Origin of the sequence: Comamonas sp. Z1 (genome assembly GCF_008121555.1) — a bacterium.
Classification (GTDB): Bacteria; Pseudomonadota; Gammaproteobacteria; order Burkholderiales; family Burkholderiaceae_C; genus Comamonas; species Comamonas thiooxydans.
This window is the reverse complement of the sequence record NZ_VOQT01000021.1, coordinates 1-56342: the sequence shown is the minus strand read 5'-3', so window position 1 is coordinate 56342 and position 56342 is coordinate 1. Positions and strand designations below refer to the sequence as shown.

58 protein-coding genes (1 of these 58 running past the window's edge) are annotated in these 56342 nt (G+C 60.8%); 43 read left to right on the top strand and 15 right to left on the bottom strand.

The features are described from left to right. The 3 genes from FSY45_RS23975 to FSY45_RS23970 form a co-directional block, all read right to left on the bottom strand. Positions 1–363: the 5' portion of a DNA-binding transcriptional regulator gene (locus FSY45_RS23975; protein ID WP_034379988.1), read on the bottom strand. 126 nt of this gene lie to the left of the window's left edge; the window shows 363 of its 489 coding nt (coding positions 1–363); the start codon lies at positions 361–363; its stop codon lies off the left edge, out of view. A 2-nt stretch (positions 364–365) separates the two neighbouring features. Beyond that, the gene (locus tag FSY45_RS28535) at positions 366–602 is read right to left on the bottom strand and encodes a DUF4258 domain-containing protein (protein ID WP_172415432.1); all 237 of its coding nucleotides are present in this window, start codon (positions 600–602) and stop codon (positions 366–368) included. A gap of 687 nt (positions 603–1289) precedes the next feature. Continuing rightward, positions 1290–1958: a LexA family transcriptional regulator gene (locus tag FSY45_RS23970; protein WP_046462742.1), complete on the bottom strand. Its 669-nt coding sequence runs from the start codon at positions 1956–1958 to the stop codon at positions 1290–1292. Between the two features lie 69 nt (positions 1959–2027). On the opposite strand from FSY45_RS23970, the gene FSY45_RS23965 reads away from it, so the two are divergent. The 35 genes from FSY45_RS23965 (at position 2028) to FSY45_RS23785 (ending at position 43379) form a co-directional block, all read left to right on the top strand. Continuing rightward, entirely contained in the window at positions 2028–2249 is a 222-nt protein-coding gene (locus tag FSY45_RS23965) for a Cro/CI family transcriptional regulator (RefSeq protein WP_046462741.1), read from the top strand. Beyond that, positions 2242–2682 carry a hypothetical protein gene (locus FSY45_RS28390; protein ID WP_046462740.1) on the top strand — a complete coding sequence of 147 codons (441 nt, stop codon included), beginning with the start codon at positions 2242–2244 and terminating at the stop codon, positions 2680–2682. The genes FSY45_RS23965 and FSY45_RS28390 overlap by 8 nt, the downstream gene beginning before the upstream one ends. Further along, a complete protein-coding gene (locus tag FSY45_RS28085) occupies positions 2683–3462 on the top strand; it encodes a phage antirepressor KilAC domain-containing protein (protein ID WP_046462739.1) in 780 nt (259 codons plus the stop codon). Continuing rightward, entirely contained in the window at positions 3459–4388 is a 930-nt protein-coding gene (locus FSY45_RS23945) for a helix-turn-helix domain-containing protein (RefSeq protein ID WP_046462738.1), read from the top strand. Before FSY45_RS28085 ends, FSY45_RS23945 begins: the two co-directional genes overlap by 4 nt. Further along, positions 4381–5160, top strand: coding sequence for a hypothetical protein (locus FSY45_RS23940; RefSeq protein WP_046462737.1), 780 nt, complete (start codon positions 4381–4383; stop codon positions 5158–5160). Before FSY45_RS23945 ends, FSY45_RS23940 begins: the two co-directional genes overlap by 8 nt. Further along, complete coding sequence (locus FSY45_RS23935; protein WP_223305780.1) at positions 5160–5720, top strand: DUF1064 domain-containing protein; 561 nt, start codon at positions 5160–5162, stop codon at positions 5718–5720. Before FSY45_RS23940 ends, FSY45_RS23935 begins: the two co-directional genes overlap by 1 nt. Next, entirely contained in the window at positions 5717–5974 is a 258-nt protein-coding gene (locus FSY45_RS23930; RefSeq protein WP_046462736.1) for a hypothetical protein, read from the top strand. Before FSY45_RS23935 ends, FSY45_RS23930 begins: the two co-directional genes overlap by 4 nt. Next, the gene (locus tag FSY45_RS23925) at positions 5965–6564 is read left to right on the top strand and encodes a hypothetical protein (protein WP_046462735.1); all 600 of its coding nucleotides are present in this window, start codon (positions 5965–5967) and stop codon (positions 6562–6564) included. The genes FSY45_RS23930 and FSY45_RS23925 overlap by 10 nt, the downstream gene beginning before the upstream one ends. Next, positions 6564–6755, top strand: coding sequence for a hypothetical protein (locus tag FSY45_RS23920; protein ID WP_034397360.1), 192 nt, complete (start codon positions 6564–6566; stop codon positions 6753–6755). Before FSY45_RS23925 ends, FSY45_RS23920 begins: the two co-directional genes overlap by 1 nt. Continuing rightward, positions 6755–6946 carry a hypothetical protein gene (locus tag FSY45_RS23915; RefSeq protein ID WP_046462734.1) on the top strand — a complete coding sequence of 64 codons (192 nt, stop codon included), beginning with the start codon at positions 6755–6757 and terminating at the stop codon, positions 6944–6946. Before FSY45_RS23920 ends, FSY45_RS23915 begins: the two co-directional genes overlap by 1 nt. Before the next feature lie 14 nt (positions 6947–6960). Beyond that, complete coding sequence (locus FSY45_RS23910) at positions 6961–7284, top strand: hypothetical protein (RefSeq protein ID WP_057092014.1); 324 nt, start codon at positions 6961–6963, stop codon at positions 7282–7284. A 319-nt stretch (positions 7285–7603) separates the two neighbouring features. Beyond that, a complete protein-coding gene (locus tag FSY45_RS23905) occupies positions 7604–9154 on the top strand; it encodes a hypothetical protein (RefSeq protein WP_046461300.1) in 1551 nt (516 codons plus the stop codon). 11 nt (positions 9155–9165) lie between these two features. Beyond that, complete coding sequence (locus tag FSY45_RS23900; protein ID WP_052951073.1) at positions 9166–19350, top strand: PLxRFG domain-containing protein; 10185 nt, start codon at positions 9166–9168, stop codon at positions 19348–19350. Positions 19351–19500: 150 nt separating this feature from the next. Further along, positions 19501–19803 carry a hypothetical protein gene (locus tag FSY45_RS23895; protein WP_043009141.1) on the top strand — a complete coding sequence of 101 codons (303 nt, stop codon included), beginning with the start codon at positions 19501–19503 and terminating at the stop codon, positions 19801–19803. Continuing rightward, positions 19800–20411: a lysozyme gene (locus FSY45_RS23890; protein WP_317628159.1), complete on the top strand. Its 612-nt coding sequence runs from the start codon at positions 19800–19802 to the stop codon at positions 20409–20411. The genes FSY45_RS23895 and FSY45_RS23890 overlap by 4 nt, the downstream gene beginning before the upstream one ends. Continuing rightward, positions 20408–20902 carry a hypothetical protein gene (locus FSY45_RS23885; protein WP_046461302.1) on the top strand — a complete coding sequence of 165 codons (495 nt, stop codon included), beginning with the start codon at positions 20408–20410 and terminating at the stop codon, positions 20900–20902. Before FSY45_RS23890 ends, FSY45_RS23885 begins: the two co-directional genes overlap by 4 nt. Then, positions 20899–21360 (top strand): DUF2829 domain-containing protein, encoded by a 462-nt coding sequence (locus FSY45_RS28080; RefSeq protein ID WP_012838660.1) that lies wholly within the window; start codon positions 20899–20901, stop codon positions 21358–21360. Before FSY45_RS23885 ends, FSY45_RS28080 begins: the two co-directional genes overlap by 4 nt. A 130-nt stretch (positions 21361–21490) precedes the next feature. Continuing rightward, positions 21491–22153: a hypothetical protein gene (locus tag FSY45_RS23870; protein WP_052951074.1), complete on the top strand. Its 663-nt coding sequence runs from the start codon at positions 21491–21493 to the stop codon at positions 22151–22153. Continuing rightward, positions 22143–23591, top strand: a complete 1449-nt coding sequence (locus FSY45_RS23865; RefSeq protein WP_046461303.1) for a terminase large subunit domain-containing protein — start codon at positions 22143–22145, stop codon at positions 23589–23591. Before FSY45_RS23870 ends, FSY45_RS23865 begins: the two co-directional genes overlap by 11 nt. Further along, complete coding sequence (locus tag FSY45_RS23860) at positions 23588–24070, top strand: hypothetical protein (RefSeq protein ID WP_046461304.1); 483 nt, start codon at positions 23588–23590, stop codon at positions 24068–24070. Before FSY45_RS23865 ends, FSY45_RS23860 begins: the two co-directional genes overlap by 4 nt. Beyond that, on the top strand, positions 24070–26259 hold the full coding sequence (locus FSY45_RS23855) for a portal protein (RefSeq protein WP_052951075.1): 2190 nt from the start codon (positions 24070–24072) through the stop codon (positions 26257–26259). The genes FSY45_RS23860 and FSY45_RS23855 overlap by 1 nt, the downstream gene beginning before the upstream one ends. 71 nt (positions 26260–26330) lie before the next feature. Continuing rightward, complete coding sequence (locus tag FSY45_RS23850) at positions 26331–27323, top strand: hypothetical protein (protein WP_046461305.1); 993 nt, start codon at positions 26331–26333, stop codon at positions 27321–27323. Continuing rightward, on the top strand, positions 27323–27547 hold the full coding sequence (locus FSY45_RS23845; protein WP_046461306.1) for a hypothetical protein: 225 nt from the start codon (positions 27323–27325) through the stop codon (positions 27545–27547). The genes FSY45_RS23850 and FSY45_RS23845 overlap by 1 nt, the downstream gene beginning before the upstream one ends. Positions 27548–27690: 143 nt before the next feature. Next, positions 27691–28815, top strand: a complete 1125-nt coding sequence (locus FSY45_RS23840) for a N4-gp56 family major capsid protein (RefSeq protein WP_046461307.1) — start codon at positions 27691–27693, stop codon at positions 28813–28815. A 70-nt stretch (positions 28816–28885) separates the two neighbouring features. Beyond that, positions 28886–29335: a hypothetical protein gene (locus tag FSY45_RS23835; protein ID WP_046461308.1), complete on the top strand. Its 450-nt coding sequence runs from the start codon at positions 28886–28888 to the stop codon at positions 29333–29335. Between the two features lie 85 nt (positions 29336–29420). Next, entirely contained in the window at positions 29421–30056 is a 636-nt protein-coding gene (locus tag FSY45_RS23830; RefSeq protein ID WP_046461309.1) for a hypothetical protein, read from the top strand. Between the two features lie 3 nt (positions 30057–30059). Further along, a complete protein-coding gene (locus FSY45_RS23825) occupies positions 30060–30776 on the top strand; it encodes a DUF6682 family protein (RefSeq protein ID WP_012838651.1) in 717 nt (238 codons plus the stop codon). Further along, on the top strand, positions 30773–31336 hold the full coding sequence (locus FSY45_RS23820; RefSeq protein WP_046461310.1) for a hypothetical protein: 564 nt from the start codon (positions 30773–30775) through the stop codon (positions 31334–31336). Before FSY45_RS23825 ends, FSY45_RS23820 begins: the two co-directional genes overlap by 4 nt. Positions 31337–31345: 9 nt before the next feature. Continuing rightward, entirely contained in the window at positions 31346–33025 is a 1680-nt protein-coding gene (locus FSY45_RS23815; protein WP_148748448.1) for a hypothetical protein, read from the top strand. Further along, the gene (locus FSY45_RS23810) at positions 33025–39654 is read left to right on the top strand and encodes a hypothetical protein (RefSeq protein WP_148748447.1); all 6630 of its coding nucleotides are present in this window, start codon (positions 33025–33027) and stop codon (positions 39652–39654) included. The genes FSY45_RS23815 and FSY45_RS23810 overlap by 1 nt, the downstream gene beginning before the upstream one ends. Before the next feature lie 223 nt (positions 39655–39877). Next, positions 39878–40753 carry a hypothetical protein gene (locus FSY45_RS23805; RefSeq protein ID WP_148748446.1) on the top strand — a complete coding sequence of 292 codons (876 nt, stop codon included), beginning with the start codon at positions 39878–39880 and terminating at the stop codon, positions 40751–40753. 151 nt (positions 40754–40904) lie between these two features. Next, a complete protein-coding gene (locus FSY45_RS23800; protein ID WP_046462872.1) occupies positions 40905–41594 on the top strand; it encodes a DUF4376 domain-containing protein in 690 nt (229 codons plus the stop codon). Between the two features lie 29 nt (positions 41595–41623). Further along, positions 41624–41875: a hypothetical protein gene (locus FSY45_RS23795; RefSeq protein WP_046462871.1), complete on the top strand. Its 252-nt coding sequence runs from the start codon at positions 41624–41626 to the stop codon at positions 41873–41875. A gap of 70 nt (positions 41876–41945) precedes the next feature. Further along, entirely contained in the window at positions 41946–42563 is a 618-nt protein-coding gene (locus tag FSY45_RS23790; protein ID WP_046462870.1) for a hypothetical protein, read from the top strand. A 3-nt stretch (positions 42564–42566) separates the two neighbouring features. Further along, positions 42567–43379 carry a hypothetical protein gene (locus tag FSY45_RS23785; protein ID WP_046462869.1) on the top strand — a complete coding sequence of 271 codons (813 nt, stop codon included), beginning with the start codon at positions 42567–42569 and terminating at the stop codon, positions 43377–43379. A gap of 287 nt (positions 43380–43666) precedes the next feature. Here FSY45_RS23785 and FSY45_RS23780 read toward each other — a convergent pair whose 3' ends face one another. Together FSY45_RS23780 and FSY45_RS27930 are read right to left on the bottom strand one after the other, a co-directional pair. Continuing rightward, on the bottom strand, positions 43667–43936 hold the full coding sequence (locus FSY45_RS23780; protein ID WP_223305792.1) for a Rap1a/Tai family immunity protein: 270 nt from the start codon (positions 43934–43936) through the stop codon (positions 43667–43669). 133 nt (positions 43937–44069) lie between these two features. Then, on the bottom strand, positions 44070–44222 hold the full coding sequence (locus FSY45_RS27930) for a hypothetical protein (protein ID WP_370512850.1): 153 nt from the start codon (positions 44220–44222) through the stop codon (positions 44070–44072). A 144-nt stretch (positions 44223–44366) separates the two neighbouring features. On the opposite strand from FSY45_RS27930, the gene FSY45_RS23775 reads away from it, so the two are divergent. Then, positions 44367–45206 carry an AlpA family phage regulatory protein gene (locus FSY45_RS23775; protein WP_046462868.1) on the top strand — a complete coding sequence of 280 codons (840 nt, stop codon included), beginning with the start codon at positions 44367–44369 and terminating at the stop codon, positions 45204–45206. Positions 45207–45396: 190 nt separating this feature from the next. On the opposite strand, the gene FSY45_RS23770 is transcribed toward FSY45_RS23775, so the two are convergent. Next, entirely contained in the window at positions 45397–46083 is a 687-nt protein-coding gene (locus tag FSY45_RS23770) for a response regulator transcription factor (protein WP_052951170.1), read from the bottom strand. Between the two features lie 668 nt (positions 46084–46751). Between FSY45_RS23770 and FSY45_RS27925 the strand changes: the two genes are divergently transcribed. The 3 genes from FSY45_RS27925 (at position 46752) to FSY45_RS23745 (ending at position 48555) form a co-directional block, all read left to right on the top strand. Beyond that, positions 46752–47375: a hypothetical protein gene (locus FSY45_RS27925; protein WP_223305791.1), complete on the top strand. Its 624-nt coding sequence runs from the start codon at positions 46752–46754 to the stop codon at positions 47373–47375. Positions 47376–47625: 250 nt separating this feature from the next. Continuing rightward, positions 47626–48192, top strand: a complete 567-nt coding sequence (locus FSY45_RS27920) for a GcrA family cell cycle regulator (protein WP_238707540.1) — start codon at positions 47626–47628, stop codon at positions 48190–48192. A 30-nt stretch (positions 48193–48222) separates the two neighbouring features. Further along, a complete protein-coding gene (locus FSY45_RS23745) occupies positions 48223–48555 on the top strand; it encodes a hypothetical protein (RefSeq protein WP_046462785.1) in 333 nt (110 codons plus the stop codon). Positions 48556–48821: 266 nt separating this feature from the next. Here the strand turns inward: FSY45_RS23745 and FSY45_RS23735 are convergent, their stop codons facing one another. From FSY45_RS23735 to FSY45_RS23700, 8 genes are all read right to left on the bottom strand, one after another. Continuing rightward, positions 48822–49106 carry a hypothetical protein gene (locus FSY45_RS23735; RefSeq protein ID WP_131667215.1) on the bottom strand — a complete coding sequence of 95 codons (285 nt, stop codon included), beginning with the start codon at positions 49104–49106 and terminating at the stop codon, positions 48822–48824. A gap of 167 nt (positions 49107–49273) precedes the next feature. Next, positions 49274–50308, bottom strand: a complete 1035-nt coding sequence (locus tag FSY45_RS23730; protein ID WP_255443422.1) for a tyrosine-type recombinase/integrase — start codon at positions 50306–50308, stop codon at positions 49274–49276. Further along, positions 50301–50528: a DUF4224 domain-containing protein gene (locus FSY45_RS23725; protein ID WP_100086377.1), complete on the bottom strand. Its 228-nt coding sequence runs from the start codon at positions 50526–50528 to the stop codon at positions 50301–50303. The genes FSY45_RS23730 and FSY45_RS23725 overlap by 8 nt, the downstream gene beginning before the upstream one ends. Before the next feature lie 103 nt (positions 50529–50631). Beyond that, on the bottom strand, positions 50632–50844 hold the full coding sequence (locus tag FSY45_RS23720; RefSeq protein ID WP_046462787.1) for a hypothetical protein: 213 nt from the start codon (positions 50842–50844) through the stop codon (positions 50632–50634). Continuing rightward, the gene (locus tag FSY45_RS23715) at positions 50841–51404 is read right to left on the bottom strand and encodes a hypothetical protein (protein WP_046462788.1); all 564 of its coding nucleotides are present in this window, start codon (positions 51402–51404) and stop codon (positions 50841–50843) included. The genes FSY45_RS23720 and FSY45_RS23715 overlap by 4 nt, the downstream gene beginning before the upstream one ends. Positions 51405–51444: 40 nt before the next feature. Next, complete coding sequence (locus FSY45_RS23710) at positions 51445–52257, bottom strand: hypothetical protein (RefSeq protein WP_046462789.1); 813 nt, start codon at positions 52255–52257, stop codon at positions 51445–51447. Beyond that, a complete protein-coding gene (locus FSY45_RS23705) occupies positions 52257–52685 on the bottom strand; it encodes a hypothetical protein (RefSeq protein ID WP_131667217.1) in 429 nt (142 codons plus the stop codon). The genes FSY45_RS23710 and FSY45_RS23705 overlap by 1 nt, the downstream gene beginning before the upstream one ends. A gap of 178 nt (positions 52686–52863) precedes the next feature. Next, positions 52864–53742 carry a DNA cytosine methyltransferase gene (locus FSY45_RS23700; RefSeq protein ID WP_223305785.1) on the bottom strand — a complete coding sequence of 293 codons (879 nt, stop codon included), beginning with the start codon at positions 53740–53742 and terminating at the stop codon, positions 52864–52866. Here FSY45_RS23700 and FSY45_RS28385 point away from each other — a divergent pair. Both FSY45_RS28385 and FSY45_RS23695 read left to right on the top strand, forming a co-directional pair. Continuing rightward, on the top strand, positions 53668–53847 hold the full coding sequence (locus FSY45_RS28385) for a hypothetical protein (protein WP_255443423.1): 180 nt from the start codon (positions 53668–53670) through the stop codon (positions 53845–53847). The two genes, FSY45_RS23700 and FSY45_RS28385, sit on opposite strands and share 75 nt — an antisense overlap. Before the next feature lie 24 nt (positions 53848–53871). Next, positions 53872–54417, top strand: coding sequence for a lipocalin family protein (locus tag FSY45_RS23695; protein ID WP_222864882.1), 546 nt, complete (start codon positions 53872–53874; stop codon positions 54415–54417). A gap of 238 nt (positions 54418–54655) precedes the next feature. Here the strand turns inward: FSY45_RS23695 and FSY45_RS23690 are convergent, their stop codons facing one another. Further along, positions 54656–54838 (bottom strand): hypothetical protein, encoded by a 183-nt coding sequence (locus FSY45_RS23690; RefSeq protein ID WP_046462792.1) that lies wholly within the window; start codon positions 54836–54838, stop codon positions 54656–54658. A 651-nt stretch (positions 54839–55489) separates the two neighbouring features. On the opposite strand from FSY45_RS23690, the gene infA reads away from it, so the two are divergent. Together infA and FSY45_RS23675 are read left to right on the top strand one after the other, a co-directional pair. Further along, positions 55490–55762, top strand: a complete 273-nt coding sequence (infA, locus tag FSY45_RS23680) for a translation initiation factor IF-1 (RefSeq protein ID WP_034383896.1) — start codon at positions 55490–55492, stop codon at positions 55760–55762. Between the two features lie 61 nt (positions 55763–55823). Continuing rightward, a complete protein-coding gene (locus FSY45_RS23675) occupies positions 55824–56075 on the top strand; it encodes an RNA-binding protein (protein ID WP_034383899.1) in 252 nt (83 codons plus the stop codon). Positions 56076–56342 lie beyond the last annotated feature (267 nt).

Sequence of the window (56342 nt, the reverse complement as noted above, 5' to 3'; positions counted from 1 at the left end):
CAAAGTCTCAAATGCACTCTTGAGGCGCACATTGCCGTTGGCATGCTCCAAGTAGATCAGACGGATCATCTTGTCAGCCATCTTGGGGATGTGTTTGTCTTTCTCCCATCGAGCTACAGTTTGTGCGTCAACACCAAGCGCAGAGCCCAGGGCTGCTTGGGACAGAAGTAGGCCTGACGTGCGAATGTAGCGAAACTCTGTGCGAGACAGTGCGCGAGGCTTTTGGACAAATGTCTTGCAGAGCGTTTCCGTCAGTCCTTCAATGTCGTGGATCGCGACAGCGTCTCCATGGGGTGTTTTGCGAACCTTGTAACCATTGGCCAACCACACGTTGCGGAGGCCCCCGTCCGTATAGTGGTACATGACTACTCTCCTAAATTAATTACCGTTACTACCGTCAAATCTGGGGCAGGATGATCTATGTAGACCTCAACCCCAACCAAAACTCCAGAAACCAGCCTTTCCATTCGGCACTTTAGGCCTGTGAATTTGATGTCGGGCTCAGGCTTGCGACGCATACAACCCAGCCGCAAAGCCTCGAGGACCATCATTTGTGTCACACCTCTTTGCCTCATTCGCTGCTGAGCATGCTTGGTGAACATGACGTTAAAGCTCTCTTGCGCACACTCTTGAATGAAGCGTTCCAGCTGGTGATTTGACAGGCTTGTCAAAAGATGGTTCCTATCATTTTGATAGGTTGATGGTAACTCAACCTTGATCAAATTTGAGGAAATTATTAGTTTCGCTATTGTTTGTGTGGTCAAACCGCAGCCCTGCAAGCAAGGCTTTGGTTTGAACCCCGGATGCGCTCCGGGTGGCGGCGCTAGCGCGCTGGGCGTTTTTGCTCTCGGCCTCCCTGTATGCCTCACCGCCGTATGGAACCCAGCGGATGGATTTCGCGTGGCCTTTCGATGTTCCTGTTGCCGATCCCATCCGGGGGCAGAGCAGTACTGACTAGAGCGACCGACGACCTTTTGTATCCCGCTGCCGCCCGCGGTGCCTTGTGTTTACCCAGCCGTGCGGCTGCATGAGCTTCGGTGCTGGCTCGATCACTTGGCACCCATCGCTTCGGTTTTCTGCTGCGATGAGTAATTGAATCATGATTCAGTCGCTTGTGTCAATCTTGATTCAATTTAATGTGAATACAGATTCAATCTGAACGATGAGAGAGGCCATAGCTATGCACCCAGCAGACGAAAAAAGCCCGCTTATGCGGGCGAGATGTAGGCTTCGCTTCAAGAGCGTAGGGATTCGCTGGAGCGGTATCTAGTGAGGGTGGCCGAAGCGCATCATGACCGTCTGCGGAATTTGCGCCGATGTTCCAGCATGGTCCCGATGACAACAAGATGGTGCTCATCGCTTCGCATCACGGGGTAGTCGTCATTCAGAGGCACCAGCTCAAAAATCTCTTGACCAGCCTCATCGATGCCACGCACTCGGTACTTTTTGAAGGTTGCCTCTTGTCTCGTATTACGTGCGGCAACAAAGTCGCCGGGACGAGGGGACACTTCGGGATCGATCAAAACCCTGTCACCTGGGCGGAACTCAGGGAGCATTGAGTCGCCTTCGATCTCAAAAAAGAAGGCCCAGTCAGAGGCATCGTCTTCGCCGAACTCAACGGCAAAGCCGTCGCCAGGCTCATATGGGCACACGATCTCTTTCACTAGCCCTGCTTGTATCTTTGAGATGACAGGGTAGGCGCGCATGCCTGGTGGCGTTGGTTTGACGTTTTCATCGAAGTTTGCGGCCATAGAGCCAGATCCGGTTGCAAGCCAGTCTGGGCTCACGCGCAGAAATGCTGCGGCCTTGGTGTTGTTTGCGGCGGAAAAGGCTTTTGACAGGCCGTCAAGGGCTCTTTTCACTGCTTGATAGCTGACCCCCATGCCGGCGGCAAGCTGTGACACCGACACCGACCTTTCATCCATGGCGGCCTTTAGTCGCTCGCTGTATTCAATCATGGTTGAAATATGCTTGAGCGGAAGTGAATTGTGATTGCGTATTGTGGTGAATCATGATTCAATCCAAGGATGAATAAAGCTGAAGCAATTCAACAACTGGGCGGCTCTATTCCAGCTGCCGCTAAAGCAATTGGCGTGAGCTACCAAGCTGTCAATCAGTGGCCTGATGTGCTTCCGGCACGCATCGTTGACCGCGTTCAGGCCGCCTTGTGGCGCATGCAGAAAGAAAAGTGTTCCAGCCACGAGCTGGCGCAGCCATCCACTTCGACCAAGGAGGTGGGCAATGACTGACACCACCAAACGCATTACGCAACTCCCGCACCTGTCCAAGGCTCAGAACACTGCGCTTGCTGCTGTAGTAGATGCGCTCAAGGGTCTGCAGCCCGAAGACGCTCAGGAGGTCTTGGATCACGCCATTGCCCATCTGGCTGGTGACGAGCCTGCCCCCATGTTTGCGCGCGGCATCGCTGGCCCTCTGGGCAAGCTGACCTGTGACGCCAAGACCAAGATAGACGAGCTCACCCATGATCTGTGGTTGCAGCACTGCTCCCAGCGCGGCCAGGACACGGCAGGGGTGCTGCGCGACTGCATCTACGTCCTGGTGCACGGCAAGAGCTACAGGCAAATGGTGGTGGAAAAGATCAACCATGACGACAAGCGTATCGACGCGCTTGCCAAGCTCATAGGTCCGTTTAGGGCCCCCGAATCCATGGGGGGCGTCTAAATGTCCAGCATCGTCATCAACAACACCTCCTTGCAGGTGATCGAATACATGGGCAAGCGTGTTGTCACGCTGGCACAAGTCGATTCTGTCCACGGTCGTCCCGAAGGAACTGCAGGTCGAAACTTTCGCGAGCACAAGCACCGCCTCATTGAGGGCGAGGACTACTTCAAAGTAGGCGCCGACGAATTTCGTCGTCACCTCGATCCAAACCACTCTAAGTTTGCGAGCGAGGATGTGATCCTGCTGGCCGAGCCTGGCTACCTGATGTTGGTGAAGTCTTTCACTGATGACTTGGCCTGGAGCGTGCAGCGCCAGCTGACCAACATCTACTTCCGCACCAGGTCCCAAGCCCGAGAGCTCAGCAAACTTGAGGTGCTGCAACAGGCCCTTGAGTCCGAGCAAGCACGCATCAAGGCCGAAGAAGCGCTGGCGCTGGCCGCACCAAAGGCGGAGTTTGTGGACCGTTACGTGCAGCCAGGCACTGGCAGCATGGGTGTGCGTGAGGTATGCAAAGTCCTTGGCGCCAAGCTGAACGAGTTCACCGATTTCCTGCTGAAGCGCGGCCTGATGTATCGCACCACTCCAAAGAGCCCGCTCACGCCGCGTGCAGAGCACATGCATAACGGCCGCTTTGAGGCTAAGACAGGCACAGCAGAGCACGGCGAAACTTCACACGCCTTCGTTCACTACAAGTTCACCCCCAAGGGGGTGGAGTGGATCGCGGGCCTGTGGGGTCAGCACCAGGTGCGCCTGAAGCAGAGCGGCGGGGTGACAGCATGAGCACGATCATCATGGCGGCCTGCTGGCCCCTGCAGGGCATGAGCCCGAGCCAGAAGGCTGTTCTTATTTCTCTGGCTGATCAAGCGAACGACGATGGCGTGTGCTGGCCTGCGGTCGGGACAATCGCCGCACGTACCTGCCTGTCCGAGCGCGCTGTGCGCGATGCCTTGGCCTGGCTGCAAGCGGCTGGCGCTGTGTTCCGCGAGTACCGCCACAACACAAGCACCAGCTACACCGTCTGCCCCAAGCGCTTTGACCCTGCCAAGGCTCCGGCAGAGAGCAAGCGCACCACCAAGCGCAAAACCGATGTGGCGGCAAATGCCGCCCCCCCTGCGGCTGCCGCCCCGGGTGCAGATGCCGCCCCACCGGCAAATGCCGCAGTACCCCCGGCAAATGCCGCCCCAGCCCCGGCAGATGCCGCAGGTCTGGAGGGGCAAATGCCGCCCCCAAATCATCAGTTGAACCGTCACTTAACCGCCAATGAACCATCCCCGCCTGCTTTGCAGTCGGGTCGTGGTGGTGCAGGGCAACCTGAGAACACCGAGGAAACCGCACTGCAGACTGCTTGCCGGGAGACTTGGGCGGCCTACAGCTTCGCGTTTGAGCAGCGATACGGGGTTAAGCCCGTTCGCAACGCCCCGGTGAATGCCAACGTCAAAGCGCTGGTCAAGCGCTTGGGCCACGAGGAGGCGCCGCTGGTGGCCGCGTGGTACGTGTCGAACGTCAATGAGGCCTTTGTTGTGAAGAACTCCCACGGCATGGGCGTGCTGGTCAACCAGGCCGAGGGCTATCGCACCCAGTGGGCGCGCGGCCTGGCCGTGACGGCGACGGCTGCGCAGGCAGCCGACAAGAGCAGCGCGAACTTCGATGCCATCGAGGAAGCCAAGCGCTTGATGCGACGGAGCAAGGAGGGTGGCAATGCTTAACGAGAACGACACCGATTGGCTGATCGAAGAACTGGGCGCGACCATGGAGCTTTCCGGGCAGCAGATTCGCCCCGCATCGCTGAAGTTGCTGGCTGCTGACCTGGAGCACATCGACAAGTCGCTGCTGCGCATGGCACTCGCCCGTATCCGTGCCGAGCACAAAGGCCAGATCCTCACCGGCACCGTGCTGCAGTACGTGGACCATGCCATGGGCCGGCTGCTGCCGGCGGAAGCCTATGCGCTGGCGCTGTCCAGCTCGGACGACCGCGCCACCATCGTGTGGACGAACGAGATTGCCGATGCCTGGGCCGTGGCTGCGCCGCTGCTGCGTGCTGGCGACAAGTTCGGTGCCCGACAGGCTTTCGTTGAGGCATACGGCCGCATTACTGGCGAAGCCCGCGCGCTGCGCCAGCATCCTGTGGTGCAAGTGAGCCTTGGTCATGACCCCGAGGGGCGCACCCGCGCCTTGCAGGAGGCCATGACTGCAGGGCGCCTGCCGGGCGGTCTGGAAGCCTTGACCGAGGATGTTCGCCACCAACTGCAGCTACCTGCACCACGCGCTGCGCTGGCGCTGCCTGCGCCGGAGATTGCTCCATCAGGAGCAGAACGCACCGCGCTGCAGCAGTTGGCCAAGCTGCGCGACCACTTCGCCCGCAAGGCTGGGCGCTTAACCCATGCCCAGGTTCTGGCCCGGGCAGACCGCATGCGCCTGAACCAAGACAAGCGCAAGACCGCCGCCGCTGTGCTGGCCTACCAGCAGGAGGGCAGGTGATGAATGCCAAACGATTTACCACCGCACTACCTAGCCGCCAGAGACCATCTGGTGCGGCTGGCAATGACGCCGGGGTGGTGGCACTACTCAAGGCACAGGGCTACGGAGTTGGAAGAGGAATCCGTGACACATGGGCACGGCCTGTGGCCGGGAATGCGGGAGGCGGTGCGAGCCGAGCTCAAGCGCCTGGGGTTCAAGCCACGGCCAAGCGATCTGGAGCCGGTGGAGCCAAGTACGGCAACAAGAAGACCGTCACCCCCGATGGGGTGAAGTTCGATAGCCGCGCCGAGGCCCGCCGCTGGGGACATCTGTGCATGCAGTTGCGCGCAGGGGAAATCACCGAGCTGCGCCGCCAGGTGGCCTATGAGCTGGTGCCCGCCGTGAAGTTTGCCGATGCGAGCCGCGTCAAGAAGGCCATTTGCTACGTGGCCGATTTTGTCTATGTGGAAAAGGGCGTGGAGGTGATTGAAGACGTGAAGGGCGTGCTGACCCCCGAATTCAAGCTCAAGCGCCACCTGATGAAGGCTTTGCTGGGCCTGGAAGTGAGGTTGGTCAAATGATCCAGCCTTTGAACCCAGCCTTCTTTGGGAAGGTCGTGCCGGGGGGCGGCGAACGCAAGCCCCCCAGCGCATCGCGCATCACGCGGCTGCTGCATCCCCATCTGGATCGCATGAGTGATGGCCGGTACATGCACCGGGTCACCATGGAAAACCGCTGCGGCAACCCCATGGAGGTGGGATCCCGCCGCATCTATGTGATGGACGAGTACGGCGATACCGTGCTGGTCGACGACTGGGGGCCCTCATGGTATTGATGCGCCGCGCCCCTCTCAAGCCCGGCAAGGGCTTCAAGTCTCGCAGTGGCTGGGCTGGCGCTGGGCTCCGTGATGAGCAGGACGAGGGCCACCACTGCGAACCCGGCCAGGCTGAAAGCCGTGAACAGCGCCTTGCCGAGCGCGCTGCGCGTCAGATCGCAAGCGCCCTTGCAACGGTCAGCATGGTTCCCGGGAGCGTCACCATGGCCCCTGGGGCTGGGACGACTGGCATAGCTGTTTTGAAAGAGCACGTCATTGAAAGCGAGCCCTACCGCCGTCTGGTGGCAGAACTGCCTTGCTTTTGGTGCGGCATCAGCGGCTATAGCCAGCATGCCCATCTCAACTACGGCAAAGGCCTGGGCCTGAAGACGGACGACCGCACGGGATTCCCCCTCTGCTGCAGCCGTCCTGGCATTGAGGGCTGCCATGTGGCCTATGACAACTACCGGCTGCTGGAGTCCGGAGGGCGCGAGGCCCACCGCGAGTACGGCATCGAAGCCGGCCGCTTCACCCGCGAGCAAATCCTGAAGGCTGGGCTATGGCCCAAGAAGCTGCCCCTGTGGCAGGGATCCCCAAGAAATACAAACTGATGGCCAGCTCTCCCCATATTTATAAGCGCTTCATTCTCCCGTCCGGAAAGGTTGTGGAGGTCCGCCGGATCGAGCAGGGCACCAACCCCGAGGCCGTTGTCCGCGAAGTGAACGAGAACGATCAACTGGCGCCGCGTGAGGACACGCTAACGCTGCGCTTTCTCCTGACCCATTGCAAAAAGGCTCTTTGATGAACCAGACCCATTCCGACACCCGATGGCCTGACGGCACCCCACGCAGCAGGGGCAATGCATTTGATGTGCTGTATCGCTCGCGCGATGCTCCGGAGAGTCCGGAGCCAGACACCCGCCGCAAGGCCGGAGCCAAGCACGGCAGGGCGCTGCCGTTCAGCTTGCCTGGCACCCGTGCCCGTACACGTTGAGAGGATGCCTCCGTATGGATGAAGAACTGAATAAGCAGGTGGCCGAACATGTCTATGGCATGACACATGAGGCGATTGCGGCATTGCCGTGGGGTGTTCCTGATTTTTCCGGGGATAGGACATGGGCTGCAGGGGTTGCGAATCGGATGCTGCGACAGCCGCTACCTGTGCTCTCACGCTTTGATGCTGCATTGAGCGAGGCCGCAAAAGCCTGGGGCTGGGGATCAACGCCTGAGCACCAGGGGATCTCCGTGCTGCTAATCGTTTTAACGGCCGATGAGATCTGCAAGGCAGCGCTAAAGGCTATTCGCGGATGTGACGTCGAAGTATCGACTTGAGCTGCTGGTAAGGGTCGCCGGGGATACCATCGAGAAGACTTGACCCCTTCTGCTGCAGCTCATTATTGAAGTCGAACACGTCGTTCATCGTCCGTTCACTTTGTGGCCGCTGCAGCCAACGGCGGATGATTTCAGCGTCTCGTTCGTTTTTCTTCATCGTTGTGGTTGCGTTAAAGCAAGGTTCTGGGCAGGACGCATTGTTTTCCGCGAAATGTAGCAGAGGGCCGCCTTCATACCCCCTTGAAATCGCCTCGGCACTGTCGTTTCATAGCGCGCGCCGAGGCCGTTTGTGTGCGCCTGCGGTATGGCAGGGGAACACATGGCAAGCCCAATCATTGCATTCCTGGCGGGGGCCGGTACCGGCTATTTGAAGCAGCGCGAGGTTGAGGACCAGCGTAAGCGGGACGATGAAGACCAGCAGTTCAAGAGGGACCAGCGCGAGGTCTGGCGCAAGCAGCAATCCGAGGCGGATTCGCTAAATCAGTCTCTCAAGCAGGCCCAGGCTCCTGCCGAAGTCGTGGAAGGCCCATTGGGCGATCAGAGCGCAGGCCCTCCGGTACCGATGGCATTGAGCCAGGGCAGCACTGGCGCGCCAGCAGCGCCAACCTTCCGCATGGTTGCGCCAGGGGTCAACAAATCTTTCTCCACAGCAGCGGAAGCCCAGCAAGCCGTGGCCGATTACGCCAAGCCCGAGGCGATGAATCAGCGTGTGGTGGCGGCGTATCGTGGCGCAGGCCTGGTAGATAAGGCACTTGAAGTAGAGCGCAACGTCAAGCAAGGTCAGTTTGCAGACCTGCAGTTCAATGAGGCACAGAAGGCTGCAGTTGCCAAAGATGCCGACAGCAGGCTGCGGGCCGCGCTGGGTGGTGGAGCTCAAGGCCTGAGCTCTTTCGCCAGTGAATCCGGCTTGTTTGGTGGTGCGAAGGTGGGATTCGATACCGGCAAGGACGGGAAGGTGCAGTTCTACACGCTGGGCGCAGATGGCGCGAAGGCGCTGCTGGGCCAGCCGGTAGATAACACTCAGGAGGCACTGACAGCTCTGGTATCTCCCCACTGGAAGAGTCTCGACACATCGCATTACCTGGACATGCTGCACCGCAATGCCCAGGCGCAGCGCGCGCAGGCGAACGACGACCGCAATTACGCCCTGAATGAGCGCAGGCTGAATGCGGACATCAGCCACCGGAGTCAGCAACTGGCCATTGCCGCTGGAAGAGCTTCGGGCAAAGCAGGGGGCGCCGAGGCAGCGCCATTCGACTTTTTGTCTGACTTTGACCCTAAGCAAGCACGCAAGCAGGCCATGGACATCGAAGCGGCCAAGGCGGAAGCAGAGGGGCGTGCTTTTTCGGGGGCCAATGCTCAGAAGATCTATGCAGGCCTGCGCGATGCAGCAGCCGGTGACAACGTTTCCCGCGAGCGGGCGAGGGTGTTTGGCGATGCAGCCCGAAAGGCCAAGAGCCCGGAGGATCTGCAGGCAGTGAGGGAGCGTGCCCTGCAGAGCGGCTTCACCGAGGAGGAAATGGGGCGCATCGACCAGCGTTTTGCGCCCGCTCCTGCACCCAAGCAGGCCGCTGCTGCCAATACAAATCAGGCCCCAAAGAAGGCATCTGCACCTGTCATTGCAGAGCAAATTGGCTCCGGACTGCCTCCCGCTGCAGAAGCCGCCGGAGTCCGCTTGGACAAAGCACGCGCAGATCTGGCTCAGTTGCGCGCAAGTCGGCCACCTGGGCTCAAGGATGGCAATGCAGCTCGTGATGCATTCGCCCGCCAGATCAAAGCTGCCGAGGACGAACTGGATGCTGCAGACGCGGCCTACCAGGGCGCCGCCTCCCCATTTGTCGCTGCCGCGTATGGCACCCGCCGCAAGTAAGGAATCACAATATGGCCAAGAAAAAGACCCCCCAACCTCGCGCGCTCAGCTCCTTCGACGATCTGGACGCCGCCGGCATCGGTGCAGGCTATGTGAGTCCGTTCACGCCTGGTGCTGCGCCCGCGGCCGATGAACCGCCCAAGAGTCGCGGCCTGATGTCCGTGGCCAATGACACCGTAATCGAGGCAGCCAATGCGGCCGCCGGTGGCCTGTCGTCTGCTGCCAACTTCATCAAGCCCGGCAACGCGGTATCGGGCTGGATTGACAAGAACATCATCCAGGCCGGCGAAGAGGCCCAGAGCGATGTGGTCAAGGCCTCGAAGAAGAAATTCCGTGAGGGGGTGGCAAACGCCGATGGGGTGATGGGCGAGCTGGGGGCTGTGGGCGGCTACATCGTCGAGAACCCGCTGCTGGCTGCCGCGCAAGCTGCAGGTTCCTTTGTGGGACCTGGTGCTGCGGTCAAGGGGGCAGGCATGGCTGCCCGTGCTGCTGGCGTGGGCGCCAAGGGCATCGAGCGTGCTGGCCGGGCCGGTGGTGTTGCTGCTGGCGCTGCCATGGCTGGTGGTGATGCTGCCGGTACCGCCTATGACCTGGCTATCAAGGCGGGGGCAACGGAGGAAGAGGCAACGGCTGCAGCACGCCAAGCCAGCGTAATTCCGGCCTTGGTGGGCGGTGCAGGTGGCGCTTTCGGTGCGGAAAAGCTGCTGGCGGGTGCCAAGGGATTCGGCGGTGGCGCTGCTGCGCGTGCTGCCAAGACCGGCCTGAGCGAAGCCGCCCAGGAGGCCGTGGAAGAAGGTGTTACCCAATACGAGGGCCAGCGCGCGGCTATTCCCTTTGATCCGAGCATCGACCCGTCCAAGGGGGTGGCCGCTGCCGCGGGCATGGGCGCTGCGCTGGGCGGCATGACGGGCGCGGGCACTTCGCTGCTGACCGGCGGCCATGGGCCCGTCACGGGTACCGCCCTGGATGCAGCCATCAACCAGCCGCAGCTGACTGTGGAGCAGGCACAAGCCGCTATCGACTCTGTATCAAATGGCACGGCTTCGCCTGATCAGTTGGCGCTGCTGGCGCAGTTGCAGGCCGACCGCACGGGGCAGAGCAACGTCAGCCCCATCCTGGACATGGATGCACTGCAGCGCAAGGGCGTGACGCCTATTGGTCTGCTGGACGAGGTGGCCTTGAGCCGCGAGGGCTTAGGCGCCCCTGTGCAGGTCGTACCAGAGCGCGGCGCGCTGTCCCGCGCGGCCAACCTAGCCGCAGTGACCCAGCAGGCAGCTCCCTTGACAACAGCCGCTGAGACGCAGGAACAGCAACAGTCAGCCCAGCCCACTGAAGGCGCAGACATGGAGACGGGGGAGATTTCCCCAGAGGCCCGCGTCGGCCAGATCCAGGAGCATCTGGATTTCTTGGCCCAGATGGGGCGCAGCCAGGGCTGGACCAACGAGGCACTGGCCCAGCGTACAGCCTTGCAGCAGGAGCTGGATCTGCTCTCGCCGGCTCAGCGTATGGCTGACCTGCAGGACCAAGCAGCAGAAGCAGACGCCCGCGCTGCCGATTGGGCTGGACGTGAGTACCGACCCAACCCCACGGAGCTGCCAGAACATGCGGCCAATGGCGGCCCGGCAGACATTCAGGAGGCGAACGAGCAGCGCCGGCTGAAAAACATCCAGCAGGCGCAGCAGGAGGCGGCAGCAGCCCGGGCGCAGGTCGACCAGGTTGAAGGCGAAGGTAATGCACAGGCACAGCTGGCCGCGCAGCAAGACCGCGCCGCGCGCGTGGCCCAGACCGCCCCCGACATCCTGAACAAACAGGGCAAGCCGTTCACAGTGAAGCTGCCCGCCGTGAAGGCGGCCCAGGCGGCTGGCGCTGGATGGGAGCCTGTGAAGGTGGAGGGCGGCTATGTCGTGCGCCAGGTGCAGCTCGCGGACAGCCCCGCGCCCACTGCGCGCAAGGTGGCGACCCCGGCCCCGCAGGAGGCAATGGCCAAGGCCGAGGAAATCGCCCGTGAGGGCAACGCCCAGCGCCAGCAAGTGGCCCAGGCCGACCATGACGCAGGCGCTCGATGGGATGCCATGCAGCCCGATGCGCAGCGCGCCGTGCTCGCGGCCGTGCCCAAGATGGCGAATGTCATTCGTCAGAACCTGGAGGGCAAGGCCTGGGAAAAGATGAGCGCCGGCAACCGAGAAAAGGTGCTGAGTGCTATGAATTCAGTAGCTTCGACAGAACAGCAGCAAAAGAACTCCGAAGAAAAGCCAATTGAGGGCAAGGACCTGGGCAACGGCTGGGCCGCATTCGCCCCCGAATCTGGTACCAAGGCTGTGCCCCGCGCCCAGATGCCCCAGATCAAGGCCGAGCACCGTGGTGCCATGGTCAATTTCATGAACGCCCGTGGCATTGCCCACCAGGAGGAAACCGTGCCTGCCGCGAGCTTGAAGCCCACGCAGGCCGAGTTTTCGCGCGAGAAGGTGAAAAAGGCTCTGGGCTACGAGGGCGGCGACCGCTCCATTCTGGTTTCCCAAGACGGCCATGTGCTGGACGGCCACCACCAATGGATGGCAGCGCGCGAGCAGGGTAAGGACGTGAAGACGATCCGCCTGGATGCTCCCATCGAGCAATTGCTGGAGGCTGCCCACGAATTTCCCAGCAGCAGCACCAGTGGCGGCGCTGTCGATTCAAAGACTGCAGATAGTGGGACCGGCGGGACATTCACTCCGTCGGTGGGAGCAGCAGTGGAAATCACCAGCGGACTCTATCAAGGCAACAGCGGCACCGTAGAGAGCATCTCGGACTCGGGCCGTGTGGTTGTTCGTGGGGATAACGCGCTGGCCACAGGCTACTCAACAACGGCTGATGAGCTGGCACCGGCTGCAAAGTCAACGCCGGCGCGCAAGCCCCGCGCGGCCCAGGCTGGTGACGCGGAGAAGGCGCGTGCCGACTATTTCACCCCTGGCAACATCGTCAAGAGTTACAGCGGGCATGACCGGGTGATTGCCTACACTCCTCCGGACTCGGAAGGCCGCTGGAGTGTCAAAGTCCAAGCTGTGCGCAAGGATGGTGATTCTTGGGTGGCTGACGAGGGGGAACAGGAGCGCGTGCACGGCACAGATCCGCAGCCGCGCGAGATGAAGGCGGGCCCGGTGGCCCGTGCAGAGCCAGCGCCCGCCCAGACTCCGGGCAGCGCCAGCCCGGCAGCAACTGCATCAAAGCAGCCCACACTGGAGGCTCACATTGCGCTCATGCGCCGAGTGCGCGAGGGAAAGGCCACGGCCGCAGAGTTGCGCGAGGGCTTCAAGCGCACAGAGGGCGCCCGCGAGGCCTTGACCGCCGAGCTGGGCACCATGAAGAAGGCAGAGCTGCTGCGCACGGGCGGCATGTCCTTTGCCTACCGCCACAAGGACGACCGCAAGGAGGAGATTGTGGAGGCCCTGGCAAGCCGCGTCCTCGATGAGTTTTCGTTGGGCCGCAACTATGGCCCATCCAGTTACATGGCAACCATGGAAGGCATTGCCAAGCACAAGAAGATCAAGGCACAGGCACTGCGCGACCTGGTGGACAGCCTCACCGACGAGGACATCAGCTCTCATGCCAAAGCCATTGAGAAATCCCGTGCCGACGATAAAGCTCGCAGTGAAGCACAGGCCAAGGTGCTGGCCGACCCCCAGACGCTGGAGGATTTCCATGCGGTCATGCGCCACCACGTTGCCAAAGGCGATAGCCGCCAGGACGCTTTCCTCAAACTGACCGCTGAGCAGCGTGCACGTTACGACGCCCTGGAGGCCGAAAGCACGCGCAGTGCCAGGGAGGCAACAAAGGCCAAACGGCGCACCGAAGTGGCCAGCGCAGGGCAGACCACGGCTGGTGACGTGATCGAGACAAAGCACACCAAGCACGGGCATGACCTGTTTGTGGTGCAGCTGGCCGAGCGCGTGGACCGCGAGGACTATGACACCCTGAACGCATCTGCCCGGCGCATGGGCGGCAGCTACAGCAGCTACCGAGGCAACGGGGCAGTACCAGGGTTCCAATTCCGCACCAAGGATGCCGCCGAAGCCTTCAAGAAGCTGGTTGCCGGGGATACTGGGGATGCTCAGTCTGTGGCCGCCGCGCGCCGTGATGCATTCGAGGACGACCGCAGCCAATCCGCAGCCCAGCGCCTGCGCACAATGGCTGCAGCACTGCACGAGCGTGCAGACGAGTCTCTGTCTCGTGATCGCAAGGCCAATACCCACCGCCGTGCTGCGATGGCGGCCAGCGCCGAGGCTGCAGCCCGGGCCGACAAGGCCATGGCCGGCACCATGGAGAACCTGGCCCAGTCCATTGAGGACGGCAAGGCCAAGTTTTTGGATGCTGTGCGCCAAAAGGTGCAGGTCGAGTTTCTGACCGGCGAGCTGCGCACCGCCAAGGAGGCCCAACTGCGCAGCAAGTACAAGACCTACGCCGAGCAGGAGCGCCACCGTGGGGAGCCCATGGATGCCGAAACTGTGGACTTTGCCGACTTCCCCAGCTACACAGCCATGCGCTCCGACCTGGCCGCGCTGGGGCGGCAACTGCAGGACCGGGACGGCACCAAGAAGTTGGGCGCCCGTCTGATGGCTGTTGCCAATGATGTGAGCGAGGCTTATACCGACTGGGCCAAGGCGAATTTGTTGCAGGTTTCACGCTTCGGCCATGCCGGGGAAATGGCCGACTTTGCCAGCAATGATGCTGCCGAGAGAGCCATTCGCCGCTCTGGGATTGCAGACCGGGCCATCGTGCTGCCAATCAAGCGCGGGCAGAACCGGGTGGTGCTGGCGCCGGCCGAAGCCATGAAGCAGGGCCTCTGGTCCGGGGATGACGACAAGCGCATCACGCTGACGAGCGATTTTGGGCGGGAGCTGGTGGAGGCCGTGGGCCGCCGGGCAAAGTCGGAGATTCGCTTGCCCTGGCAACTCGAGTCGGCTTTCAAGAAGCGCCAGCGTCTGGAGAGCATGGGCATTTCCACGGGAAGCGAGTACCGCTCTGCGCTGCGCGAGTTCGCCGGCGTGCAAGAGGCCATTGCCACTCCCGACAAGATCAAGCAGATGGAGCGTGCTTTGATTGGCCGCCGAGCTGATGGTCTGGACTTCTTCCCCACCAGTGAGGCCGTGGTGGACAGCATGTTGGCCGCGGCAGAAATTGAGCCAGGCATGGCAGTGCTGGAGCCATCTGCCGGCATGGGCCATATTGCCGACGCCATCCGGGAGCGCGCTGGAGTTGAGCCCGATGTGGTTGAGATGTCGGGCGAGCGCCGCGAGTTGCTTGAAGCCAAGGGATACAGCTTGGTGGGTAGCGACTTCACCGAGATGCGGCCGCGCGACGGCTTCACCTACGGTGATGTGTTCCGCGACACAGAGGGCCGTCTGGGGGTTATGCGTGGATCCCGTGGCATGGGCAGCGACCGCGTGGGCTTCCATCCCTTGGATGCAGACGGTAAGCCTGATGCTCAAAAAGCCACTTGGGTGGACCGTGGCGAATTGACTGGGGTGGAGCAGCGCGACAGTGATAGCGGATATGACCGCATCATCATGAACCCGCCGTTCTCGAAGGACCGAGACATTCAGCATGTGCGCCATGCCTATGAGTTGCTGCGCCCCGGTGGCCGCCTGGTGGCGATCATGGGTGAGGGGGCTTTCTTCCACGGAAACAAGGCCGCCGAGAGTTTCCGTACATGGCTGGACGATCTGGGCGCGACCAGCGAGCGCCTGCCTGATGGCTCTTTCATGGACCCGAGCCTGCCCGTGAACACCAGTGTGGCAGCTCGCATGGTGGTCATCGACAAACCCACCACCCCAGCGGCTGGAGACAGTGATACCCGTTTCCGCCGCCAGGAGGCTGATGCTGATTTCGATGTGGACGGCTTCCTGCAGGCCATGAACGACGGTCAGCCCGTGGCCCAGGCCCGGGCGGAAGCGGTGAGCGCTGTACAGAAGACCGTGGATGCCATTCGCACGGGATGGGCCAATGGCCCCGAGGTCACGGTGGTGTACGACATGGCGGACCCCGCAATCCCAGCAGCTGCGCGCCGTGCTGACCAGGCACAGCGCAGTGGTGGGGCTGATGGTGACCCCGAGGGCTTCTTCTACGGAGGAAAGGCCTATCTGCTGGCCAGCCAGCTGCACACTGACAAGGATGTGGCCCGGGTGCTGATGCACGAGGCGCTGGGCCACCATGGCCTGCGCGGCGTGTTCGGTACCGGCCTGGATAGCGTGCTCGAGCAGATCGTGGCTGTGCGCCGTGGTGACGTGCGCCGCAAGGCGGCCGAGTATGGTCTGGACTACGACAAGCCGGCGCACCGCCTTCAGGCGGCCGAGGAGGTGCTGGCCGAATGGGCGCAGACCCGCCCGGAAATGGGTTTTGTGCGCCGAGCAGTGGCTGCGATCCGCTCCTGGCTGCGCCAGCATGTGCCCGGCTTCAAGGGAATGCGGGTGACAGATGACGAGCTCATTCGAGCCTATATCCTGCCCGCACGGGGCTGGGTGGAGCGTGGTGCTGGCGCTGGAATGGCGCGCGACATTGCATTCAGCCGCACCAGCGCGACCAGCATGCCGGATGCCATCATCGGCAGCACTCTGGGCTCTGCCTCATCGCACCCCGACTATGCTGCCGCCAAGGCCGGGGACATCGAGGCCGCCTTTCGCCTGGCTCAAGACATTGTGACTCCCGAGCTGGTGGCTAAGGTGCGGGCTGCGATTGGGGACTCCAAGCCCGTGGTGGTGCCAGTGGCGGCCGAGGAGGCTACTGGGCGCAACAGAATCCCTGTGGCAGCGGCCGGCGTGCTGGCCCAGCGACTTGGGCTCTCCACTTCTGGCGCCATCGTGCAGGCCAATCGGGCTCACCGTACTGGCATGGATGGGCTGGATCGCATCTTTGCACCCGTGGACTTCGCCGGCGCGGTGGAAGCCAAGCCCTATCTGCTGGTGGACGACACCCTGACCCAGGGCGGCACGTTCGCGGCGCTGGCCAGCCATATTCGGGAAGGTGGCGGGACCGTGGCCGGGGTCATTGCATTGACCGGCAAGCAGTACAGTGCAAAAATTCAGCCCACAACAGAATCTCTGGCTTCTCTCCGACAAAAACATGGTGACCTCGAAAACGAATTCCGCGCCGCCACCGGCTACGGCTTCGACTCGCTCACCGAGTCGGAAGCCCGCTACCTCGCGCGCTACGAACCGGCTGACCGACTCCGAGATCGAATCTCTGCAGAAGGACACCGAGGCCGCTCTGGCGAAGATCAAGGAAATGCTGACCCAGGCTCACTAGAGGACGGGCCACTCTTCAGCCGCTCGCGCCTGGCCGACATCAAGGGCAGCGCGCTTTCCCAGCTCGACAACATCCTGAGCCACCCCGGCAAAGTCTCCATGTGGGACAAGACCGTGGGCACCATGCGCCACCTGGCCGAGCGCAATCCGTTTTTCAAGCCCGTCTACGAATCCGCGCAGCAGAACATCGACGATGTGAGCATGCTCGCCAACGACGCAGCCGACCAGGCGCCGCGCATCCTTCCTCGAGTCGACAGCATGGGCGACATCCTGGGCAAGAACCGCAAGCGCCCCGTATCTGCTGCCGACAACAAGGCCGTGGCCCGCCCTCTGTTTGAGGGGACCTTGTTGTGGGGCCGCGACCTCAACGGCCAGGCCGTACTGGTGGAGGATCTGGCCAAGAAGTACGCCAACCTGAGCGCGCACAACAAGGCGGCCATGCTGCTCAAGGCCAACCGGATCGACGCCGGCGTGCTCGCCATGTGGCAAGGCCTGCCCGCGCAGCAGTACGAAAACATGATCAACTCCCGTTTTGAGAGCAAGATTCTTAAGGCTGGCGTGGTTTGGAGCGATGGCGAGCTGCAATCGCAATTCGGCGCGACCGCTGATCAAATCAGCCTGTACCGCGAGGCGCGCGCGGCCATTGATCGCTCCATCGACATGACGGCCCGCGCCGACATGATGCGAACCCTGGGCGATGGATATGCCGCCATGCGTGGTGCCATGCTCGAGCAGCCATCCCTGGACAGTGCGGGCCAGCTGCTGCTGGACATGCTGGAGCAGGACGCCAAGGCTGTGCCCGACAACCGCGACCGCCTGGCATTGCAGATGCAGCAGATCCGCAAGCGCCTGGAGGATGCCAAGGCTCTGCAGGAATCCGGCTATGCCCCCCTGTCGCGCTTCGGGCGCTACACGGTGGACGTGGTGGACGCCGCCGGCGAGCGCCAGTATTTCGGCATGTACGAGACGATGAGGGAGGCGAACACTGCCGCGCGCAACTTCCGCTTGACCTTCCCCGACGCCACGGTGGAGCAGGGAACCATGAGCCAGCAGGCTTACAAGCTGTTCGCTGGGGTGACTCCGGAGAGCCTGGAGCTGTTCGGCAACATGCTGGGCCTGGACTCCGAAGGCAACGCGGCCCAGGACAAGGCATTCCAGGAGTATCTGAAGCTCACCAAGAACAACCACAGCGCGCTCAAGCGGATGATCCACCGCAAGGGCACGGCCGGCTTTTCTGAGGATGTGGGCCGGGTGGTGGCGAACTTCGTCTATTCCAATGCGCGCCAGGCCGCTGCTGGCTTGAACGTGGGAGCTTTGGACAAGGCAATCAATGCCATTCCCAAGGACCAGGGCGAGCTCAAGGATCTGGCGATGGGCCTGCGCAGCTACATTCAGGATCCACAGGAAGAGGGGCAGGCCGTTCGCGGCATGCTGTTTGCGCAGTACCTGGGCGGCTCGCTGGCCTCTGCATTCGTGAACATGACCCAGCCTTTCCAGGTGACGCTGCCATGGCTGAGTCAGTACGGTGGCATGAAGAAGGCCGGTGCGCAGCTGGCCCGCGCGCTCAAGGACATGGGTACCAAGGGCTTCCAGTACGAGGCCGACCTGGCCAAGGCCTTGCAGTCTGCCGAAGACGATGGTGTGGTCAGCCCCCAGGAAATCCATCAGCTGATGTCGCAGGCCCGCGGCTCCGGAGCGCTGCGAGCTGGTGATGGGACGGCTGCAGGGAATGCTCGAGCAACAGTTGCCAATGCATGGGAGCGCACCAAGGTGGCCTGGGGTCAGCCCTTTGCCCTGGCTGAGCAGTTCAACCGCCGCAGCACCTTCATTGCCTCTTACCGTCTGGCGAAAGAGCAGGGCATTCAGAACCCTTCTGCATTCGCGCGCAAGGCGGTTCTGGATACGCAGTTTGTCTATTCCAAGGCAGTGAAACCGCAATGGGCACGGGGAACCATCGGGGGCACGCTGTTCACCTTCAAGACCTATAGCGTGTCCTATCTGGAGCTGATGCAGCGCATGTGGACACAGGGCGGCAAGGAGGGCAAGCGCGCGGTAGGCTGGTCAATCGCCATGCTGATGCTGATGGGCGGTGCGGGCGGCCTGCCGTTCGCTGAAGACATCGAAGATCTGATTGATGCCGGCGGGCAACTGATGGGCTACAGCATGAGCGTCAAGCAGTGGCGCAAGCAGCTGATGCAGGACGTGCTGGGCAAGGAGCTGGCCGACTTCATCGAGCAGGGTGTGTCGGGTCTGCCTGGCGCGCCGGTGGACATTTCCGGACGGCTGGGCATGGGCAACCTCATCCCCGGTACCGGCCTGTTCCTCGAGAAGCGCGACCACAGCCGGGACATGCTGGAGATCATCGGACCGGCGGGTGACTTGATCCAGCGTGCCGCCACAGGCGCCCGCAAGGCGCTCACCGGGGATATTGCTGGCGCTGCTCTCGAGGTATCGCCCACTGCCGTGCGCAATCTGGCTAAGGGCGTGGATATGGCCGACAGCGGGATCTACAAGGACAGCAAGGGCCGAAAGGTGATCGATGTGACGCTGGGCGAGGCAGTGGCAAAGGCTGTCGGCTTCCAGCCCAAGTCCGTTGCGGAGACGCAGGAGGCCACGGCCACCGAGCAGAACCTGATCGGGCAGAACCGCGCCATGAAGGAGCGCCTGACTGCAGACATGGCCCAGGCCGTCTATGACAAGGACGTGGAGCGCCAGGCCGAGATTCGTGAGCGCCAGCAGGCCTGGAACCGTCGAAACCCGGAAAGCCCGGTGTTTATTGACAGGCGCTCGGTGCGTCAGCGGGTGATCAAGATGCGCCAGACCAAGGCCGAGCGTGTTGCGGCAGCCGCTCCGAAGTCCATTCGCGCGAACGTGCGGCAGTCTTTGGCGGAAGCGCAAGGGGGCACCACAGCCCCTTGATGCGAGGTGTGGGCGTGAAGATAATGCGCCCACACACTCACTGCCCGGGGCGTGCGGTTCCTACCAAGGAGCCTCGATGCCCATCACACACACAACGGCGCCGGCCGCATACGGACATGCCGCAACCTCTCATACAGGAGGGGCTGCAGCATGAAGAAAATCCTTACCGCATGGCTGGGCCTGCTGGGAATTCACCAGCATCTGAGTGCAGAGCAAAAACAGGACATTGCTGGCGCTGCCTACCAGGCAACACCTGGCGCGGGCACTGCAGTGAGCTTTCGCCTTGCCGGCCTGCCGCTGAGCGACTGGCTGGTGCTTGCTTCCATTGCGTTTGTGGCGCTGCAGGCCTCTTTCCTGATCTGGAAATGGCGGCGTGACTATCTCCGTGACCAGGAGCGCCAGCGTTTGCAGCAGCGGGCCCGCGAGGCCTGCGGAAAGGACGGCGCGCCATGAGCATGCCTTCCATCCTCAAACAACGCCTGGTTCAGACCGCGCTGACCATCATGCTTTTGGGGGCTGGCGCTGCCAGCATGCTGCCACCCGGGGAGCCCCAGCCATCCGAGGCGGTGCTGCTCGCCATGGACATTGGCGCCTATTACGAGAGCAGCGGCCGACACATCGGCACGCCTTACGTGGACAAGGTGGGCAAGGGTCAGCCGCTGACTGTCTGCAATGGGGTAACGGGCCCGGAGGTCGTGGCTGGGCGCTACTACACCAAGACCGACTGCATGCGGCTTGAGCTGCCCATGTACCTGGCGGCCGAGGCTGCGGCAAAGCGCATGTTCCGCCACTGGAGCACCTACAACGTGTGGGTGCAGGCCAGCCTCATCGACATGATCTACAACCTGGGCGAGGCGCAAGTTGCCGGCAGCACGATGCGGGCCCTGGCCAATGCCGGGGATCTGGATGGTGCCTGCGCCCAGATGCCCAAATGGGTGCGCGGCACGGTCAACGGCAAGAGCGCCGTGCTGGCCGGGCTGGTGGATCGGCGCGGCACGACGGCCGAGCTTTGCTCGAGCTGGGGCCGGGATGGCCACTTCATGGCCGGGGTACTGCCATGACAGTGAGGGCAATTACTCACATCGTTGCGGCTGCTCTCGCTGGTGCCGGCGTCTGGTACTTCCAGGAGGCCCGTATAGGTGCGGACCTGGCCGACGAACGCCTGCAGGCCAGCCAGTACCGCGAGCAGATCGCTGATGAACGCACGGCCGCCGGCCGGCGCTTGCTGGCCGTGGAACGCACGGTCAACGAAAAATACCAAGGAGCCTTGAATGACGCAATCCAGAAGCAGGCCGCTTTGCAGGCTGCTGCTGATCGCGCTCGCCGTGAGCGTGACGGCCTGCGCCAGCAACTGTCCGATGCCGAGCAGCGACTTGCTGACGCTTCCCCCGCCGCCCTCATCGAGTACGCCCGAGCCCTCGGAAAAGTATTCGGACAGTGCAGCCAGCGATACACGGAGCTGGCAATCCGAGCTGATGGCCACGCAGCTGATGCGGCAACCTGCCGCGCAGCCTGGCCAGTGATCCCCCAAACCAAGGAGAACCCCCAATGAACTTCGGTGACGCCATCAAAGAATTGAAGCTGGGCAAGCGCCTGCAACGTACCGGCTGGAACGGCAAAGGCCTGTTCATCTATTTGGTTCCTGCTGCCAGCTACCCAGCGCAGACAGGTGCAGCCAAAGCACATTTTGGCGAGGGCGCGATGGTGCCCTATGCGGCTTACCTGGCCCTCAAGAACGTGGACGAGACAGTCTCCACCTGGGCGCCGAGCATCAATGACACCCTGGCCGAAGACTGGCAGGTAGTGGGTTGCACGGTCCCGCCCCACCAGCAGCGCGTGCTGGATGAGAAGCAGGAGCTGGACATCCGAATCACCAGGCTGGACGAGTTCATTCTGCGCAATGCCTTGTTCCGCCAGTTGGACCCCGAAGAGCAAGCCCGCCTGCGCCGCCAGCTCGATGTGATGCGCGAGCTGTCTGTGATTCTGGGCGAGCGCATTTCAGCTTTCTGAGCCGCACGATCCGCCTATGCCGACAGCCCGCGCGCAGGAGCCATGGCGGGCGGATCGACCCCCCTTGATGTTTTCAACGATTTGTCGTTTCATTGCCCGCGCCCAATAGAGGGCATGTAAACGACAGGACTTGAGCAAGAAGCGCGCGTCACCTGATCAAAACGCCACGACGGCCACGAAGCCCGTCTCAACACGCGCCCGTACTGCCTCATTCAAGGCCCCGGCTTCCACCAAGAAGCCGCCTGCGGCCACCAAGACCACACCCCCCAAGAAAGCAGCCAAGCCCCTGACGCCATTTCAGAAGTGGTCGTCGGGTGTTGGTGCGCTTGACCAGTTCCTGGCATTCATTCTGGAAGGCGGCCACATGGCCGATTTCTGCCGTCAGAACGAGTTTGCCTATACGACGATGCTGGACTGGATCAACGCCGACAGCTCACGCGCCGAGATGTACGCACGTGCGCGCGAGGATCGCTCGGACAAGCTGGCCGACGAAATCGTGGCGATTTCAGACGAGTGCGAATACGCACCGATCACGGACATGAGCACGGGCGAGACGATTGCCGTGGCCTTTGACAAGACGGCGGTGGCCCGCAACAAGCTGCGCGTGGATGCCCGCAAGTGGATTGCCGCCAAGCTCAAGCCCCGCGTCTATGGCGACAAGGTGCAGGTCGAGGGGACTGTCGACCACAAGGTGATGAGCGATGACGCTTTGCTGCAGCGCCTGGCAAAGCTGGGCGTCTCTGTAGCCAGCATCGTGCCGGTGGGCCCAACGGAGGGCGGCGATGCTGGCTGACTCCGTTCTGCACCTCACCCCTGAGCAGCGTATCGAGCTGGGCGGTCTGCTGGACGAGCTCGAGCGCCGCCGGCGTACTCGCATGCTCGAAACCATGTTCCCGGACGCCGGGCCATTGCGCCGTGCGCTGTATCCCCGCCATGTGGAGTTCTTCGAGCTGGGCGCGACCTGCAGCGAGCGCGTTTTCATGGCCGGCAACCGTGTGGGCAAGACCATGGCCGCCGGTACCGAGCTGGCTTATCACCTGACGGGGCGCTATCCCTGGTGGTGGGCAGGCCACCGCTTCACCAAGCCCGTGCGCGCGCTGATCTCTGGCGATACGCACGAGACAACGCGCGACATTCTGCAACTCAAGCTGTTGGGCTCCACCACGGACAAGCCGGAGAACTTCGGTACCGGCCTGATTCCTGGCGATGCGATCACGGGCATCGTGGCGCGCTCCCATGTGAAGGGCGCCGTCGAGCGCGCGATGATTCGACACGAGAGCGGGGGCGAGTCGGAGCTGTGGATGCGCAGCTATGTGCAGGGGCGCGAGATTTTCCAGGGCTTCGAGCTGGACATCTTCTGGGCGGACGAGGAATGCCCCGAGGACGTTTACGAGGAGGGCCAGGTGCGTCTGATGACGCGCGAGGGCATCTCCATGCTGACCTTCACGCCGCTTTCGGGCCTGACGGCTCTGGTGCAGCAGCTGACATCGCCCGATCCCGAGGGCAAGGTAATCGGCCGCGCGGTGGTGCAGTGCGGCTGGGACGATGTGCCCCACCTGACCGAGGAAGCCAAGGCCAAGCTGCTGTCGCGCCTGATGCCACACCAGCGTGACGCGCGGACCAAGGGCGTGCCCGCATTGGGCGCTGGCGCGATCTACCCGGTGCCCGAGAGCGACATCGTGGTGCCGGACTTCCAGATCCCCGACTTCTGGCCCAGGGCCTACGGCATGGATGTGGGTTGGAACCGCACGGCTGCCGTCTGGGGCGCGCACGACCGCGACTCGGACATTGTTTACCTCTACAGCAATCACTATCGCGGCCAGGCCGAGCCATCGGTGCATGCCGCATCGATCAAGGCGCGCGGCGATTGGATACAGGGTGCCATCGACCCGGCATCGCGCGGCCGCAGCCAGAAAGACGGCGAGCAGTTGCTGCAGAACTATGTGGATCTGGGCCTGCAGCTGGTGACGGCCAATAACGGCGTGGAAGCCGGCATTTACCAAGTCTGGGAGCGCATGAGCACGGGCCGCTTGAAGGTCTTCAAGTCCATGCACGACTGGCTCAACGAATACCGCATTTACCGGCGCGACGACAAAGGGCAGATCGTCAAGAAGGACGACCACGCCATGGACGCGACGCGCTATCTCATTGTGACGGGGCTAGGTCTGGCCACCGTCAAACCCCGTGCCGCCGGCCAAGCGCGGCGCAAACTGTCCTGGAGGGTGACATGACCTCAATTCTCGGCCCACGCGGCACTCCCATGGTTGAGCTGGGCGGCGAGCGCGCCTGGCGCCAGCGCGTTCTTGGCGATGTGGTCTGCAGCTTTCAATGGCTGGACCTGCGCGCTGCCGGCGACGAGACAGCGGACGGGGACCCTGAGCCCTGCATGGTGCTGTTCCCGGCCTTCCGCCGCATGGAGACTGGCTCCTATGTGATTCCCCAGCGCAATGCCTACGCCTATGTGGATGCCAAGGGCAACCCCACGCCGCAGTTCATCAAGACTGCGGCTCTGGCTGCCGAAACCATGGGCTTCACGATGACGGACCGCAGCAGCATCAGCCGCATGCTGGACATCATCTGCGAAGGCATGCCCGACCTGGTGGATATGCCACTGGAGCAGCCCCCCAGCCTGGAGGTCAAGCGTCACCGCCTGGGCATCGAAGTCACCGCCCGGGCCTGTGGCAAGGACCTGCATAGCGAGGTGCTGTGATGTTTGAAGTGCGCGACATTCCCACCAGCGCTCGAGCAGCAGACTCCTCGAGCAACGCCGATCAAGAGCAGCCCGCCGAGTGTGCGGCAGCCGGCAATGATGAGCTGGCGAGGCAGCGGCACACCACGCTGATGGAGCTGTTGAAGTACGAGAGCGAGCGCCAGGGTGAAGAGCGCCAGCAGATGCAGATCGACGAGGACTACCAAGACCATCTGCAGTGGAAGCCCGAGGATGCCCAGGCGCTGATGGAGCGCGGCCAGGCGCCGGTGGTCTTCAATGAAGGCCGTCAGACCATTGAATGGATCTGCGGTACCGAGAAGCGCATGCGCAAGGACTACAAGGTGCTGCCGCGTGAGCGCGACGACGAGGCCATGGCCGAGGTCAAAACCAAGCTGATCAAGTACACGGACGACGTGAACATGACCCAGTGGCACCGCAGCCGCGCCTTTCGTCAGGCAGTGACCGCGGGCTTGAGCTGGCTGGAAGAGGGGGCCAACCGCGACCCCGAGGCCGAGCTGATCTATTCCGGCTGGGAGGACTGGCGCAATGTCTACCGCGACAGCCATAGCCGCAACATCGACTACAACGTGGACGCGCGCTATCTGTTTCGCCGCCGCGTGGTGGACCTGGACTATGCCGTGGCCCTACTGCCGAGCAGCCGCGATCACCTGGTGTCTCAGGCTGGCCGCCACGACGACGTGGATCCGGACGGGATCTGGTACCTGGGCGAGCGTCTGACCAGCGCCAGCGAGACGGAATGGGGAACGGCCAGCAGCATCTACGGGGCGCGCGCGGCCTATATGTCCCGTGCAGGCTACTACGACAACAGCAGCCGCCGTTCGGTGGAGCTGCTGGAATGCTGGTACCGCATCCCTGAGCGAGTGCCGGTGTTCGCTGATGGTCCCTTTGCGGGCAAGGTGTTCAACCCAGCGGACCCGCGCCACGCCTTTGAGCAGGACCAGGGCCGCGCCCGGCTGTATGAAGCCGTCAAGTTCCGCATGCGCCTGATGCTGTGCACCAAGGACGCGCCCTGCCTGGATATGGCGAGCCCGTTCAAGCACAACCGCTTTCTGATGGTCCCAATCTGGGGCTATCGCCGCGCGCGCGATGGCTTGGCCTATGGCGCCTGGCGCGGTATGCGCGATATTCAAGACGATCTGAACAAGCGCCGCTCCAAAGCGCTATACGCCCTGAGCGTGAACCGCATCATTGCGGAAAAGGGTGCAGTGGACGACTGGGATGATTTGAGGGATGAGGCGGCGCGCCCTGACGGCATCATCATCAAGAACCCCCAGCGTGAACTGAAGTTCGACAACAACATGGGCGACTTCCAGGCCAATGTGGAGCTGGCCGCCCAAGATGCCCAGCTGATTCGCAATGCCGGCGGCGTGACCGATGAGAACCTGGGGCGCGACACCAACGCGAACAGCGGGCGCGCGATCCTGGCCAAGCAGGACCAGGGCTCGCTGACCACCAGCGAGTTCTTCGACAACCTGCTGCTGGCCATTCGCCAGGCTGGCCAGCTGCGCCTGAGCCACATCGAGCAGTTCTACACCGAGGAAAAGGTGATCCGCATCGTGGGCGAGGGTCAGCGCCCCATCGAATGGCTGACGATCAACCAGGTGGATCCTGCCACTGGTCAGATCCTCAACGACATCACAGCGCGCGAAGCGGATTTCATCGTGGATGCGCAGGACTACCGTTCCTCCATGGCCCAGGCCGCGCTGGAGCAGATGTTTGGCCTGCTGGGCCAGATTGCCACCTACGCGCCACAGGTGGTGCTGTCGGTGCTGGACCTGGTGGTGGAGTCCGCCGACATCCAGGGCAAGGAAGAGTGGGTGGCGCGCATTCGCAAGATCAACGGCCAGCGCGACCCTAGCAAGCCGCCCACACCCGAAGAGATGAAGGCCGACCAGGATGCCCAGGCCAAGCAGGCCGAAGCCGAGCAGATGGCCAGCGAAACGGCGCGCGCCCAGTTGGCCAAGATGCAGACCGAAATCCAGCTGGCGGAAGCCCAGATCAAGAAGCTGGGCGTGGACGACATCCTGAAGAAGGTCCAGACCATGCTGGCTGCGCTGGAAGGCGCCCAGATCGTGACCGCACAGCCCGGCCTCGCACCAGCAGCCGACGAAATCACCTCATCGGCCGGATTGGCTGATGACGGCATCAATTCCCCCTGCGACCGCTGACGCCACACCCATGGCGCAGCCCCAACCCCAACCACTGACCCAACCGGCACCCACCGAGTAAAGGAGCCACCATGTCCATGTTTAGCGAAGAAGACCTCGCCGGACTGAGCGAAGCAGAGCGCGAAGCACTGCGCGACCTGGCAGAAGACGACCAGGATCTGCAGCCCCCTGCGGATGATTCTGGTGAAGCCGACGCGGCTACCGCTGCTGCAGCGACCGAAGAAGACGAGAGCGCGGCTGCTGCAGGAGCCGAGAAGGCTGCCCAACAGGCAGGCGCGGCGGAAGGTGCCGCCCCTGGCGCCGACGACACTGCGGCCGGCGCGGCAGCTGGCGCCAAGGAAGAGGGCGCGGCTGACGATGGCGCGGCCGCACCAGCCCCAGCAGCGATTCAGCCCGTGTCTCCCGCCGATGCGGACGAGCAGCGCAAGACCCTGCGCGCCGAAAAGGCCACCGCTCTGCAGCAACTGCTGGATGGTGAGATTGACCAGGAGGCCTATCAGGAGGTCGAGTCCCGCGTACAGGACAAGCTGGACGACCTGGCACGCGCGGCAGCCGTGGACATGGCGCGCTCCCAGATGCAGCAAGACGCCATGATGCAGGAGTATGGCCAGCACCTGGGCGTGGCGCAGAAGGAACTGAAGGCTGCCGGCATTGACCTGGATGGCGAGGCCGGCGCGCAGTTCGACCGCGCTGTCCGCCTGTTTGCCCAAGATGCGGCAGACCGTGGCCTGACCGACACCCTGGGCAATATGGCCGCTTCCCGTGATGCCCTGGCCGAAGCCCAGGCGCTGATGCTGCGCCGCTTTGGCAAGTCTGCAACCGCGGCTCCCGCTGCAGCGCCTGCAGCTGCCGCGCCAGGTGCAGCACCAACCGCACCGCCAGTGCGCAAGCCTGCTGCTGCCGACCGTTCGGCACTGCCGCCCACGCTGGCCGGGGTTCCCGCCGCGGCCGACGCTTCGGTGGGCAGCGAGTTCGCTCACCTGGATGGCCTGGAGGGCACGGCGCTGGAAAAAGCCCTGGCCCGCATGACGCCCGATCAACAAGAACGCTACCTGGGGGCCTGATGTCCGGACGCAGACTCATACGACAGATCAAGGCAGGCGAGAGCCTGTCTTTCGACGGCGGCCGCGTGGTGGTGACGCTGCGCCAACGCACGGGCCAACGGGCTGAGTTGAGCCTGCACCTTGAAGACGACGTGGTGGTGGATAAGCCCACGCATGCGCGGGGTGACGAGCCCCGGGGCCACAAGCCCGTGTATGCGCGGCGCCACGCCCCCATGGGTACTTGATTTCCTGGAAATCAGGATTATTCTTTTTTCCTAGCTGCGGCGCCTTTGCTGGCGCCATCTTCAAGCAGCAGATTGCCGCCGGGGGCAGTTGCCCGGTTCAAGCGCAAGACGCGCTCAGTGCTCGCAAGGGCAGGAGTTGCGTTATGCGTACTTTGATCGGCGTCAACGACCCGCAAGCCGTCAAGAAGTGGGCCTCTCTGATGGCCGTGGCCATCAACAAGGAAAGCTATTGGTCCCGCAAGTTCGTGGGCAATGGCAAGGATTCGCGCCTTCCCATCCAGCGTATCGATGATCTGCAGCAGGGCGCCGGTGACGAAGTGACCGTTGACCTGCTGATGCCCATCAACCAGGAACCCGTCATCGGTGACGAAACCCTGGAAGGCAAGGAAGCGCCGCTCAAGTACTACACCGACCGTCTGCGCATCGACCAGGTGCGCGGCGGCGCGGATCTGGGCTCGCGCATGACCAAGAAGCGCACCCTGCGCGACTTGCGCAGCGATGCCAAGCGCGCGGCCACTGACTGGTGGAAGCGTCTGCAGGACGAGCTGTATTTCATCTACCTGTCCGGCTCGCGCGGCCATGGATCGGGCTTTGTCTGGTCGGCCAACAATCCATTCTTCGACATCAACCCGCTGACGGCGCCCGATAGCCAGCACATCCTGTTTGGCGGCGCGGCCACATCCAAGGCCTCACTGACGGCGGGCGACACCTTCAAGCTGCGCCTGATCGACAAGGCCGTGGCAAAGGCTGAAACCATGGGCGGCGACGGTACCGACGAGCTGTCGATGATTCCCGTCTCCATCGAGGGCGGCAGCCACTACATCTGCCTGATGCACACCTACCAGGCCGACGCGATGCGCCAGGACGCGGGCACCGGTGGCTGGCTGGACATCCAGAAGGCCGCCGCGGCAGCCGAGGGCAACAAGAACCCCATCTTCCAGGGCACGCTGGGCATGTACAACGATGTGGTGCTGCACAAGCACCGCAACGTGATCCGCTTCAACGACTACGGCGCGGGTGGCAATGTAAACGCCGCGCGCGCGCTGTTCCTGGGCGCTCAGGCCGCGCTGATCGCTTACGGCGACAACGAAACCGGCACGCGCTTCCGCTGGACCGAAGTACAGAAGGACCACGAAAACAGCGTTGCCATCGGCACCCACGCGATCATGGGCGTGAAGAAGGCCACCTACAAGTCCAAGGACGGCAACGTCCAACGCGACTTCGGCGTGATGGCTCTGGACACCGCCAGCACCGACCCCAATGCCTGATGAGCCCGCGGCCCGCGCCGTGGGCCGTGGCTTCACCAGCCCTTTCCCTCATCAGACATAGGAGCTTCAAATGCCCAAATATCAATCCGATGTTGCGACCGGCAAGAAGGCTGTGCCGCAACCCTTCGACGCCAGCGTGCTGACGGTGGCCGTGGACCTGACACTGCCCAGCGTTGCTCTGGCCGCCAACGATCTGCTGGAGCTGCTGGACATTCCCCCCAAAGTGCAATTGGTGGCGGTGGACGTGCTGGCGCCCCAGCTGGACAGCAACGCGGCTCCCACGCTGGCGTTCTCGCTGGGCGTGATCAATGCAGCCGGCACGGACCTGGCCACGGTCTACGACACCGGCCTCAAGCCAGGCTCGGCCGCTGCAGGCTCCGTTGCCACGGCCAACTCGGCTGCACTGGCATTCGCCAACCGCGACACCGCGCGCAAGTTGGGCCTGAAGGTGACCACAGCGGCCGCGACTTCTGCTACCGCCGGCAAGCAAGTGCTGGCACTGGTCCGCATGCGTTATTGAGCCGCGCAGCCCCAGGCAATGAGTGTGTAAAGGGGCTGCGCCGTGCGCGCGGCCCTTTCTTTATTGAACCGGCAAGGAGTGCCACATGACCGCCATCCACGCATACCGCCGCAAGGATTCCACAACCGTGGAGCTCTACGGCCAATCCATTCAGTTCAAGCCCAACGACAAGAAGGACGTGGTGGCCGAGGTGCTGCACGAAAAAGCCGCCGCGCGACTGCTGTCCATCACCGAGGCCTATCGTTTGTATGAGCCTGTCGAGCAGGGCGGCACTGTCGCCCAGCAGCTGACGGCCAGCATTGGCTCGACCACGCCCACAGACGCCGAGGAGCTGCAGAAGGTGGTGGCCGACCAAACCAGCCAGATTGAAGCTTTGAAGCGTCAGGTGCAGGAGCTGAATCAAGCAGCTGCTGCCTCCGCCTCTGTCTCTGCAGATTCAGCCACTGCTGATGGTGCCAAGGGTGGCGAGGAAGCCGACAAGCCTTTGGAGCAGGCCTCCGGCGAGGGCCAAAGCACCGGTACAGATGAGAGCGCCAGCGAGTCGCCCTATGTGTTTGCCAACGAAGCGGGCGAAGCCATCGACATCAGCGAATGGACGGCAGCGCAGATCCGCACGTTTGCCGAGTCCAACGAAATCAACTTGCCCAAGGGCAATAGCGTGAAGGTGGGCGAGCTGCGCGACCTGCTGGCGGCCGCCCTGCGCGCTGACTCCAAGGAGTAATCCATGCCCATTGCAGCCAAGGATGTGATTCAGCGCGGCGTGGTGACCACCCAGGACACCACCTCTATCCGCTGGCCTGTGGGCGAGTGGGTGCGCTACCTCAACGATGGCCAGCGTGAAATCATGCTGCACCGCCCCGATGCCTTCAACAAGAGCGCGGTCATCGATTGCGTGGCGGGTACCAAGCAGGCTCTGCCGGCCGATGGCGCCAAGCTGATTGATGTGCAGCGCAATTCCACAGTTACCAGCAAGCGCGCCGTGCGCATCTGCAGCCGCGAGATTCTGGATGCGCAGATGCCCAACTGGCACAACATCGCCGGCGCGGCGGAGATCGTGCATTTCATGTACGACCCGCGCGAGCCCAAGGCGTTCTGGGTGTACCCGCCCGCGACGATTGCGGCCAAGCTGGAGATCAATTATTCGGCCACGCCCACGGATATTGCAGAGCCAGCTGCCGGCTCCGAATACACCGCGGTGGTGGGCAACATCTCGGTGGCGGACATCTACGCCAATGCGCTGCTGGATTACATGCTGTACCGCGGCTATCTGAAGGATGCCGACTATGCCGGCAATGCGGCGCGCGCCCAGGCGCACTACGCGGCATTTGCGACGGCGCTGGGCATCGAGCTGAAGGCGACGCTGTCGGCCGCTCCCGTGTCGGTAGGTAATCCGAACTTCCGCCAGGGCAGCAGTGCCGCGACGGTGCCGGTGGGCCAATGATGCGCGATTGGGCGGACTTCTTCCCCGACGTGCTGCCCGCTGTGGAGCTGGGCACGCCTGAGCCGACTGTGGTGCACCAGCTGCGCCGTGCGGCCCAGGACTTCTGCCACCGCACGCGCGCCTGGCGCACGACGCTGGAGCCGATCACCACAGAGGATGGTCAGTCTGAATATGCCATTCCGCTGCCTGAGCAGACCGCTTTGGTGCGGGTGGAGGGCGCAGAGCTGTCGGGGCATGGTTCCCTGGTTCTGTGGCGCCAGGGTCAGGGAGACGGCCAGTACCTGATGACACCAGACGCGCGCAGGGTGGTGCTGCACCGCCCTGTGGCCGCCGATCTGGCCTTGGTGCTGGATGTGACGCTCAAACCGAGCGATATGTCCATGGGCATCGACGACGCGGTGTTTGATCAATACAGCGAAGTGATTGCTCTCGGCGCCGTGGCGCGCCTGCGAGGGGACGCCGTGTTGCGCGGCGACTTCAACACGCGCTGCGAAACCATCAATGTCGAGGTGTGGCGTGGTCGGGCTGCGGTGCGGCCGCGCGTGCGCCCGTATTTCTGAGGGGTGGTGATGAAGGTTACGGTTTCTGGTTTCTCTGGCGCCGTGAATGCGCCGCACCCCAAGCTGCTGCCGGAGGCGGTGGGCACGGTTTCGTGGAACCAGAAGCCGGGCCGCGGCGACTTCCGGCCCTGGCGCGATCCGCAGGATGTGGCGACAGTGCCCGCCGGCAGAAAGACAATTTACCGCTTTGGCCGCGATGTGGCCGAGGATGGCCGCTACTGGATGTCCTGGACGGGCATTGTGCACGCCGTGCGCGGCATGGTGGCCGATGACACGACGGAGCGCACCTATTACACCGGTGACGGTTTCCCGAAATGGACGGACAACACGATTGCGCTGGCTGGGGGAACCTATCCGGCGGCCTGGCGCAAGCTGGGGGTCCCTGCACCCATTTCCGGGCCCACGGTGGCGGCTTCAGGCGGCAGCAGCACGGACACCGAGGTGCGCTACTACGTCTACACCTATGTGACGGACAAGGGCGAGGAGAGCGCGCCCGGGCCAGTATCGGCCGCACTGACAGTGCCAACCGACGCGACCGTCAATATCTCGGCCATTCAGGCGCCGCCGGCTGGCGCCTTCACGATCAACCGGGCGCGGATCTACCGCACGCAGACCGGAACAACGGGCACCGCTGAATTCTTCTTCTTGCGCGAGATTGCTGCAGGCGTTGCCAGCACCACCGACGATGGGCGCACCTTGGGCGAGGTGCTGGAGACTATGACTTGGCTGGAGCCTCCGCAGGATCTGTCGTACCTGACGGCCATGTGGAACGGGATGATGGCGGGCATCAGCGGAAATGCCGTGCGCTATTGCGAGGCCTACAAGCCTTATGCCTGGCCCATGGCCTATGAGACTTTGCCGCCCGATGCCAAGCCGCTGGCGCTGGCCACCTTCGGGCAGCGGCTGCTGGTGCTGACCACGGCCGATCCGGTGCTGGTGGCCGGAACCTCGCCCGATAGCCTGGACGAGCAGCCGCTGGAGGTGGGCCAGGCCTGCCTCGCGCCGCAGGCGGTGGTGAGCTTCGGCCATGGTGTGGCCTGGCCGGCCCCCGACGGCCTGGCCTACTACGGGGCGGGCGGTGCCAAGCTGATCACTGCCGGGCTGCTGACGCGCGATGACTGGCTGGCCATGAAGCCAGCGGGCATGGTGGCGGGCCTGTACGAGGGTCTGTTTCTGGGCTTTTATACCGACGCCGGCGGTGTGCGGCGCGGCTTTCTGGTGGACCCGGTCAATCCCACGGGTATCTTCTATCTTGAAAAAGGCTATGACGCGCTCTACCTGGACCGGCTGCAGGATGCGCTGTATGTGCTCGATGGAACCAAGGTGCGCAAATGGGATGCCGGCGCGGCTTTGATGAGCGCGCGCTTTGTGTCCAAGGTGTTTGCCATGCCGGCTCCGGCGAGCTTTGGCTGGTGCAAGGTGGTGGCGGATGGCTACCCGGTGACGGTCAAACTCAATGCCCTGGAGCTGAGTGCGCGCGAGGTGGCGGCCCACATTGCGACCTTCGGCTCGCGCTGTGTGGCGGTGACTTCCGGCAATAGCAGCGGGGTGCAGTTCACGTTGTCGGCGCCCGGGCCCGAAGCCTTCCGCTTGCCGCCCATTCCTGCGCGCTCCTGGCAGATAGATCTGTCTGGCCAGCAGGCGGTGCAGGGCGTGGCCCTGGCCCAGGCCGTGGAGGAGCTGCGCTGATGGCAACGACTCCCCGCAAGGATTTGCCCGGTACCAACGCTCCGAACTGGAGCCAGCGCGTGACCGAGGAGCTGCGCGTGCTGATGGGGCGCGGCGGCAATGGCCGGGCCCTGACGGCCAAGGACTTGATTGATTCCGGGATTGCCAAGCCTGGAGCGGGTGGTGGCCTGGTGCCCGGCGTGCCGGGAGGGGGCGACATCGAGCCGGATCTGACGCCACCACCGGTGCCCACGGGGTTTGCGGTGACGGCAGGCCTGACCACGGTATTTGTGGAGCACGATGCCCCCGGCTATACGCAGGGGCACGGCCATGACCGGACGGTGGTCTATGGGGTTCTGCAGACGGGCAGCACCGCGCCGACGTTTGACCAGGCCGTGGTGCTATTCCAGTTCCAGGGCACCATCGGTGCCTATCCTGCAGCGCTGGGAACGCGCTACCGGCTGTGGATCAAGTGGCAGTCCAAGGATGGCGTGCAGTCGGTGTCCCCTGCCGGCGGCATTAACGGCCTGGATGTGCAGACGGGCAAGATCGGCAACAACGACCTGGGCCCGCTGATCGTCGAGGCCGGCAATCTGGCCAATGGCTCTGTGAGTGCGAGCAAGCTGGCTGCGCAGGCCGTGGATGCGACCAAGTTTGCGAATGGCATCGAGCCCGTATCTGTGAGCACGGCGGCCACGCTGCCCACGGTCAAGAGCACCAGCACCATCGTCTGGCAGGGCAAGCTGTACCGCTGGGATGGCAGCAAATACACGGCGGCCGTGCCTACCGTGGACCTGACGGGCACCATCATCGCCAGCCAGATCGCGGCCGGCGCGGTGGATGTGACCAAGTTTGCATCGGGCATCGAGCCGGTGACCAATAGCGCGGCGGCCAGTCTGCCCACGGCCAAGACCACGAACGTGATCACCTGGCAGGGCAAGCTCTACCGCTGGGACGGCAGCAAATACACGGCCGAGGTGGCCGTGGTGGACCTGTCTGGGCAGATTGACGCGGCCAAGCTGGCGGACAACGCGGTGACGGTGAGCAAGATTGCGGCCGGGGCGGTCGAAGCCGGCAAGCTGGCCACGGGCGCGGTGACTGCCGACAAGATTGCGGCCGCGGCGGTTGACGCGACCAAATTCGCATCCGGCATCGAGCCCGTGACCAACAGCGCGGCGGCCAGTCTGCCCACGGTGAAGTCCACCACGGTCATCACTTGGCAGGGCAAGCTGTACCGCTGGGACGGCACTAAGTACTCGGCCGAGGTTGCGGTGGTGGATCTGACGGGGCAGATCGACTCTGCCAAGCTGGCCGACAACGCGGTGACGGTGAGCAAGATTGCCGCTGGTGCTGTGGATGCGGGAAAGCTGGCATCGGGGGCGGTGACCACGGACAAGATTGCTGCTGCAGCGGTGGATACGACCAAGTTTGCAAGCGGCATCGAGCCGGTGACCAACAGCACGGCAGGCACGTTGCCGACTGTGAAGTCCACGACGGCGATCACCTGGCAGGGCAAGCTGTACCGTTGGGACGGCGCCAAGTACACGGCGGCGGTACCGACCACGGACCTGACAGGCACTGTCATTGCCAGCCAGATCGCGGCCGGTGCAGTGGATGCGACCAAGTTTGCATCAGGCATTGAGCCGGTGACCAACAGCACTGCAGGCACGCTGCCGACGGTGAAGTCCACCACGGTCATCACCTGGCAGGGCAAGCTCTACCGCTGGGATGGCAGCAAGTACTCGGCCGAGGTGGCCGTGGGCGATATGGTCGGCCAGATCGCGGCCACCCAGATTGCCGACAACGCGATTACCACGCCGAAGCTGGCAGCAAATTCCGTGGCCGCTGGCAAGATCGCTGCCAATGCGGTGACAGCCAATACTGTCGCGGCAGACGCAATTACCGCAGGGAAGATCGCGGCTGGTGCGGTGAACACCCGTGAGCTGGCCGCAGGGTCGGTTACCGCAGGCAAGTTGGTCGTAACGGCTACCGACGCTGTGAACGTCGATCCGTTCTTCCAGGACGCTGACATGTGGGCCAACGCCAACTTTACGCGCAAGACCGTGGAAGGCGCTCCAGGCCCTAACGTACTTGCGGCGACTATCGCAACAAGTATGCAGGTTCCTGCGGCGTACAGGACGCCCATCGACACCAGCAAGACGTACCTGTTTGAGACTTGGTTTATCGCAACGGCTGCGCAGACAAACCGTGCTTTCGCATCAATCCGGTTCTATGACGTCAACGGCGTGCTGCTTACTGGAGCCGACGCGCCTAACCCTGGCGCGGGCTGGCCTGGGACAAACGCATCCGCCGGTAACTTCTACTTCCCGGCAGTCGGCGCGGTAACGCCTACGACCTGGACGCGCACGGCTCTGACAGTCGGCCCCAACGGTGTTGCCCAGTTCCCTGCTAAGGCGGCTTACTTTACCGCTGGTGCGTACCTGAACTACGGGAGCGTAGCTCCCATCGTAGAGTCCCAGTGGGGAGGCTTCCGCGTCACTGAGATGGCTCGTGGTGAGCTGATCGTCGACGGTGCTGTAACGGCAAACGCCATCGCAGCTGGGGCAGTGACTGCAGGCAAGATCGCAGCCAACGCCGTGACAGCGAACGAGATCGCCGCTAACGCGATCACGACAGCGAAGATCCAGGCCGGTGCGGTGACGACTGCAGAACTTGCTGCAGGCGCTGTTACAGCCTCGAAGATGGTCATCACCGATCCTTCGACACTGGTGCCTGACGCAGACTACAGCGACGCCCTTATGTGGGCAGGCGGGCAGGGCGGCACGATCAACATCGTCACTACGTCCAACCGCGAATACAACACACTCGACAACCGTGCTCTGCAGTTGAACCGTGTGCAGACCGGTACGGACTGGGATTCCGCTTTCAGCTCTAAGTTCTCCCTCCGCGAGAACACAGGCTACCGAATCCGCACTACGGTCTACGTCCCTGCAGCCTGCACATTCAAGGTGCGACTCCTGACGTATGACTCTGCAAACGCATCGGGAGCCTACAAGGACATCGACGTGGTTGCCACTGGGGCAGGCTGGCACTCTGTAGAGGATACTTTCACGTCTCCAGGTAACGCGGCAGGTGCCCGTGCGCTCGTCTACATTCACGAAGCGAGTACCGCAGCCTACTTGCGCATGGGTAAGTTCTATGTGCAGGAGCGGACGACGGCCTCTCTGATCGTTGACGGAACTATCACCGCTGCGAAGATTGCAGCGAAGACGATCACCGCTGCAGAAATCGCTGCAGGAACGATCACGGCTGCGGAGCTGGGCGCGAACTCTGTGACGGCCGGCAAGATCGCTGCAGGCACGGTGACGGCTAACGAGCTTGCGACCAACTCAGTCACTGCGATCAAGGTTGCGGCGGGCGCGATTACGGCTGGCAAGATTGCAGCTAACGCGGTAACAGCGAATGAAATTGCCGCGAATGCGGTGACGACTGCGAAGATCGCAGCTGGTGCCGTAACAGCTACGGAAATCGCTGCACGAGCTATCACAGCTGACAAGCTTGTGATTGGCTCGTCTGCGAACATGCTGGCTGATGGCGACTTCGCATACCTTGGAGCGGGGTGGCTCGACCCTGTAGGCGGTACAACGGCGTTCGTTTCTGTGGCTGACGGCCCCGGAGCAGTGGCGACCAACGTTTTGCGTTTGACCCCTACGTCTACAAACGCCAGCGCCTACAACCGTGACTGGGCGCTGTCCCAGCCTGTAAAACCAGGCACGACTGTGCGTCTGAGCTTCACCGCACGTAAGTTGTCTGGCACTTCTGGCCTGTCCCGTGTTGAGTTCGTGCTGCAAGGGCCTGGAAAGCCTACGGTCTACCGTCAACCAGCCTCGTCATTGAACCACTCCACCGCTGCGACAGGTGTATGGACTGACTTTACAGGGACATACACCGTCGAAGCAGGCTATACCACTATGGGTGTGCGTGTTCAAGGCAACGGGAACGGCGCTGTGGCGGAGTTTGCAGCTGTAAGCCTTGTAATGATGGCCACGGGTGAGCTGATCGTTGACGGCGCTGTTACTGCTGACAAGATCGCAGCGAAGACGATTACTGCTGCGGAAATCGCTGCAGGCACGATCACGGCTTCGGAAATCGCTGCGGGAACGATCACGGCTGGAAACATCGCAGCAGGCGCGATCACGGCCAACGAACTTGCTACGAATTCGGTCACGGCGATCAAGATCGCAGCGGGAGCAGTGACAGCCGGCAAGATTGCTGCGAATGCCGTGACGGCAAATGAGATCGCGGCCAACGCCATCACTACTGCGAAGATCGCTGCCGGTGCTGTGTCGGCTACAGAACTTGCTGCAGGCTCCGTGCTGGCGTCTAAGCTGGTGGTGTCCGATACCTCGACGATGGTGCCTGACGCAGAGTACCAGGACGCCACCATGTGGACTGGTCTAATGGGCGGAAGCGTAAACATACGCCAAAACGAGCCTAACGCCCTTGCAGGCACAGTCAGCAAGTGTGTTCTGCAGATCAATCGACTGAACTCTGGAGGAAGTGGAGCTTACGACGGAGGGTCTTCGAGCACATTTGCCGTAACGCCTCTTACGGACTATGTGTGGCGAGTAGCAATCTACTCCCCACAGGCTTGCAACCTACGAATCCGCGTAATGTTCTATACACCAGCTGGTGCTGGTAGGGCAGTAGACACAGACTACACATACGCATCAGGCGCGTGGGTGTCTCATGAGGTGAAGGCTCGGTCTGCGGCAGGAGAGTCTTACGCGCAGCTTCAAGTATTCATTCGAGAAGACAGCACGACGACGCTGGTTTACGTCGGCAAGATGCGCTTCCAAGAAGCCGCTGCTGGCGCTCTGATCGTTGACGGCGCGATCATTGCGGCGAAACTTGCTACCGGCGCTGTGACCGCTAACGCTATCGCTGCGAACTCGGTGACGACCAATGCGATTGCAGCAAATGCAGTGACAGCCAACGAGATCGCGGCGAATGCGGTGACGACGGCAAAGATCGCAGCGGGTGCCGTTTCTGCAGACCAGATCGCGGCGAACGCTATTACGGTGAAGCAGTTGACGGTGATGGACTACTCCAACATCATCCTTGACCCCTACATGCAGGATACGTCGAGCTGGGCGGCATTCCATGCGAATTACATCGCAGTGGACGCCACCACGGCCGGGGTGCCAGCAGGGATGCCGGCAAAGTCAGGACGTCGTATTCAACGCGGCGTAGGCGCAGCCTGCACTACACGTAACACCCAGATCAGTGGAGGCGACACTTACTACCTGTCTGCTTGGGTGGCTGCAGACAAGTTGTCTGGCTTCACATTCCGACTGCAGCTTCAGTGCTTCGCTAACAATGGCACAGAAGGCGGTGCTGACGGTACACACATCGAGTACCTGACAGCCGTAACACTTGCGAACCCCGACGCGGTTAACACCTGGCAGAAGATTGAGGGCTTCGTCACTGTCCCGGTTAACGCTGCGACGCCTCGAGCATTTGGACGCCTGCGGGTAGTGGTTGAGAGCGGTACTGCAGATGCGACAGCTAACTGGTTTGTTACGGGCATAATGTTCCGCCGCGCAGCCTCCGCCAACCTGATCGTTGATGGCGCTATCACTGCATCCAAGATTGCGGCCAACGCCATTGCTGTAGGTTCTGCTGCCATCCAGGACGGCGCGATTGTCAATGCGATGATCGGCAACCTGTCTGCGGACAAAATCACCGCCGGCACCTTGAACGCTGCGCGGATCGCGGCCGGGACAATCAGCTCTTCGCACCTTGCTGCGAACTCTGTCATTGCCGGCAAGATCGCGGCCAACGCCGTGACAGCCGGCACTATCGCTGCTAACGCTGTGACCGCCACTCAGATCGCGGCTGGAGCCATCACCGTCGACAAACTTGCCGCAGGCTCTATTACTGCTGAGAAGCTGTCGGTAGGTATCGGTGGCAATCTGTGTCCTGACCCGATGTTCACGCCGGGACTTGCTTTCTGGCAATACACCATCTCGCACTCGCAGTACGGTAACGGCGCTCGCGGCGTGAACATGAACTTCGACTACACAGTGCCAGGAACCCCGACTCTGTTCTTGGAAGACCTGACTCTTTACGGGCAAGGTCAACCTCTCGGAACGTACCGGAAGGGGTTCGTGTCTGCACCTATCAGCGTCATCGCTGGTGAGCGATACGAAGCAAGTGTCTACGCTGCGTTCCACCGCTGCCACGGAGAGATGTACCTTGAGTTCTTCGACGCTAACGGGACATGGGTAGGCGGTGGTGGGTTCGGAGTCATTACTGACCAGCCTTCCGGTGGCCGTTCTCTAGCAAACTTCCGCCGCACTGGAGGATTCGTAACCGCACCTGCGGGAGCAATCACTGCTCGGATCACCATCCTCTCCGGCGCGCAGATGGCAGGTACTTCATGGTCTAACTACATGTTCCTTGCGCGCCCGTTTGTCGGTCGAGCAAGCGCACTGCAGACAGAGCTGTCGCCCTGGTCGCCAAGCTCCAATACCAGCATCCTGCCCGACGGCATCACTACTCCGTCTATCTCCGCACTGGCCGGCAAGTTCGGTGACATCGAAATTCGTCCTACTGCCGGGGCATCTGGCTGCATCCGCGTTTACGACTCGAATGGAACATTACGTGTTCGATTGGGGGTGTGGTGATGCAGTGCGCGAAGAACACCAGTATTTGAGGACGAAGAAATGCCGCAAGGGATTCAGGTATTCAACGCTGACGGAACGCCTCGTGTGGATACATCCACTCGATTGTCGAGGGTCATAGCAATCATTTACGTGGGCGGCGGTTCGTCTGGTTCATACACCAACGCCGGGTTTCTCACGGGAACACCATTCGGCTTATTTATTCCAGCTTCAGGAGGCGCTCACTATGTATCCATATCTTTCTCGGGCTCTACGCTCTATTGGGCAAAAACCCAAAATGCATATCCAACGACTGGCAACATCGTTGCTTTTGTCTATTAGCTTAGCGGCCTGCGGCGGAGGTGCTGGCGGTGGCGAATCTGCAGAGCAGGAACCGCCTCACTCAGTTCCCGCCACCTCCCAGGTCGCTTACAACAAGGACAATTACATGCCCGCAGGCTTTCAAGTCATCAATGACAGCGGTGTGATCCAGATCGACCAGGATTACTTCAACTATTCCATGGTCGCCAAGGGTTCGCTGGCTGTGAACGGTGGTGGTGCAAACATCTCCGTGGGCGGGTCTGTCGCTCCAGTCCTGTGCTTCAGGCCCACGGGAGCAGCCGTGGGCATCATGGGCTTCACGTTCAATGCCGGCGGCACTTCGGTGTGGAATTTGCGGGCCTCGGTGCAACCGAATCTGACAGCCTCTGTGGACTGGTGGGTGTTCGATGCTGAAAGGGCCGTTTCCGACACTGGCCCTGGGCTGAGCGTCTATGACGGTTCTGGAAATGTCGTTTACAACAGCAACACCCCAGAAATGCGGGTCGCAGGGGTCGCGTCCACGCCTGCTTTCGCTGGCGGTGATGGCTGGCCCCCTTCCCACAATCTCGGCTATTGGCCCGGGAAGGCTGTCTGCATTGGGCAGTCGAAGTTCTACTTCGTCAATTCGGGTTCGGATGCAGCGCCCTATCTCGCGGTGCTGGAGGCGGTCAAATTCAGCGGAGACACGCTGATTACTGAAAACATCATTGTTGGAACCGGACCAATTCTCGGCCCTGGAAGCGTCTACCCCGTGAACGGGACCGCCAGCAATTTCTTGCTCGCGGATATTGCTGGTCTGTGAACTCGAGTCAAGGCGACCGACAAAACGACCACCCTGGCGAATTCACGAAGTTCCCAACTGATGCCGTCTCCATGTCCTTGGGCGACGGGTCAATTATTCAAAGTGACGGATTTATTTGATTTCAAACGGCCACAGGCCATAGGGGGTAAATATGACAGTTCTGAAGGTTGTGAATACCAACAACGGCATGGCCGGAGCCCATCGGGTGGTCAAGGCCGAAATCGCTGACGGGAAGCTGCAGCTGCAGGTGCATATGTACCTGACAGCCGAGGACGCGGCCAACAATCAAAACCTGCGCTGGCAGGAGTACCCGGTGCTGCCTTTGGCCGCACTGGATGTGCAGGACCCCTGGGGCTCGCTCGAGCGTGGCCTGGTGGCGCAGGTGGATGGCGTGCTGGAGGGCGGCACCTTTGTGGCAGATGTGGCGGCCGATGATCTTGGCACGGCCAGGGCTTTGAAGTGGGCAGAAATCAAGGCCATCCGCGACCAGCTGGAATCCGGAGGCTTCGAGCTGGCCGCCGTGGGGCGCTTCGACAGCGATGCAGAGAGCCGCGCTCGCATCGTGGGCGCATCCATGGCTGCCAAGATCGCGCGCGATGCTGGCCAGCCCTATTCCATCAACTGGACCCTGGCGAACAACACCACGGTGGAGCTCGATGCAGACGCGGTGATCAATGTGGGCTTTGCCCTGCTGGCCCATGTGGACGGTATTCACCAGCGCAGCCGCGCCCTGTATGCCGAGATCCAGGCCGCAGAGGATGCCCAGGCCGTGGCATCCATCAGCTGGACGGCACCCGCGCCTGAACCAACACCAGAGCAAGACGAGCCCGTCGTAGCCTGAGCAACCCATCACCAAACAGAGGAACCACCATGACAGTAGACGCCATCAACCCCCGCCTGAATGAAGTCCTGCAGAGCAACGTCGGCAACAAGCTGACCGCCGAGCTGTCGGCAGGAATCGTTGGAACGATCCAGCAGCTGATGAACAGCATCGCCCAGGAGGCTTTTGCAGCTGGCCAGGCATCCGAGCGCGAAAAGGCTGCGGTGGTTGCCGCGGCCGCGCCGGCAGTGCCGGCTGATGCCGCCGGCGTGACGGATGTAGAGGCAAAGCCCGTCTCCTGATACCCCCTTGAATCTTGGGCAGGGCCGTCGTTTCATGTGCCCTGCCAGATTCGCTGGCGCTGGAGAGCATATGCGTGGATTGCTTGCTGTGGCCCTAGCCAAACGTATCGGACAGCCCTTGACCGTCGAGGTGGCGCGCGAGGTCGTGGCCGAATGTCTGCCGGATTTGGCCGTGGGCCCGGTGGCCGTGGAGCGGCGCGGCGACCTGGTGTTTCAGGCCGAGCAGTTGGGGCCGGATCCGGCCGCCGGCGAGCTGGCCGCCCAGCGCCTGCGCTTCCTCGAGGAAACCTTGCCACCTGGCGTACCGGCTCATGTGCAGTGGGATGAATTGCGCCAGATTGAGCGCTCCGGCCAGTTGCTGATTCTGACTGTGCGCCGAGATAGCCAGCTGCTGGGCAGCGTGTGGCTGAACCTGTATCAGGACTTGAATACCGGGGCGCCAGTGGCATGTGACGACATGCTGTTTATGGAGCAGGGCGCGCGCGGCGGAATGGTGGTGGTGCACCTGTGGCGCTATGCCGAGCGGGTGCTGGCGCAGCTGGGGCGCGTGCAGATGAGCTGCCATTCGCGCGAGGCCAACAATGCCGGCCGCCTGGCGCGGTTTGTGGGTGGACAGATCACCCACACGGGATTCTCGAAACGAATTGGCTGCGGCCAGGAGCGGGCGCAGCGCGCCGGAAAGGACTGAGCAATGGGAAAGAGCACCAAAGTCGATACCAGCGGGCAAAATGCGGCCGCGCTGATGCAGGCGCAGCTTTCCAAAGAACAATTGGAATGGGCGAAGCAGATCTACGGCGAAACATCCTATGAACGCGCGGCGGCTACTGCAGTGGCCGACCAGGTATCGCGCTCGCAGCTGGAAGCCCAGAACCTGCAGAACAAGGTGGCCCAGGCGGGCTATGAGGACTACACCAGCACCTATCGACCGCTCGAGCAGAAGCTGGTGGCCGATGCCCAGGCCTATGACACCCCAGAGCGCCGCGCGGCCGAGGCTGCCAGCGCGAGCGCCGATGTGGAAACCAGTATCGCGGCCCAGCGCGGCTCCACGATGCGCGCGATGGAGCGCTCGGGTGTGAACCCCGCCAGCGGCAAGGTGATGGCCATGGCCGGAGCGTTGGACATTGGCGCGGCCAAGGCCAAGGCCGGCGCGGCGAATACCGCCATGAAAACCGTGGAGCAGCAGGGCTATGCGCGGCGCATGGACGCGGCAAGCCTGGGCCGCAATATTGCCAGTGCGCAGGGAACCAATGCCTCTATCGCTTCGCAAATAGGTGCGGGCGCTGTCGGCAGCGCCAATGCTGGACTGGGCGCGGCTACGAGCGGGCAGGGGATTTTGAATTCGGGATACGCAGGCGCCCAGGCCGGGCTGGCTGGGTCTGCGAATACCTATAGCCAGATCAATCAGAACCGGATCGCGGCCAATTCCTCGAGCAATTCGCTGTGGGGCGGTCTGGGGAGCGCGGCAGGGATGCTGGGGGCCGCCGGCATCAAACAGTGGGGTTAATCAGTTCACACAGTCGTAAACGAAATTGCTTGAGTTTGGGGTAGGGCTCTGGACGAGGCGAGCATGTAGCTGATGCTTGCTGCATTCTTGCTCTGCGAGATTCTGAGCCTCCTGGACTCGTGCATCGCCTGCCCGAACCACTACGGTGCGCGGGCTGCTGCTAATGACTCTTGGCCCAATGGCACAGCCTGTCAAAACTGCAATGGTCACGCAAGTCACTGTGATCTGAAAAGCTCTCATCTCGCTCATTCTTCCTTTTTCAAGGAATGTAGCAGAGCGGTTGCGATCTATCTTGGCTTGCAGGGGAAGACATCTTGCAACGCCACTGCGACCAGAGGGTTGGCATTCATGTGCCTAAGCTGCGGCTTGGTGTCAAGCACCATATAAATGATGTCCAAGATTTGGCCGCGTGTGACGCCACCTAGTATGCAGATGATTTCGGAAGACGCCAGTGTTTCGGAAACACCTAAAACGTACCCGCGAGCAATATTGGCCTGTTGGCGGTCCGACGCGATACCCGCTTGAGATTTCTTCGTTTCCGAGAGCCACTGATGCAGCTCATTCCCGGTGATCTGCTGCGCATGCAGATGTGGTCCACAGCAGAGCGGCGACGCTCGTAACAGCTTTCATCCTCTCATTCCTCCTGTGCGAAGGAATGTAGCAGAGGAGTAGCCGCGGCCCGGCAGTCTCTCAATAGCCTTCAACCAAAGGCATTTCCGTCCCATCGACCGCAATCATCACGCCCGTGGTGTTGGGGTCGATTTCTATTGGGACTCCCCACATGTCATTGGGCTTGGCGAAGGCGTTGACGATGTTGAACTGGCGCAGCTCTTCCGGCGGCAATAAGCAATACCGGAAATGCAAATCGTTCTTGCGCTACTCCCGTGTTAGAGTGTTTCTTACATTGATATCAACTATCAAGAATCAATATCTATTGCATTGATTAACTATGGTGCATGCACCTAACATCCGAATTCAAGAGGCCATATGTCTAGGGAGAGCACGTCACGTGTCACTAAACATGTCATCCCTATGGATGAGGTGTTGATTCGGACAGCGCTATCAAAATCGATGCTCTACAAGCTCTTGCGGCAGGACAAGTTTCCTCACCCAACGCCGATGAGCAATAGAAGCATTGGCTGGTTCGAGGCTGATATCGAAAACTGGCTACAGGCTAGAAAAGCAGCTCGCCAAGTCAATCTCGCACTCCCCCTCGTCTACATGGCGGGCAGGATGGGAGAGTCTGTAGAAAACAAGAAGTCAGGCGGGGACTTTTCTTGCTGGCGAATCTTCGATGTTTCCAAATCCAGTGCCCTCGGTGCTTTAGGAACGGAAAGCTCGGAAGCTGAGGTACTGATCGCGCCGCCGCAAGAAATGGTCTTTTATGGAACGCGCACAAGGTTCATGTACTCGGGCCCCTGGAAGGCCAGAGGCAGCGACCACGGGCACACGCATGGAGTGACTTCGTGCTCGCCTGATATAGCTCAGAACGCGGCATACCGTGGAGCGCTCCAAGGCATTTCACGGGCTGATGTAGTTGTGGCCTATCTCGAAGATCTGGAAGCCTACGGCACTCTGGTTGAGATTGGCTACGCCCGGGCGGCTGGAAAGAGAGTGATCGTGATTACTTCACCGGCACTTCATAAGCCACCGCTTAACGATGCTTGGAGTAGCGGGCTCTGGTTTGCTATTCGGGCTGCGGATCGGCACATTGAATTGCCAGACCACCCCGGCAGCACCTCAAAGGAGCACTGGCAATTGGCTCATGCGCAAGCAGCACTGATGGTTGCAGAGTGGTTTCCAAGCACTATGGTCTCAACCACCTAAAGCCTTGCCCATACCAAGGTTGCGAAGGATTTTGAACATTACCAAACAAGGGCTGCGCAATCGAAAGAAGTCAGGTAAAAAGCGTCTGCAACCTTGTGAATAAATTCACTTACCAAAGATATTCAATCAAATAATATTTGTAAGAAAAATTCCATTTATCTTGAACTTAAATTCAGACAAAAAAGAGAGTTCAAATGATGCCTGTCAGCATTGCATATCTGACAGCTTGTGCTCTGGTTCTGACTTGCATTTTTCCGTAAATATTTTTTACATGTGTTGCCACAGTCAATGGGCTGATTTCTAAGTAGGACGAAATCTCTTGAGTGGTTTTTCCTTGAGCTATCAACTTCAATATATCTATTTCTCTTTCAGTCAGTGACTCAAATTTTTTATGCGTGAAGATTTTTTCTCCCTGCATAGCTGCATTAAATATTTTTGGAATGATTTTTTTCGCCACCCGGGGAGATATCGCAGCTCCACCATTGGCTACTTCCAGCACAGCCTGCAAATAGCTTCCAAACCACGAATTCTTCACCAGGTATCCAACAGCGCCTCTCTTAAGAGCATCCATGGCCGCATCGTCGCTTTCACTTGCAGAAATTGCGATGCATAGCACGTCAGGCCTTTTTAGCTGGATGGACTCCAGCAGCTCAGCTCCTTGGCCTTCGCCAATAGACAGGTCGATGAGGAGTACATCGAACTCTTGAGAAAAGACGCTCTTACGAGCCTCTTTGTAGCTGGACGCCTGCCCTACAAGAAGAGTGCGCGGGTCACGCATGAGCTCCTGCGCGATTACGTTCCTGATGTGTCTGTCTTCGTCGACCAGAAAGACTCGCACAGGTTGGCTCTGCTGACCCTTCATGTCGGATGGCCACATGCCACCGAAAGCAATAGATGCGCCTTCAGTTCTGCCGACGTCAGACCGTGAGCTCATAGATGCGTCGGATAGATACATGTGACACCCCAGCAGGTAGATGGATTGGTTGGAAGTCACGCGAAAAATAAAATTTCCCTTTTTAAAAATCCACTAAAAGTAAATAAAGAAATACGTAGTTTATATTTTTACAAATTAAAACTATAATATGTGGTATCTATTGAAGTAGATGCGTGAAAAATAGATATAAACCCTTTGTTGTTGAAACATTGGACATGGAAAGTAAACAGAAATACAGATTACTTTTTTTAACACTGTAAGAATTTTCCCATGGATGCTATTTCTTCAATAGCGCACCATGTATAAAACACAATAACTTAATCAGTTTTTTATTGAATTAATTTAGTTAAGAAAATATTTTTAAACAGGGTATTACTGTTTCTCAGTCATTTTCTGAAACTGGCCTCACCGAATGCCTGTTTTGGAACGTAACCAAGCACTCCAGAACTTGTTGACGGTTAACAGGGGCCTTTTGCAGGTCTGCAAATGGTCTTTTGCTCACACACTCTCTCTTTCACTTGTCTGAAAACTCGCTATTTAAAGGAACGATCATGAAAAAGTCTGTGATTGCCATGGCGGTTATTGCGTTGGCTGGTGTTGCATCTGCTGCTGTGAGCAGCTCAAGCATTGCTGCCACCAACACGACGTCGAGCGCATCGTCTGCCACGATGTCGGGTGCGGCCAGCTCGGGCAACGGAAGTGCGCTGAGCATGAATAGTGCAACCTCCGGTGCAACGTCGAATGCAAACGCTGCTGGCGGCGCTATCGGCGGAGGCGGTTTTGGCATCGGTGGGGCAGCTGTCGGCGGTAGCGCAACTACTTTCGGTAATGTGAAGAGCCTTTCCGCCACTTCCGGCAACGGTGTTGCGGGCGGCGTAGCGGCTACCAATGCCAATGCGGGCTCAGCTGCTGCTGCCGGCTATAACGCAGGACCCGTCAACGGCACAGCCTTCGGCGGCGCCTCTTCTCAGACCGCGAATGTTGCTGCAACTGGCGCCGGCCCTGGCGGCGGCCTGGCCTACGTCCACAACAATGCAGGCACCACCTCTGGCTACAACGCCACATCGGGAGCCGTTTCCTCACCTTGGGGCTCGTTGACCAATACCACCTCTAATGCCGGTTCTGTGGGTACCGTCCATCAGAATGCCGGCGCCTGGGGTAACGCTGGCTACCTCTCCAACGGTGGTGGCACCTCCGGTACTGCCGGTGCAGGCTCAACGGCCAATGCCAATTAAGGCAGCTATCCCAAGATAGTTGTGTTTGTCCCGGGCCTGGCTGCCTGGCCAGGCTCGGGCAATGCAGGAGCAAAGCATGAAACTCTCAATAGCTCTGTTAAGTCTTTGCGTTCCTTTGTGCAGTTATGCGCAAAGTGCCGACAGCAGCGCGCAAAGCTCCTCAAACTCCTCATCTGTGGGTGCACAACAGAACCAGTCGGTCACGATTGTCAATCCGGTTGCATCTCCGGCGGAGAGCCGATCAACGGCCATGATGGAAAGCCGATCCACGTCAACCTCCGACCAGAACATCACAACGAGCGGAACGACTACCCAGAACCTGAACAATACGGTGTCCGGCACGTCCAAGAACATCGTCGAGTACAGCGGCACATACACACTGAAGAACGTTCCTAGCGTGAGCGGACCCAACCTCACTACCAGCAATGACACCTGCATGGGCAGCAGCAGCGGCAGTGCCAACGGACCTGGCTTTGGCGTGAGCTTCGGCACAACCTGGACGGACGAGCATTGCAAGCGCCTGAAAATGAGCCGTGAGCTCTGGAACAAGGGCATGAAGGCAGCCTCGCTGGCAATGGACTGCATGGATCCCGCCGCTCGCGTGGCACTGGAGATCACGGGTTCTAAATGCCCGCAATCCATGACCGCAGATGAGCGCCGGAACAACTACGGGCCGGATGCTTCGGCACAGGGTAGCCCAACTCCTGCTGCGCCCGCCTCAGAGGCTCAGTCGAGTTTTGCACCGGAAGTCGCTCGACCATCGGCTGTCACCTCTGTGATGGATGACCCACGTACAGCGCAGCTGTACCCCAATTAGTGGGTGTGATTCCTAATCTAGGAGGCCGCTATGGGCAAGACTCTAGCTCTTTTAGCGATTGCACTATGCAGCGCTTCGTCATTGGCTGCGCCCGACTCCAGGGCCATCAATGAACCGTTGAGCATTCAACGTCAGGTCTTCGGCAGCGGCGAACAAGGTGCGACAGGGATGCAGCAAGCCGAGCCAGTGGGGGACTATGGCGTCTGGCATGTGCCGCAGTACCTGCCTGGTTACCCTACTGCAGCAACTATCTGGCCTCGCGCTATCCCTGTGAAATGCAAGGACAGACAATGCGAAGGCTATGTGATTACCCCGCAGATGGGGCCAGGTGAGTACCTGTTTTTTGTGCCTACAAGCGAATAGGCTGGTCAAAGGCATCACAGGGCGACAGCACTCGATTAGTGCTAACCGCAAACTCACCTAACAAGGGCGGCTTCGTGCCGCCCTTGTTGATTTGTCCGCTGTAAATACGCTGCCACGCAGTGTTTATCTCAATAGAACTGTGTAACCGTTGCGTCGATGCTCTGCAGCCTTACCGTGGCCTGCTCATATTGGCCGGGCTCGCCACATCGGGCGATCAGGGGCGTCGTCTGAGACGCCGACTATGAGACAAAGGAAGGTGGTCGCAATCATGGGCTATTTGTGGCGTTTGAGCGGTGTTTCTGTGTTGCAAATTGATGCAAAAAACCCGCAGCCACATGCTTGGATGGATCGATTTTCGGCAATAAAGCCACGGCGCCGGAACTGGAAAAAGCGCTATCGGTGTCCTGCCGTGTCGTGTGAAGGGTGAAAAATCGCACCGATTTCGCACCGATGCCCTGAGAGCCGCATGGAGCCAAGTGCGGACGCGGGTTCAATTCCCGCCAGTCCACCATCTCCCAACAACCCAGCACATGCTGGGTTGTTTCAATCATCTGCCCGTAGCTCAGTTGGATAGAGCAACAGCCTTCTAAGCTCACCCAACAATCAAGCGCACAAGCGGGTTTCCCGAGGTTTTATGCTCCGCTTTACTGTATGTTTAAACAGTGTTTAAATGACGCAAACGTGTTGCAGCTAAAGCCTTTGCGGAGCAAGAATACCTCTATTTTGTAGCTTGAACCCTAGTGCCTCGGCGCAGGTAGTGGCGCTTGGTCGTCTGCACAGACGTGTGCCCCAATTGCTTGGACGCAGCCAGTTCTCCGCGTTCGTCGGCAACATCGTCTGCAGCTTTGGCGCGAAGGTCATAGAACCAGAAGGCACGGATCTGCGCGGCCAGCGCGGCATTGCCTGACTTATCAGCCTCGTCGGCGGCGTCAGATCGCGCAGTCTCAAACGCTTTGCGAAGCATTTGTTTGGACATGGCCTTACCGTATTGGCTGACCAGCAGATTTGCGCTCCAAGTCTTGTGTGATCGCTTTCGCTCCTCGATACGATCCAGCAGGGCCTTGAGCTCGCCTTCGATGATGAATCGAAGCGCCGCGGAGGTTTTGCTCTGCTTGATTACGAGGTAACCGTCAATGATGTCGTGGTCGGTAAGGGACCGGGTATCGCCGGGCCGCTGGCCAGTCAGATAGGCCAGGTCCATGGCGTCCTTCAATGCCACGTTGCCATGCTCGTAGACCAGGCGATAGACCTCATCGGAGATGTAGACCTCGCGCTTGCCGAGCGAGTGCCCTTCTATGCCCGTGCAAGGGTTCTCGTTCTCCGTCCAGCCCCAGGCCCGGGCCATGTTGAACATGTGTGAGAACACGCGCTTGAGCCGGTTGGCTGTGGTGGGAGTGTCCTTTGCCCATTGCAGCAGCAGATAGATGTGCTTGGGCTTGATGGCATTCAGCGGGGCCGGCGTCGGGTTGCAGAAGAAGGTGCGCAGCTTCTTCAAGTCACCCAATTGGGTGGCCTGTGTGGACTTGGCTTTGAGGGGGATGACCTCTGCCTCGTATTTGTCCGCCAGCTCTGCGAAGTTCTCAGCGACGGGCCTGGCAGGCATGGCCGAGAGTTCAAGCCATTTCTGCACAGCGACTCTGTAATCGCTGCCGAGCGGGATCTCTTTGCGCGGCTTGGCGCCGGTGTCGAAGTAGTAGTAGGTTGTGCCGGACTTCTGTTTGCGGGCCCGGAAGTTGGGCATTGCTTTAACCATGGCTAAACGCAGGCTCCCATGTTGCGGTGCTGACCTCTGGAATGGCCTGGCCTTCAATAGAGTGACGGGTAACGATAGGCCGACCCACAGCGTTGAGATAAAACGGAATCTTCATGGTGCGCAGGGCGGCTGCCTGAAGCATTTCGCGGGTCTTCCCCGCCTTGCCGCGCGCGATGCCGGTGAGTTCCCTGATTTCATCTGGAGTTAAGAACGTGCTCATGATCATTAATTCCATAAAAAAGCCCCGCATCAGCGGGGCTCGGGGTGGTTGATTGGTTCGCGCCATCTGTCGCGCTTGTCGCCGCGGTCGCGGGCTCGGCGGCTCATGCTTGGCCTTTCTGCGCCTGGGCGCGCTGGGCTGCCACGCGATGCCGCTCAAAGTGAGCTCGATACTCACCAGCTGTAGCGTTGTGCTTGTAGCAGTCGCGCAGTATGGGAAAATTCATGTCTGGGATTTCTTCCAGCATCACCTCCGCATAGCGACCAAAGTCTTCGGACTCTGCTCGAGCCTTCGCGATCTTTGCTTCAACTCTCATCCCTGCTGCGCTCCTTCCTTGGCTGCTGCCAGTGTTTGCAGCGCAGCGCGCACGGCATCAATGATTCGACTCAGGTAGGCGCGCTGAGGGTGTTGAGCCTGTGAGTCTTCGTCAGTCCCGTACCACCATTCCGCGCCATAAATGTCATGCAGAAAGTCCTTGCTGACTGTGTTCACTAGCGCATCAGTACCCTCGCACCAGGTCAAGTCATCGGCGTCATCGAAATACTCCCGCGCCTTTTCTGAGTCCAGTTCACGACTGCGGCGCATCTTGCAGATACGCTTTTGGCAGCGCTCCACGAACTGCTCCCCTGAAAACACCGTGCGATCAATGTGCTCGGCAAGATTGCTTATCAAGTAGCAGTTGTCGCAGCTTGCGAAAAACTGCGCGATGGTTTTACCGCCCATGCCGCCCCAGTAGCTGGCCCAGGCCTGTCCGTAGCATTCGATATTGATGCGCCCCTTACCGGGGCCAATGTCGTCAAGCGTTACGCGGATTGGGTCCAGCCCCTTCACGTCAGTGATGCGAACAAGGGAGACTGTTCCGGTTTCGATTTTCATGCTTCACCCCCTTGCGCTGCCTGGGCGGCGCGCTGTGCTGCTATCCGTGCGTGCATTCGCATGGCAGAGACTCCTGTATTGCGTTGATCTGAACTATCTTGTTGGCCTGAGCCCAGAACCGCTGATGCGGGATGTGCTCAGTTGCAGGAATGCCGGCAGCCTTCATCGCTGCGAATTTCGGCTCCATGTCTTCCAGATAGACCGGCTGGTCGCCGTCCCAGTGGATAGCGTGACCAATCTCGTCCTCTGCCCACTTGGCTTTGAGCCAGATGTCCGGGCGCGTGCAATAGACGATGTACCAGTGCTGCCAGCCAGCCTTGAGGCAGCCGATGCAGTTGCCGTGCTTGAAGACGCTGTAGGTGCAGGGGCGCGGGATGCCCAAGGCCTCGGTGCTCTCGTGCTTGCGCTCCATCCAGATCAGCGGGTAGTCCGTCTTCCAGCCCTGCGCTCCCATGATCCCGGCGCGGCGCTGAATGCGGTCTTGCTCGTTGGCATCGAAGCCGTAATAGATAGTGCTGTCATCCTGCGATGCATTCGCGCCCAGCCACTCCATGAATGGCTCGGTCTTGAGTCGCGCCGTGCATAGCTCTTGCCCGTTGTTAACCTTGAAGGCTCCCGACTCCACGCACACATCGAACTGGTCTTGTGTGGCATTGCGCCGGTTGGCGAACGTAATCGGCACGCGCAATAGCTCGGCCACTTCACGCTTGAATCGCTTGATGTCCGCATGCTCCACGCTGAAATGCATGTCATGGTTCAGCAGTACAAGGTTCTTGGTGCCGTAGCGATGGGCCACATCGAGCGCCACCAGGGCGGAGCTGTGGCCGCCTGAATAGCAGACGATGTGCTGCATCACTCCCCCTTTGCTGCCGCGATAGCGCTAGCTGCGTCTATGTCGGCGCAAGCGGCGCTGTAACTCATCACTGCAAGGCGCTCGCATATTGCGTTGCGGGCTATGCGTGCTTGTAGTGAGGCGTGGTCTTCGACAAGCCAGCGGAATCGCGCCGCATCCCGCGCGTCTGCCTGCGCCATGGGTGCTGCTGGCGAGAGAGCAAGTACCGCTTTCCAGATCCTGCGCGGTGAGTCAGTCTGGATTTCGATCTGATCGCGGCGGTTCACATAAATGTCGATGCCGTCCATGAGCAGATCCATGAACTCGCGCTTCATTTCGGGCGTCAAATCCACCGGCACCAGCTTCCAGCCATCAGGCACTGCCACGGCTGCGGGCGCTGCCTGGGCAGGGGCTGCTTCGATGGCCTGCGCGCGATCTGCGCTTTCCATGCTTTGCCTGGTGGGATGGCCTTGCTCGCCATCAATAAGCTGCCCGTGAAGCCACGATTTCCCACGCGGCGCGATGTTGAGCTCTGTGGGAATGGGGGCGTGGTTAGAAGTCTTGTCTTGCATATAGGTGGCTCCCAGAATGAGAAAAGCCCGCGGCTGCGGGCTGGGGTGTTGGTGGTCAGGGCATGCAGCTCATGCCCGCTTCGATGAAGATGCGCGCCTGTTCCGCGTTGATGGCATTGCCGTAGGCGCGCAGGCGTCCCACTCTGGCGGGAGCCCCATGAGCCAACGGGAATGTGCCGGGTTCAACTGGCCGCCACTTTCCATCTCGGCACAGGAGCCAGTCAGCAACTGACCAGAGGCCGTTAGTCGGGCTGGGCCCGGTGCTAGGTGAAGCGCTTGATCCGCCAAGCTGATCTGCGGATCGGTTGGCTTGCGGTTTCCAAGCACTGGTGGCCGAGCCTTGGCTTGCGTCATGGTGCTGTCGGGAGTGTTCCAGCCGGCCAGTGCCACCGCTTCTTGCATGAGCATTCCGCCCGCGTTCCGCGCCACCCGGTTTTCTGGCGTATCGCAACCGCTTTTCCAATCTCTGGCTGCCGGCGTGGGCCATCCAGTAGAGCCGGTCACGGATGTGCGGAGCACCGACGCCCGCAGACGGAAACGGGACCGCCCCGACCCTGTATCCCAAGCCTTCCAAGTCATCTTGTACAAGGTCGATCCAAGGATTTGCGTCACGGCTCGCAACCTGCTCTCCAAAGATTCCTGCAGGGCGGCGCTGTTCAATGAGGTGGAAGAAGTGCGGCCAAAGGTGCCGCTCGTCATCAAACCCAGCTCCTTCGCCTGCCGAGCTGAAAGGTTGGCAGGGACAGGAACCGGTCCAAACAGGTCGATCATCTGGCCAGCCGGCGCGGCGAAGTGCATAGGACCAGACACCGACGCCTGCGAAGAAATGGCACTGGGTGTATGGCTTGAGGTCTGAGGGGTGAACATCCTCGATGCTCCTTTCGTCAACGTCGCCTGGTGCTATATGTCCGGCGGCAATGAGGTTGCGCAGCATCTGTGCCGCGAACTTGTCTATTTCGTTGTAGTACGCCGGTTTCATGGCTCCAGAAAGCAAAAAGCCCGCTCTTCAAGGCGGGCTGGTTGGTGGATGGTTGAATGACGCTTTCAACCTCAGGAAACAACAATGCGTTTTTCGAGAAGCTCTCTAATTCGTACTGCTGCGTTAACCGTGGTTGCAGCAGGAGTTGCTGCGCTGTATGGCTGCGCTGTCTCGGTGCCTAAAGGCCTACAGCCTGTGACTGGCTTTGATGCCAAGCGCTACATGGGAACTTGGTACGAACTGGCCCGCATAGAGCACAGTTTTGAAAAAGGTCTGACTCAGGTCTCTGCGCAGTACAGCCTTAACGATGATGGCACCGTGGCCGTGGTCAATCGAGGCTATGACGCATCGAAGAAGGAATGGCGTCAAGCCAATGGCAAGGCGCGATTCCTGAGCGATCCCAGTATCGCCGCGCTCAAGGTGTCTTTCTTTGGTCCGTTCTACGGCGGCTACAACGTGGTGAGTCTGGATGACCAGTACCAGACGTCTTTGGTGATTGGCAACAGCCGCGACTATTTCTGGCTGCTCTCCCGAAGCAAGAGTATCCCTGAGCAGCAATTTAGGCGATTGCTGGAGAAGGCCCAATCGCTGGGTGTGGACCTGAGCCAAGTCCAGGTTGTCCCACAGTAGCGAGACAATTTTCAGCTCCAGAGAATGAGAAAAGCCCGCTCAGTGGCGGGCTGTAATCTTGTAAATATGTGCCTGTTAGTGGCGGCAAGGAGGTGGGTGACCTTGCTCCTCTTTGAGGCTTCAAAAAGGGCGCGCCGCAGCTTGAGCAGCACTTGGGGGTATTGATATTTGTCATGTCGATGCTGTTCATAAAAAAGCCCGCACGAAGGCGGGCAATGGCAATAGGGTGGAAGAACCTCTAGGTCTTGTTCCGGCCTCGATAGTCGAGGTCGCTGGCAGAGTAGTTCTCGCGCTTGCGCCAGTCCATCTGTACAGGGCCGGCATGTTCGGGAGGATAGGTGATGCGCTCTTTCTCCCGGCTGAGCTCCCATCGCTTGGCCTCCACAACATGGTGGACGGCCGACTTTTTAGTTGTGCTCATTGCAAGGCTCTCGCTAAATTTCCAAACAGTTGCCCCACGGTACAGGCTTACTGCAGACAGGTCTATTGATTTCTTTTTCGAGGGGTATCGTTCGACCGCCTCCAAGGACCGCGTCCTTCAGTGAAGCTGAATGTTGTGATTCCAAGGTCTTTCAATTCACCTATACTGGTTTCACTCGCTGTTTAGGCCGTTCGCCCCAACAGTGCCTGTCTGACACCATTGCCGCCCCTTGGCCGCAGGTAGCCGCTCTTCTCGCAAAGCACGCGGTGGTCACTCCCCTCTAGGCGAACTCACCAGATCCTGAACATCCTTATGGATCTGCGTTGCCCCCTGCATTCACAGCGGGCCTTCCCTATCTCACTTGATGGTCTGCGCAATCGTGCGTGCGGCCGTCCGATTTCATGCTGCACAAAAACATTACAGAGCAGATTGGCCGCTACGTGGTCACACCTCTGACACAGCCGAGCACCAGCGGCCAATTCCTGGCTGCCGTTTCCATTCGCCGCGGCACTTATGACCGCGTCATTCGATTTGTCCCTCAGTTTTCTAACGAGTCGCTCGCCTCTAACTACGCCCTGACTGAGGGGCGAAACATGGTGTTGAACCAAAGGCTGAACTGAGCGGCTGAATCCTTCACTCACAGGAGACACTTTGGCTAAAGAAGAACTAATCGAGATGTCGGGCCGAGTTGACGAGGTACTGCCAGATGCGCGATTTCGCGTGACTCTGGAAAACGGCCATCAGCTCATTGCTTACAGCGGCGGAAAGATGCGCAAGCACCGTATTCGCGTTCTGGCAGGCGACAAAGTGACCGTTGAAATGTCGCCCTACGACCTGAACAAAGGGCGCGTGACCTTTCGCCATCTTCCTCCTCGTACTGGTGCTGCTACTGGGGCCAAACCTGCCTTCAAGCGCCGCCGCTGACCCTTATCAATCTTGTAACCGCTCATCGCTGACATGCGTGAGCAATCTTTGAAAGAACACAATGCAATCCAATCTCTACGTTACCAATCTCGGCTATTCCATCGACAGCGAAGCCCTGCGCACACATTTCGGCAGCTGCGGTGATGTGGTCGCTGCAGACGTCATCATTGATCGTGACACTGGCCGTTCGCGCGGTTTCGGCTTCGTTGAAATGGGCACTCAAGAGCAGGCCCAGAAAGCGATCGAAACACTGAATGACCAGCCGCTTGGCGGTCGCGCACTGGGAGTGGCCTTGGCCCGTCCACGCAAATAATCTTCTTCGATCTGTAAGAAGGGCTCACGCCAAAAGCGTGAGCTTTTTCTTTTGCCGCCTCTCTTCCCGCAAGAGCAACTCAAGAGACAAGCTTCTTGATTTTCTGAAGCTGAACCTCCAGCCAGCTCTTTGCATTGCCGGGCAGCTGCTTTGGAGTGCTCCCCGTATTTGAGGACAGGAACCCTCACGTAATTTAACGGGTTGCCATGGCCTTTCGGCGGAACTCGCGTGGCGAGTGATACCGCAGGGCGCTATGGGGGTGGTGCT

What these genes read in the sequence shown, in the direction of transcription:
- FSY45_RS23890 (WP_317628159.1), top strand. Translation starts at nt 19,800, where the DNA reads ATGAGCATGCCTTCCATCCTCAAACAACGCCTGGTTCAGACCGCGCTG.
- FSY45_RS23770 (WP_052951170.1), bottom strand. Translation starts at nt 46,083, where the DNA reads ATGTGGCCATCCGACATGAAGGGTCAGCAGAGCCAACCTGTGCGAGTC.
- FSY45_RS23900 (WP_052951073.1), top strand. Translation starts at nt 9,166, where the DNA reads ATGGCCAAGAAAAAGACCCCCCAACCTCGCGCGCTCAGCTCCTTCGAC.
- FSY45_RS23940 (WP_046462737.1), top strand. Translation starts at nt 4,381, where the DNA reads ATGCTTAACGAGAACGACACCGATTGGCTGATCGAAGAACTGGGCGCG.
- FSY45_RS23800 (WP_046462872.1), top strand. Translation starts at nt 40,905, where the DNA reads ATGACAGTTCTGAAGGTTGTGAATACCAACAACGGCATGGCCGGAGCC.
- FSY45_RS23815 (WP_148748448.1), top strand. Translation starts at nt 31,346, where the DNA reads ATGAAGGTTACGGTTTCTGGTTTCTCTGGCGCCGTGAATGCGCCGCAC.
- FSY45_RS23885 (WP_046461302.1), top strand. Translation starts at nt 20,408, where the DNA reads ATGACAGTGAGGGCAATTACTCACATCGTTGCGGCTGCTCTCGCTGGT.
- FSY45_RS23725 (WP_100086377.1), bottom strand. Translation starts at nt 50,528, where the DNA reads ATGAGCACGTTCTTAACTCCAGATGAAATCAGGGAACTCACCGGCATC.
- FSY45_RS28085 (WP_046462739.1), top strand. Translation starts at nt 2,683, where the DNA reads ATGTCCAGCATCGTCATCAACAACACCTCCTTGCAGGTGATCGAATAC.
- FSY45_RS28390 (WP_046462740.1), top strand. Translation starts at nt 2,242, where the DNA reads ATGACTGACACCACCAAACGCATTACGCAACTCCCGCACCTGTCCAAG.
- FSY45_RS23920 (WP_034397360.1), top strand. Translation starts at nt 6,564, where the DNA reads ATGGCCAGCTCTCCCCATATTTATAAGCGCTTCATTCTCCCGTCCGGA.
- FSY45_RS23810 (WP_148748447.1), top strand. Translation starts at nt 33,025, where the DNA reads ATGGCAACGACTCCCCGCAAGGATTTGCCCGGTACCAACGCTCCGAAC.
- FSY45_RS23970 (WP_046462742.1), bottom strand. Translation starts at nt 1,958, where the DNA reads ATGATTGAATACAGCGAGCGACTAAAGGCCGCCATGGATGAAAGGTCG.
- FSY45_RS23735 (WP_131667215.1), bottom strand. Translation starts at nt 49,106, where the DNA reads ATGATTGAAACAACCCAGCATGTGCTGGGTTGTTGGGAGATGGTGGAC.
- FSY45_RS23820 (WP_046461310.1), top strand. Translation starts at nt 30,773, where the DNA reads ATGATGCGCGATTGGGCGGACTTCTTCCCCGACGTGCTGCCCGCTGTG.
- FSY45_RS23790 (WP_046462870.1), top strand. Translation starts at nt 41,946, where the DNA reads ATGCGTGGATTGCTTGCTGTGGCCCTAGCCAAACGTATCGGACAGCCC.
- FSY45_RS23850 (WP_046461305.1), top strand. Translation starts at nt 26,331, where the DNA reads ATGTCCATGTTTAGCGAAGAAGACCTCGCCGGACTGAGCGAAGCAGAG.
- FSY45_RS23795 (WP_046462871.1), top strand. Translation starts at nt 41,624, where the DNA reads ATGACAGTAGACGCCATCAACCCCCGCCTGAATGAAGTCCTGCAGAGC.
- FSY45_RS23695 (WP_222864882.1), top strand. Translation starts at nt 53,872, where the DNA reads ATGCGTTTTTCGAGAAGCTCTCTAATTCGTACTGCTGCGTTAACCGTG.
- FSY45_RS23775 (WP_046462868.1), top strand. Translation starts at nt 44,367, where the DNA reads ATGTCTAGGGAGAGCACGTCACGTGTCACTAAACATGTCATCCCTATG.
- FSY45_RS23720 (WP_046462787.1), bottom strand. Translation starts at nt 50,844, where the DNA reads ATGAGAGTTGAAGCAAAGATCGCGAAGGCTCGAGCAGAGTCCGAAGAC.
- FSY45_RS23935 (WP_223305780.1), top strand. Translation starts at nt 5,160, where the DNA reads ATGAATGCCAAACGATTTACCACCGCACTACCTAGCCGCCAGAGACCA.
- FSY45_RS27920 (WP_238707540.1), top strand. Translation starts at nt 47,626, where the DNA reads ATGATGGAAAGCCGATCCACGTCAACCTCCGACCAGAACATCACAACG.
- FSY45_RS23705 (WP_131667217.1), bottom strand. Translation starts at nt 52,685, where the DNA reads ATGGAAAGCGCAGATCGCGCGCAGGCCATCGAAGCAGCCCCTGCCCAG.
- FSY45_RS23905 (WP_046461300.1), top strand. Translation starts at nt 7,604, where the DNA reads ATGGCAAGCCCAATCATTGCATTCCTGGCGGGGGCCGGTACCGGCTAT.
- FSY45_RS23700 (WP_223305785.1), bottom strand. Translation starts at nt 53,742, where the DNA reads ATGCTGCGCAACCTCATTGCCGCCGGACATATAGCACCAGGCGACGTT.
- FSY45_RS23930 (WP_046462736.1), top strand. Translation starts at nt 5,717, where the DNA reads ATGATCCAGCCTTTGAACCCAGCCTTCTTTGGGAAGGTCGTGCCGGGG.
- FSY45_RS23925 (WP_046462735.1), top strand. Translation starts at nt 5,965, where the DNA reads ATGGTATTGATGCGCCGCGCCCCTCTCAAGCCCGGCAAGGGCTTCAAG.
- FSY45_RS23675 (WP_034383899.1), top strand. Translation starts at nt 55,824, where the DNA reads ATGCAATCCAATCTCTACGTTACCAATCTCGGCTATTCCATCGACAGC.
- FSY45_RS28535 (WP_172415432.1), bottom strand. Translation starts at nt 602, where the DNA reads ATGTTCACCAAGCATGCTCAGCAGCGAATGAGGCAAAGAGGTGTGACA.
- FSY45_RS23785 (WP_046462869.1), top strand. Translation starts at nt 42,567, where the DNA reads ATGGGAAAGAGCACCAAAGTCGATACCAGCGGGCAAAATGCGGCCGCG.
- FSY45_RS23690 (WP_046462792.1), bottom strand. Translation starts at nt 54,838, where the DNA reads ATGAGCACAACTAAAAAGTCGGCCGTCCACCATGTTGTGGAGGCCAAG.
- FSY45_RS23855 (WP_052951075.1), top strand. Translation starts at nt 24,070, where the DNA reads ATGTTTGAAGTGCGCGACATTCCCACCAGCGCTCGAGCAGCAGACTCC.
- FSY45_RS23865 (WP_046461303.1), top strand. Translation starts at nt 22,143, where the DNA reads ATGCTGGCTGACTCCGTTCTGCACCTCACCCCTGAGCAGCGTATCGAG.
- FSY45_RS23825 (WP_012838651.1), top strand. Translation starts at nt 30,060, where the DNA reads ATGCCCATTGCAGCCAAGGATGTGATTCAGCGCGGCGTGGTGACCACC.
- FSY45_RS23715 (WP_046462788.1), bottom strand. Translation starts at nt 51,404, where the DNA reads ATGAAAATCGAAACCGGAACAGTCTCCCTTGTTCGCATCACTGACGTG.
- FSY45_RS23915 (WP_046462734.1), top strand. Translation starts at nt 6,755, where the DNA reads ATGAACCAGACCCATTCCGACACCCGATGGCCTGACGGCACCCCACGC.
- FSY45_RS23895 (WP_043009141.1), top strand. Translation starts at nt 19,501, where the DNA reads ATGAAGAAAATCCTTACCGCATGGCTGGGCCTGCTGGGAATTCACCAG.
- FSY45_RS23805 (WP_148748446.1), top strand. Translation starts at nt 39,878, where the DNA reads ATGTATCCATATCTTTCTCGGGCTCTACGCTCTATTGGGCAAAAACCC.
- FSY45_RS23840 (WP_046461307.1), top strand. Translation starts at nt 27,691, where the DNA reads ATGCGTACTTTGATCGGCGTCAACGACCCGCAAGCCGTCAAGAAGTGG.
- FSY45_RS23845 (WP_046461306.1), top strand. Translation starts at nt 27,323, where the DNA reads ATGTCCGGACGCAGACTCATACGACAGATCAAGGCAGGCGAGAGCCTG.
- FSY45_RS23835 (WP_046461308.1), top strand. Translation starts at nt 28,886, where the DNA reads ATGCCCAAATATCAATCCGATGTTGCGACCGGCAAGAAGGCTGTGCCG.
- FSY45_RS23910 (WP_057092014.1), top strand. Translation starts at nt 6,961, where the DNA reads ATGGATGAAGAACTGAATAAGCAGGTGGCCGAACATGTCTATGGCATG.
- FSY45_RS28080 (WP_012838660.1), top strand. Translation starts at nt 20,899, where the DNA reads ATGAACTTCGGTGACGCCATCAAAGAATTGAAGCTGGGCAAGCGCCTG.
- FSY45_RS23830 (WP_046461309.1), top strand. Translation starts at nt 29,421, where the DNA reads ATGACCGCCATCCACGCATACCGCCGCAAGGATTCCACAACCGTGGAG.
- FSY45_RS23730 (WP_255443422.1), bottom strand. Translation starts at nt 50,308, where the DNA reads ATGGTTAAAGCAATGCCCAACTTCCGGGCCCGCAAACAGAAGTCCGGC.
- FSY45_RS23965 (WP_046462741.1), top strand. Translation starts at nt 2,028, where the DNA reads ATGAATAAAGCTGAAGCAATTCAACAACTGGGCGGCTCTATTCCAGCT.
- FSY45_RS23745 (WP_046462785.1), top strand. Translation starts at nt 48,223, where the DNA reads ATGGGCAAGACTCTAGCTCTTTTAGCGATTGCACTATGCAGCGCTTCG.
- FSY45_RS23860 (WP_046461304.1), top strand. Translation starts at nt 23,588, where the DNA reads ATGACCTCAATTCTCGGCCCACGCGGCACTCCCATGGTTGAGCTGGGC.
- FSY45_RS23710 (WP_046462789.1), bottom strand. Translation starts at nt 52,257, where the DNA reads ATGCAGCACATCGTCTGCTATTCAGGCGGCCACAGCTCCGCCCTGGTG.
- FSY45_RS23945 (WP_046462738.1), top strand. Translation starts at nt 3,459, where the DNA reads ATGAGCACGATCATCATGGCGGCCTGCTGGCCCCTGCAGGGCATGAGC.